Genomic DNA, 55,875 nt, shown 5'->3' with positions numbered 1-55,875 from the left:
GCTTTGGAGCGCGCGCGAAAAGGCTTCCGAGGAGAAGGTCCGCGCTGCCGGTGCGAACGTGATCAAGGTCAACAAGGAGGAGTTCGCAGCCGCCATGGGGCCGGTCTACGACCAGTTCGTCAGCGACCCGAAGCTGAAGGACCTTCTCGAAAGGGTAAAGGCGGTCAAGTGACAGCGGTGAGGCCGGCTCCGGGATCGGGGCCGGCCTTTTCAACTGTTTACCGGATCGCCTTTGCGGAGGAGGAAGAAACATGCGTCGTTTCATGCGGACGATACGTCCGCTTCTAGGCGCGCTGAGCCGCGCTTCGCTCTACATCGCCGGCATCGGCATGGTCGCCATGACCCTGATCGTCGGCTGGCAGGTCTTTGCCCGCTACGTGCTCAACGACTCTCCGAGCTGGTCGGAGCCCTTGGCTCTTCATCTCATGGCCTGGTTCATCATGCTCGGCGCCGCCGTCGGCGTACGCGAAAGCGTGCATCTCGGCCTCGATGTCGTCCGACACGTGATGAAGCCGTCGGTGCAGCTTGCCATGGATCTGGCGAGCCTCGGGCTGATCGTCGTGTTCGGCTTAGCGATGGCCTATTACGGCCTGCTCCTTTCGGCCGGCACCTGGACGGCGACCATTCCGGTTCTCGGATGGCCCGGCGGCGTCGACTTTTTCCCGCTGATCGTCGGTGGCGCCATGATCGCCCTTTTTGCCGCGGAGCGATTTATCGACCAGTTTCTCGGCGTCGAACTCGCAGCCGATGTCGTCGTGCAGGAGATGGCCTGAATGGCTTACACTATCCTCTTTGGGGTCTTCACCCTCCTGATGCTCATCGGCACGCCGATCGCCTTCTGCCTCGGCATCGCTTCGTTCGCGACCGTGCTCTATCTCGGCCTGCCGCCGGTGGTGGTGTTCCAGCAGCTGAATTCGGGCATGAACGTCTTTGCCATGATGGCGATCCCGTTCTTCATCTTTGCCGGTGACCTGATGGTGCGCGGCGGCATCGCCAACCGGCTGATCCAGTTTGCGGCCGGCCTCGTCGGCCACCTGCGCGGCGGCCTCGGCCAGGTCAATATCGTCGCCTCGACGCTCTTCGGAGGCATCTCCGGCTCGGCGGTGGCTGACGCCTCTGCGGTCGGCGGTCTGATGATCCCGCAGATGGCCAAGCGCGGCTACGACCGCGACTATGCCGTCAACGTCACCGTCAATGCGGCGATTATCGCGCTGATGGTTCCGCCGTCGCACAACATGATCCTCTATTCGATCGCCGCCGGCGGTAATGTTTCGGTTGCCGATCTCTTTACCGCCGGCATCATCCCGGGGCTCTTGCTCGCGCTTGCGCTGATGGTGACGGCCTATGTCGTTGCCAGGCGCCGGGGCTATCCGTCCGAACCGTTTCCGGGCTTTGCCAAGGTCTTCTACTATCTGCTCGCCTCGTTCCCCGGCATCGTGCTGATCGGCATCATCTTCGGCGGCGTGCGCTCCGGCGTCTTCACCGCCACGGAAAGCTCGTGCATTGCCGTGCTCTATGCCTTCCTCGTCGCCATGCTTGTTTATCGCGAGCTGGATTGGACGGGCTTCGTCGAGGCGGTGATGGGGGCGGTGCGCACGACGGCCATGGTGCTGCTCGTCATCGGCATGGCGGCGTCCTTCGGCTGGCTGATGGCGTTCCTTCAGGTGCAGGCATTGATGATCAGTGCGATCGGCGCGATCTCGGAAAACCCGATCATCGTGCTGCTCGTCATCAACATCATCCTTTTGATCCTCGGCACCTTCATGGACATGGCGCCGATGGTGATCATCTGCACGCCAGTGCTGTTGCCCGTGGTCAAGGCCTTCGGCATCGATCCGGTGCATTTCGGTGTGGTGATGATCCTCAATGCCGGCATCGGCCTCAACACGCCGCCGGTCGGAACCGTACTCTTCGTCGGCTGCGCCGTCGGCGGGATATCCATCCGCGAGGCGATGCGCACGATCTGGCCGTTCTTCGGCGCCAGCATCGCAGTGCTGATGGCGGTCACCTACATACCGGCGCTGTCGCTGTGGCTGCCTTCGGTCTTCAAGTGAACTGATCGTTCGCGATATCTCCGGGCTCGGTATATCCGCCGGGCCCGGCCTTTTTCAGGGCTGGCTACTCGTTCCCGTTGGCGGCGAGACACTGCCGCTCCAGGCGTTTCAGGAAGACGCCGATTTCCTTTGCTGCCTGCAGATCGCCCTTCCGCTCGGCGACCGTACGGCCTTCGCGCCAGACCTGAATTGCCTCCTGGTGGCGGCCCAGCTTGAGGAGGATTGCGCCACGCAGTTTCCATGCTGCCGAATAGTCCGGGTCGAAGGCGATCGCCCGCTCCACATGGGCCAAGGCGGTATCGAAGTCCGCCTCCTGGAGGCAGATGCTGCCGAGCGTGAACCGCAAAAGGGCGTCGTCCTTTCCGTCCTGTAAGAGCTTTTCGAGCACTTGCCGCATGGCTTCCTCCTCCGCGATCGCCGGTTCAGGCCGCAGGCTTGCTTGGGGTAAGGGGCGCATGCCCATTGCTCGCCAGCGTCAGCGATCTCGTCCTGTCGAGAGACTGATACCGGCGGCGGCCCCAGATCAAGGGGTCGGCATGAGCAGACGTCTGGGTTGCGACAATTGTTCCCACGAACAGCATATGGTCGCCCACCTCGATCGAAGCGCTGAGCAGGCAGTCGAGCGTGGCAGCCGCGCCGAGCAGCCTTGGCCGTCCGCTCGGCCACTCAGCCCATATGCCGACGAGATAGCGCTTCGACGCTTCGATCTTGCCGGCAAAGGCATCTGCGATCAGCTCCTGGCCCTCAGCCAGCATGGCGAGCGAAAACCCTCGCTCGGCGGCGATCAGCGCGGCAAGCGGACTGTCCGCCTTGATCGAAATGACGATCGACGGCGGGTTGGCAGAGAGCGAGAAGGTCGCCGTCACCGTCCGGCCGAGACTGTCGGGGCCATTGCCGGCGCTCGCCACGCAGACGGTGGCGGCGAGATGCGACAGGGTGTCGGCGAACTCCGGTTTCGACACCGCCAGGTCGGCATGGGCGTCGATGGCGAGGGAGGGCGGAGGTGTCTGGCGCATGGGGCTCGTTCCGAGATGAAATAGCCCGTGGCGGCGGGGAGACGCCACGGGATTTGCAGAAGCCTGAGCTCAGGCGGGGGCGAGCGGCTGCTGCAACTCTTCGACCGATCGGCTCGCGAACTCTTTCCAGCCCGCACCGCCTTCAGTCGGTCAGGCGGACTTGAGTTCCGCTTCGGCAAACTCATAGTTGGCAAGCTTGTCGAGGAAGTTCGACGCGTAGTCCGGGCGACGATTGCGGTAGTCGATGTAATAGGCGTGCTCCCAGACATCGAGGCCGAGCAGCGCCTTGCCTTCATTGGTGGCAACCGGGTTGGAGCCATTGGCGGTCTTCGTCACCTTCAGCTTGCCGTCCTGGCCGAGCACCAGCCAGGCCCAGCCCGAACCGAACTGGCCGGTGGCGGCTGCCTTGAAGGCATCCTTGAAGGCAGCGACGCTGCCGAAATCTTCGGTGATCTTCTTATCGAGCACGCCGGGGATCTGACCGCCCTTCGGCGAAAGGTTGTTCCAGAACAGGATGTGGTTCCAGGGCCGGCATTGTTGAAGACCGGGGCGAGTTCCGCCTTGCCGTGGCTGAGGCGAATGATCTCTTCCAGCGACAGGCCTGCAAGCGAGGCGTCCTTCTCGACGAAGCCGTTGAGCGCCGTGACATAGGCCTGGTGATGCTTGCCGTGGTGAAACTCGATCGTCTCGGCGCTCATGCCGTTTTCGGCAAGTGCTGCGGCGGCGTAGGGAAGGGCGGGAAGTTCGAAGGCCATGGTCAAATCCTTTGCGGGCGGGGCACTCTCGGATCACTTGTCTGCGAACGGAGGAGAGTGTATTTAGCAAGACAATTCTTTGTAAATCTGCGCGCGGGAATATGTCAAGCGATCCCTTGTTAAATCCAGAGCAAAGCGCCGGCCGCACCCCGGGCGAGCGCATCATGCTTGAACTCAAGCTACACGGACCGCAGACCGCGACAGCGCTCGGCAAACGTCTGGCGATCACCGGCGAGGCCGTGCGCCAGCAGTTGGTGCGTCTCGCCGAGGAGGGGCTGGCCACGTCGTGGTCCGAGGCAAAAGGCGTCGGTCGTCCGTCGCAGTTCTGGGGGCTGACGGCTGCCGGCCACGCGGAGTTTCCCGATACGCATGCAGAGCTGACCGTCCAGTTGTTGCGCACCATCCGGCAGACGCTTGGCGAGGACGCGATCGACCGGCTGATCGCCGCGCGTGAGGACGAGACGCGCCAGAACTATCGTGCGGCGATGGTGGAGAAAGAGAGCCTGCGCGAACGGGTGGACGTGCTCGTTCGATTGCGGTCACAGGAAGGCTATATGGCCGCCTGCGAGGATCCGGGCGACGGCACGCTGCTGTTCGTCGAGAACCATTGTCCGATCTGTGCCGCCGCGACCAACTGCCAGGGCTTCTGCAGGGCAGAATTGAGCGTGTTTCGGGCGGTGCTCGGGCCCGGTGTCGAGGTCGAGCGCGCCGAGCACATTCTGGCCGGCGCGCGACGTTGTGCCTATGTGGTCAAGTCGGCCGACCGGGCCGCCTGATCGTGCCAAAGGAACGCTCTGGCACGCGCCCGGTCGTCGGGCGCCACCAGCTCCGATACTGTCAGCGCGCGCCCATGCGCAGGGCGCCGTCGAGGCGGATGACTTCGCCGTTCAGCATGCGGTTTTCGCAGATGTGCTGCACGAGTGCCGCGAATTCGTCCGGTTTGCCAAGGCGCTGCGGGAAGGGCACGCTCTTGCCGAGCGAATCCTGCACTTCCTGCGGCATGCCGGCCATCATCGGTGTTTCGAAGATGCCCGGCGCAATGGCGACGACGCGAATGCCGTGGCGCGCGAGTTCGCGCGCAATCGGCAGGGTCATCGAGACGACGCCGCCCTTGGAAGCGGCATAGGCCGCCTGGCCGATCTGGCCATCGAAGGCGGCGACCGATGCGGTATTGACGATCACCCCGCGCTCACCATCCTCGCCGGGCTCTTCCCGCTGGATCGCCTCTGAGGCGAGCCGCAGCATGTTGAAGGTGCCGATGAGGTTGATCGCGACCGCGCGCGAAAAGCTTTCAAGCCGGTGCGGACCGTCGCGCCCGAGCACCTTTTCCCCCGGCGCGATGCCGGCGCAGTTCACCAGGCCGTGCAGATGTCCGAAGCGATCGAGAGCCGCTGCTACTGCGGCGGCGCCATCGGCCTCACTGGTGACATCCGTCTTCTGGAAGAGCGCGTTGCCGCCAAGCTCCTCGGCCATCTGCTGGCCGGCTGCGGCGTTGACGTCGGCGAGAACCACGCGGGCACCCTCGCCATGCAGCTGCCGCGCGACGGCCGCACCCAGACCCGAACCGCCACCGATAACGATAAAGACTTTTCCATCGATCAGCATATGAGGCTCCTCCCGTACCGGATCGTGTCGTTGAACTATCGACATAGCCTTGCTGGCTGTGGAAGCCAAGTTCCGCTGACGACGGCGGCCTTACGCGTCGGAGCCTATTGGGCGCCGATCGGGGAGATTTCGATGATCTTGATGCCGATGGCGTTGGTGGCTTCGTCGAAGACGATTTCGCCGCGGCCGATCACCATGCCGTTGACCTTGAGTTCCACCGGTTCGCCGAAGTTGCGATCGAGATGGATCGTGTCGTCCTGATGGAGTTTCGAGATCTGCGACACCGTCAGCTTGGCGCGCCCGATCACCGCTTCGATCGCGAGAGGAATTCCCTGGACTGCGCGCTCGCTCATGACAGAACGGCCTTCGAACGCAGGGCTTTCGTCGAGCTCGACCAGCTCATCCTGTAGCTTCTTGTTAATCATTCTGCACCATCCAAAGCACTGATTCACGACTCTTTAACAAAGAGTTGCGCCAGTTCGCCCTGGGTAGCAACCGTGGCTAAATGGGGGTTCCCCGTGCCTTGCAAGCGAGCGTTAACAAAGCGTTAACATCCACAATTCGGAGGCGGTGAAAGCTGTCAAAGCGTCACCGCAGCCCAGTTTCCGTCCCGTTTTTGGAATCCGATCATGCGGCGGCCATTCGGCAATTTGTCGCCGAGTCGCACGACATAGACGTAACCCTCGTAGACCATCAGCCCGCGATCGCCGTCACTGAACAGGATCTGGAAATTCGGCGACTGCATCATCGCGGCGTCGACTTCAGCGCCGGTCACAGCCGGGGCAATCGCTGCGATCTCCGACGAAGGCTCTTTCGCTCCACTCAAATAGTAGAGCGATGCCGCAGCGGCTATAACGAAAAGCAGCAGGGCGCCCGCCAAAGGCAACGGGCGGCTCTTGAAACGTGTCGGGTTCGGTTGAGAGGCGGCAACACTCAAGGTCAACTTCCTGATTCGCTGTATTTTCCGAACGGATCCGGCCACAGGTGGAAAGCGACTGATTTCTCCTGCCGATGCAAGGGCCGGAGATCTTGCCAAATCTACCTAGTGGAACCGTTCCGTACTTCAAGCTGAGAAGTCACTTGCTTCTCCGACTCGACAGCATGCCCACTCGCCGATTTCAGGGACATATGCCCATCGGCGTTTCCACATCTTTTGCGTGCCGTGCGACAATAGCATGTCGCCGGATGATTTTTCAGCTCCCGACGCCCGCAACTGACAGGCGCCGGGGGCGAGGCCGATCCCTCAGCCCTTTCTGATGTCGATCAGTTTCAGCCAGGGCTGAAGGTGAAAGGCGCCCATCAGCAGATACATGGCGGTCATCCCGCCGATCACAGTTTGTCCGGCGCCGCTACACAGCATCGGATCGGCCCCGGCGGTTCCCATGTTGGAAAGAACCGCCATCAGGGCGAAGGTGGGGGCGGCGGCAAGCGCCAACCCCGCAGCTACCAAACGGGCGAGGGAGGGCGCCCGCCCGTCGCGCTCACCGGAGCGGGCGCCGATGCTCATGGCTTCGCGCTCGTGTCGGAGGCGCGCATCGCGGCCTCGCCGGCATCCGATACTTCGACCCATCTTTTGTCGGGGGCAGCGCCTTCGACGTAGCTGTCGTTCCAGTTCCACCACTTGTAGGTCGGGGTCTGCGGATATCCGGCCGGCGAATCCTCCCACACTTCCTGTCGGCCGAGCGGGGTGATGTCGAGATAGTTCCAGGTGCTACCCATCTGTTCGTCGCCGCGGCTGTTGACGAGGTAGGTGCGAAACAGCTCTTCGCCGTCGCGGAAGAAGACATTGTGGCCGTGCCACTCGCCCACGTCGAAATCAGCATCGAAGCTGTCGGTGATGGTGTACCAGGGCATGGTCCAGCCCATCCGTGCCTTCAGCCTGGCAATATCCGCCTGCGGGGCGCGCGAGGCAAAGACCAGGGTCGTGTCACGGGCGTTAAGGTGCGACAGATGCGCAACCTGATCGGCGACCATCGAGCAGCCCCGGCAGCCGTGATCGGGCCAGCCATGCACGCCCGGTTCGTAGAAGGCGCGGTAGACGATCAACTGGCGCCGGCCGGCAAAGAGGTCAAGCAGGCTCGCCTTGCCGTCGGGGCCCTCGAACACGTAGTTCTTGGTCACGGCCGTCCAGGGCATCCGCCGACGCTCGGCGGCCAACGCATCGCGGGCGCGGGTGTGCGCCTTTTCCTTTACCAGCATTTCCTGCCGGGCCGCTTCCCATGCCTGTGCCGAAACCACCGGCGGCTTCTGCATCGTCGACTGGGCGTCCGCGCGTCCGTTCTCGCGTTTCTCGATCGTCTGGGTCATGGTGCTGTGTCTCCTCGTTTCAGCAAAGCTTCTCAACGCAAGGCCGATGCCTTGCAGTCCTGAGCAGCTTGACACCGCAAGAGGATCGGCGGGAGTAACAAGTGTGGCGGTGTTTTCGAGCCGGAGCCGCTGCCACTGCGCAGCGGCGCGGGAGTTCGCCGATCAAGCTCCTTTTTAGTTGTCGCTGTTGTAATTCCTCGAAGTTGAGCGAGTATGCATGTCGCAACCACGCGCGGGAGGACGGCATGCATTTCGTTTCGGATGCGGTTGGCGGGTACAAGGTCTTCGCCGTGTCGGGGGTCAATACGGTTTCGTTCGCGATAGACTATCGCAACGCCGACACCGCGGGGCTTCTCGGTTTTGCGGTCGAGCGGCATGATCCAACGGAAGGCGAGCGGTACTACATGTACGGCTTCAAGGTCTTCGAAACGGTGATCTCCCATCCCAATGAGGATACCGTCGTTCTGACCTACGACCATCCCGTTCAGAGTTTCGTCTGGGATGACTTCACGGCCAAGCCCGGTCGGCGTTACGACTATTACTTCCATCCGCTGACGGGTATGGCGAAGAACATCGACCGGTCAGCACCTGCCATCAGAATCGGTATCAAAACCGAACCGCTCTTCAGTGAGGAGACGCACGACGTTTTCTTCAACCGCGGTGTCGCGAGCAGCCAGGCCTACCGACGCCGTTTCGGAAACAAGCCGCCGGACAAGCTGGAAACGCCGGAAAAGACGCTCGAGGCGCTGCAGTGGCTGAGCCGGGACCTTGACGAAGCACTGCTGCGTTTCATCGACCAGGCGGAAGCGGGGGACACGCTGCTCGGCTGCTTCTATGAATTCAGATATCGCCCCGTCGTGGAAAGGCTGAAGGCCGCCTTCGAGCGCGGCGTCGTCGTGAGGCTCGTGCTCGACGCGAAGGAAAATGCCTATACCGACAAGAAGGGCAAGTTCCACGAGAGCTTTCCGCGCGAGGAGAACAAGGAAATCGTCCGCACCGTAGGGCTTTCGAAGGCGGCGATCGCGCGGTGGCGGGAGAACAATCCCGCCGACATACAGCACAACAAGTTCATGGTGCTGCTCCCCAAGGATCCGGGCCGAAAGGCGCAGGTTTGGACAGGCTCGACGAACCTGTCGATGGGCGGCGTGCATGGCCAGACCAATGTCGGGCATTGGGTCCGCGACGCCGATCTCGCCAAGGCATTTGAAACATACTGGACACTGCTTGCCGGCGACCCTGGTGCGGCAAAAACCGACAATCCTGCCGCGAGCAGGTCAAAGCGAAAAGCCTTTCGCAAGGCGGTCTCTGACCTTGCCGAGGTGCCGCATGCGCCCGCGGATGTTTCAAGCGGCGTGACCTCGATCTTCAGTCCGCGTGCCGGAAGCGCCGTTCTGGATATGTATGTGAGGGCGCTGGACGAGGCGCGGTCCTATGGCGGCGTGACACTCGCCTTCGGGATCAACGATCGCTTCAAGCAGGCGTTTCTCGACAATAGTGCCCAGTCCGGCGTGCATCCGGTGCTCTTCCTCCTCCTGGAAAAGCGCGACCAGCCTAAGGCCAAGGCGAAGAAGCCGTTCATTCCGCTGACGGCGCGACAGAACGTCTATCAGGCCTGGGGATCCTATCTGCGCGATCCGGTCTATCAGTGGGCGCGGGAAACCAATGCGCGAGCGCTCGGGCTCAACAATCACGTCGCCTATGTGCATTCCAAGTTTCTGCTCGCCGATCCCCTTGGCGCGGATCCAATGGTCGTCACCGGTTCGGCGAACTTCTCGGACGCGTCGACCAACGACAACGACGAGAACATGCTGCTCATCCGTGGCGATCGGCGCGCGGCCGACATCTACTTCACGGAGTTCAATCGGCTGTTCAACCACTATTATTTCCGCTCTGTCCGGGAGGCGACAGCAAAGAAGAAGGCCGACCGGGACAAGGCGGCGCGCGTGGGGACATCCGAGGGAGCCGCAGCCAGTCTGTTCCTCGATGAAACTGGCGAGTGGCTGAAGAAGTACAAGCCCGGCAAGCTGCGAGCCAAACGCGTTCAGGTCTTCATCGACATGGCGCAGCCGGAAAATCTGCCGCCGATCTAGGTTAGCGGCGGCGATACGCCCCGAACCCGCGATTGCGCCGCCACCGTGTCGTTTGCTGCTCCCCTGTTGATCGCAGTGGGCTGGCGCGACACTGGAAGGTGCGTGTCATGGGCTGGGGATTTCGGTGCACTCGGCTGGCCGAGGCGCGCTGCCTGTGTCAAAACATAACCCCTAAATTATGATTGGCACCCCATATTTCATTTTTACATCACCGTTTGGCATGGCAAGCTGACAACCATCAAATCGACAGTCGTTTGCGACGAGGATGCGGGCTCGGGAGTGGCCGGCATCTCAGGGAGGAAATATGAAGCGGATGATTCTGGCTGCGGTTGCGGCTTTGGCAATGAGCAGTGCTGCCTATGCCGACACGATCAAGATCGGTGTCGTCGGACCGTTCTCCGGCCCCTTCGCGCTGCAGGGCAAGAACTTCAAGGCTGGCATCGACGCCTATATGGCGCTGAACGGCAGCAAGGTCGGCGACGACGATATCGAGATCATCTACCGCGACGTGCCGCAGGCCGATCCCGCCCAGTCAAAGGCGCTGGCCCAGGAACTGGTGGTCAAGGAAGGCGTGCAGTACCTCGCCGGCTTCTACTTCACCCCGGATGCCATGGCGGTCACGCCGCTGCTCACCCAGGCGAATGTGCCGCTCGTCATCATGAACGCGGCGACCTCGGCGATCGTCACCAAAAGCCCGCTCGTCGTGCGCACCTCGTTCACCACCTGGCAGACCTCGACGCCGATCGCCAAGGTTGCCAAGGACGCGGGTGTTTCCAAGGTGATCTCCGTCGTCAGCGACTACGGCCCGGGCGTGGACGCCGAGAACGCCTTCAAGACGGGTTTCGAAGCGGCCGGCGGCCAGGTGGTCGAAGCGATCCGCATGCCGCTTGCGACCAACGACTTTTCCCCAATCATGCAGCGCATCAAGGATTCGGGCGCGGAAGGCGTCTTCGCCTTCCTGCCGTCCGGCCCGACGACGCTCGGCTTCGTCAAGGCCTTCAAGGAAAACGGCCTGAAGGACGGCGGCATCAAGTTCTTTGCGCCCGGCGACCTCACGCAGGAATCCGATTTGCCTGCTCTCGGTGAGGCGGCGCTCGGCATTCAGACGACCTTCCACTACGCCGTCTCGCACGACTCGCCGGAGAACAAGGCCTTTGTCGAAGCGGCGAGCAAGGCGATCGGCAACCCGGCGGAACTCTCGTTCCCCTCGGTCGGAGCCTATGACGGCATGCATGTGATTTACAAGATGATCGAGGCGACCGGCGGCGAGCAGGATGCGGCCAAGGCCGTGGAAGCCGTGAAAGGCCTCTCTTGGGTCAGCCCGCGTGGTCCGGTGACGATCGATCCGGAATCGCGTCACATCACCCAGAACATCTATCTGCGCGAGGTCGCCAAGGCCGATGACGGCACCTATTACAACAAGGAAATCCAGACCTTCGAGAAGCAGGACGACCCCGGTCTCGCTGCGCTGAAGTAGTCGACTTGGGCGGGTGCTGAGCGCCCACCGACACTGATGATGCGTTGACCGGTTGCTTTTGAGCGACCGGCGCGCCTGCGGCGCCGCGAATGCTGGCGCCTGACTGCCGCTCCGCGCATAGTGCGCACCGAATCCGGCGCAGCCAAATTTGGAAGAAAGGGCAACGGATAGCCCCATGCAAACCGTCCTCAGCATTGCGATCGACGCCCTTGCCTATGGCATGGTGCTCTTCGTCATCTCCATCGGCCTTTCGGTCACCATGGGCCTGATGCGCGTGGTCAACCTGGCGCATGGCGCCTTTGCCATGATCGGCGGTTACATCGCCTCCTATGCAGCGCGCGATTTGGGTCTTGCCTACGGCTTTGCCGTGCTGCTCGCGATCTTCGGCACCATCATCATCGCCGTGCCGATCGAGCGGCTGCTCTATAGGCGGATCTACGGCGCACCGGAACTGACCCAGGTGCTGATGACCATTGGTATCACATTCTGCATCATCGGCATCGCCAACTATGTCTTCGGCCCGACGCTGAAGACGGTGCCGCTGCCTGGCGAATTGCAGGGATCCGTCGACCTCGGCTTCCGGGCAATCGCCACCCATCGCATCTTTGCGATCGTCTGCGGCCTCGTGGTTGCAGCCGGTCTCTGGTACGCGATCGAAAAGACCGCCTTCGGCGTCAAGCTGCGGGCCTCGGTTGACAACGCGGCAATGGCGGCCGCCCTCGGTGTGCGCACGGAAATCGTCTATGCGGTGAGCTTTGCGGTTGCCGTCGGACTTGCCGCCTTCGGCGGCGTGGTGGGGGCGGAACTTCTTCCGGTCGAACCCTATTACGCGTTGCGTCACATGGTGACGTTCCTGGTCGTCGTCTCCGTCGGCGGCGCCGGGTCTATCCCGGGCGCGCTCGTTGCCTGCCTGCTGCTCGGCGCGATCGATACGACCGGCCGTTATCTCATGCCGGAATTCGGTGAATTCTTCTTCTATCTGGCCGTGATCGCGATCATCTGCGTGTTCCCGCGCGGGCTCGCCGGGAGGGCCAAGGGATGACCATGACGACGACGAACGACTTGATCGCGACCGCTCCGGTGCGCCGACGGTTTGGCGGTGGGGACCTCATAGGTCTGGCCGTTATCCTGCTGGTCGCGGTGGTCGGCTACTTCCTCTTTCCCAACAATCTGGCTCTTCTGACCCGGATCATCGCAGCCGCTCTGTTGGTGCTGTCGCTCGATCTCGTCACCGGCTATTGCGGTGTCGCGACGCTCGGGCACGCGGCGCTCTTCGGCGCCGGCGCCTATGCCGCGGGCATCGCCTCGGCGCATTACGGCATCAACGATCCGCTGGCGATGCTGGCCTTCGGCATTGTTGCCGGGGCGGTGGCGGGACTTATCTGCGGGGTCGTCATCCTGCGTGCGCACGGGCTGCCGCAACTGGTGCTGTCGATCGCGCTCATCCATCTCTTCCACGAGTTCGCCAACAAGGCCTCCTCCTGGACCGGTGGCAGCGACGGGCTCTCCGGCATTGCGCCGACGGCACTTCTCGGACTCTACGAGTTCGATCTCTGGGGCCGCACGGCCTATGTCTTCGGCGTGGCGCTGCTTGCCATCGTCTTCGTCGTGCTGCGATTGATCGTGCGCTCGCCCTTCGGCATGTTGTGCCGCGGCATCAAGGAAGACCCTGTCCGCATCCGCTCGATGGGGGCGTCGCCGAAGTTCGCGCTCACGAAAATGTATGTCATCTCCGGTGCCGTTGCCGGCGTCGGCGGCGCGCTGAATGCGATCTCCACCCAGGTCGTCGGGCTCGACAGCCTCTCCTTTACGATGTCTGCCGAAAGCCTCGTCATGCTGGTGCTCGGGGGTACGGGCTCGTTGTTCGGTGCGCTCACGGGCACTGTCGTCTTCATGTTTTTCGAGGACGTGGTCTCGGCGGCCAATCCCTTCCACTGGCTGACGATGGTGGGCGCGCTGTTGATCGCCGTCGTGCTTTTCGCGCCGAAGGGCATCTATGGCACCGCGGCTGCGTTCTTTGCCCGCCGCAAGGAGGCACAGTGATGCAGCCGATCTTCGAAGTCCGCAACTTGAAGCGCGCCTTCGGTGGGCTCGCGGTCACCAATGACGTCAGCCTCAGCATGGCGCCGGGCGACCGGGTCGCGCTGATTGGGCCGAACGGCGCCGGCAAGACGACGTTCGTCAATCTCGTGACCGGCAATCTCAAGCCGGATTCCGGCGAGGTGCGTATCGGTGGCGAGGTGGTGACCGGTATCGACGCCATCGGTCGGGTGCGAAGGGGACTCGTTCGCTCGTTTCAGGTGACGCGGCTCTTTGCCGATATGACACCTTCCGAACATGTTGCGCTCGCTGTCCTGCAACGCACTGGCCGCGCCGGTCGTCTGTTCGGCAATTTTCTGGGCATGCCGGACGTCATGGCCGAGGTGGCAGACCTTCTCGGCAAGCTCGGGCTTCGGGAACTGATGCACCGCAAGGTGAGCGAGATCGCCTACGGTCAGCAACGCTTGCTGGAAATCGCCGTTGCGCTGGCGCTGAAGCCGCGGGTGCTGCTGCTCGACGAGCCCGCCGCCGGCGTGCCGCAGAGCGACACCGGCCGGATCGAGCAGGCACTGGCCGACCTGCCAGCCGATCTCGCCGTCTTGATGATTGAGCACGACATGGATCTCGTCTTCCGCTTTGCCAAGCGCGTCGTCGTGCTGGCCGCCGGCGCGATCATCTTCGACGGTTCGCCGTCTGACGTGACGAAGGATCCGCGCGTGCGGGAAGCCTATCTGGGGAGCTATGCCAATGCCAGCCACGCCGCTTGAGGTGGAAAACCTGTCCGCCGGCTATGGGCCGACGCGGGTGCTCGAAGGCGTGTCCTTTGCCGTTCCGGCAGGTGCCCGGCTTGCCGTGCTCGGTCGCAACGGCATGGGCAAGACGACCCTGCTTGCAACGCTTGCCGGCCAGACGCGACGTTATGACGGGCGCATCCGCATGGGCGGGACGGACGTGACCGTGTTGCCAAGTGCTGCGCGCGCCATGCAGGGGCTCGGCTTCGTGCCGCAGGCGCGCTGCGTCTTCCCGACGCTGACCGTGGAGGAAAACCTGTTCGTCGGCCTCAAGAACCGCCCGAAAAGTGCGATCCAGGAAGCCTACGACATGTTCCCGCGTCTCTTCGAGCGCCGGCGCAATCTCGGCAGCCAGCTCTCAGGGGGCGAACAGCAGATGCTGTCGACGGCACGCTCCATCCTCGGCCGTCCGTCGATCCTGTTGCTCGACGAACCGCTGGAGGGCCTGGCGCCCGTTATCTGCGAAGAGCTGATGAAGGCGTTTGCCGAACTGGCAAAGACCGGCGACATGACGATCGTCTTGGTCGAACAGCGCATTCAGAGCGCGCTCGACTTTGCCGACCGGGTGATCGTGCTCGAACGCGGCCGGATCGCCTGGACCGGAACGCCGGAAGCGCTGGCGGGAGATCACGATACCGTCGAGCGGCTGCTCGGCGTCGGCGGGCTCCACTGACCACGCGGTCGGTTGTGGCTGCTCACTTCGGTTCCCGTCGCGACGTATCGAGACGGGAACGCTCCCTTTCGTAGTAGCGCGCGAGTGGCGGCAGGGCGCTCCTCAACTGGTCGAACACCGCGTCATGAGCTCGAAGCGTGCCGTCATATTTGGCCTGTACGAAGGCCTGGTGGCGTTCGATCGCGTCCTTCCTGGCGCCGACGGCGACGGTGAAGACCGGCGACACGGCGGTGCGGCCCTTGACGGTGATGCGATCGAGTTCGGCGATCGGGAAGGTCTTTTCGACGAGACGCGCGGTCTCCTCGCCGAGGAGCAGGGAGATGCCGTAGTCCTTCGATGCGCCTTCGAGGCGCGAGGCCAGATTGACGGCGTCGCCAAGGGCCGAATAGTCGAACCGCTGGTGCGAGCCCATGTTGCCGACGACGCATTCGCCGGTGTTGATGCCGATGCCGATCCTCAAGGTTTGGGCCGGTCGGCGTTCCCGTTTCGCCTCGCTTTCGAGTTCCCGGTTCACCCGTTCAAGCCGCGCAAGCATGTCGAGCGCCGCCCCGACTGCATGCACGGCATGGTCGGGGTCGTCGAGCGGCGCGTTCCAGAAGGCCATCAGGCAGTCGCCGATATATTTGTCGATGGTACCGCCCTGTTCGAGAACAGCTTCTGAAAGCGGCGTCAGCAGCCGGTTGACCAGTGCCGTCAAACGCTCCGGATCCTCCTTCATTTCCTCGGCGATGGTGGTAAAGCCCCGGATGTCGCAAAAGAGGATCGACAGCGTGCGCCGTTCGCCGCCGAGCCTCAGGTGTGACGGGTCTTTCGCCAGGCGCTCGACAAGGGCAGGGGAGAGGTACTGCTGGAAGGCGCGGGTGATTTCGCGGCGCTTCTTGCGTTCTTCCGCATAGTCGAGCCCGGCCTGGCCGGCAGTCACGGCAAGGAACGCAAGCCCAGGCCCAAGCGGCGACAGAAAGACGTGGCCAAGACGCATCGCGGCATAGCTGGCGGCGATGATCAGGCCGATGGCGACGGCGCCATAGGCAAGCGTGCGCCAGCCGGTCGTCCGCAGCACCGAAAAGGCCGCAAGCATCGCGGCCAGCGCAATGGCGGCAACCACATACGGTCTTGCAGCGCGCTGAATGAAAAGCTCATGGGCCAGATTGTCGTAGATGGTAGCCTGCATCTCAACGCCGGAAACGAGCTTGTTCGAATGTACGGTATCCGATGTCGTGAAGGCATCGGCCCCGCCCTCGGCGATCGATGGCGCATTTTGCAGACTGAGACCGACGAGCACGACACGGTCCTCGAACATGCCTTCTGGCAGGAAATTGTCGGGATCGAGCGCCTGGTAATAGGAGACGGTGGGATAGGTCCGCGCCGGTCCGAAGACCTGGATCAGCGCGTCCTTTGGCGGTGCGTGCGATTTTGCGCCGGCGATTGCCGCGAGCACGGCGGCAAATCCGTCCGGATAGTCGGGAACGGCGCGCAAGGTTCCGTCGCCGCTGAGGCTGACGGAGGCGATCCCGGTCCAGGCGCCCTTTGCGATGAAGCGGGCGAGCGGCTCGGTGCGCACGAACTGGTCGGCCTGCGGCGCCTCCACCAGCGTCTGGTCTCCGGCAAGAACCACGTCCGCGCCGAGCGCCTTTTCCAGCGCCTCGTCGTTGGCGGCATCGGCCGAAGGCTCAGCGAAAATCACGTCGATGCCGATGGCGCGTGCGCCGGCCTTGCGCAGCGCCTCGATGAGGCGCGCATGCAGGGCGCGCGGCCAGGGCCATTGGCGCCCGATTTCGGCCATCGACGGTTCGTCGATCGCGACGATGATCGGGCTGTCCTCAGGAAGCGGCGGGCCGTCGACGGTCGACAGGTAGTCGAAGCTGCGCAACTCGTTCAGCCGCCAGGCATTGGTCAAGGTCGCCAGCGACAGCGCGATGGCGACGAAAACCGCAAGCGCAAGAAGTTTTAACCGCCGTTGCAGGAAGCGGGGGCTGTCCCATTGTCCGGACCGACCGCTCGATGCCTGCACGGCGACGCGCTCCTCCATCAGAACCGCACTTTGATCGTGCCTTTGAACGTTCGTCCCCAACCCGGCAGGCCATTGCCCAGCTCGAAATCTTCATCGAGCAGATTGAAGGCTGCCAGATCGACCTCGATCTGCTTGTCGAACGGTTCCCATTGCAAGGCGGCGTCGAGCGTCCAGAAGTCATCGAGCGTCTTTAACCCGCCGGGTCGTGAACCGACATAGTTGGCGGCAACGGTCGTCTTGACGTTCGCCGTGCTGACCCAAGTTAGCGCCGCTTGGCCGGTGTTTTCGGGCACGAACAGCAGTTCGCCGGGCTGGCTGCCGGTGTGTTCCTTAACGTCGGCTTCCGTGTGGGCCGCGGTCAGGGAGAGGCCGAAGCCGTGGCCGATGGCAAAGTTCGCCGTTGCCGCAACCCGGTCGAGCCCGACCTTGGCATACGCAAGGCTGGTGGTCGAAAGCGGAATGTCGAGCGCGAGTTGCCGCACCTCCTGGTGCTGGTAGTCGAGCGCGGTGAAGAACCAGCTGTTCCACTCCGCGTCCCAACGCAGTGCCAGCGTATCGGCATAGCCTTCGGCGCCGAAGCGCAGCTGGTTCGGCTGCAGCCCGACGATGCCGATCGGCGCAAGGGTGGCGACGTCGAAGTTGAGGCCATCGCGCATGGCTGCCGCCCGCAGCCAATGCCCTTCGGCCGGCGCCCAGGCGATGCCGATTTTCGGTTCGAGCCTGACATCGCCGTCGTTGACGCCTTCGATATAGCGGGCAAAGAGGGCGCCTTCCGTCTTCAGGTCCGGCGTGATTTCGTAGATCGTGTCGATGTAAGCCTTGGCGACGGTCTGTGTGGCGGACGTCGAACCGGACGCGATGACGGGCGCATTGCTGCTGCCGGTGCTGACGCCCAGCGGGTCAAAAATGTCGAACGCGCTCGATGACTTTACCACACCGCCTTCGACGCCGTAGCGCCAGGTGAAATCGCCGTCACCGTAAAGGTGATTGATGGCGGCGATATATGTTCTCTGCTTGTCCTCGCTCCGGCTGGTGGCAAGGTCCGGAAAGCGCGGGTCCGTGAGCCGGATCCGCTCGTTTTCCGTGGTATTCTGATCGGAGAAGAAAAACGCGGCATTGGCGATGTTGCGGTATCCGAAGGTATGGCTCCACGCCACGCCCGAGAGTAGCCGCGAGGAATCGTCGTCGCTCAGCCCGTCGAGCTTCAGAGGGGCCGCGCGGGGATCCGGGATATCGAAAATACTGCGTCTATCATCAAGATCGCCGTAGTTGGCATAGGCCACGACCCTGTCATCCGGCGTCGGGGAGGCCGTCACATAGCCATTGCCGCCAAGCAGGCGTGCTTCACGCTCGATCGCCAGGCCATTGCCGATATCGATCGTATCGCGCGGCTTTTCCCAATGCAGATTGCCGTAGACGCTGATCGGGAAGGGCGAGAACGTCAGCCCGCGCAGTTCCGCTTCGCCGATCCCGCCCTCATGGTCGCTGTCGGCGATGATGCCGCCTGCGACCGCGGCCTCGAAGAACGGCCGTTGGACGAGATTGGCCGTGCGCTCGCGGCTTGCCAGCATGTGCGGCTCGATCAGCAGCCCCTGGAAGAAGGCGGAGAAGCTCTGCGGATTGGCGGTGTTGACGACGGGGCTGCCATCGAAATCATAGGTGTTGAACAGCGGGTTGACGCTGCCGCGGATCGCCTGGTCGACATAGCTCGATCCCGTGAACGGATCAAAGACCACATCGCCGTAATATTGCCCCCAGGCGTTCAGGCCTTGCAGGCGGAAGGCGTCGTTGAGCGTCGATCCGGCATCCTGGTTGGCGCCGAGCGGAGCACTTTCGCCGCCGCGCGCCCGCGTCCGCCGCATAAGATCCTGCGCATAGCGGATCGCCGCATCGGAATCGTATTCGTCGATCGCAATCGCGGTCCGCACGGTCGCGACGACGGGGTCGTTCGGGTCGAGCCGGTCGGCATTGTCGAGGGCCTGTGCCGCCGGAAGGCGGTCTCCCTTTTCATAATGCGCCGCCGAGAGCAGCAATTGCGCGTTGGAATAGGCGGGGTTGGCCGTCGAACCGGCCAAGAGGTCGTCGATCGCCTTGTCCAGGTTGCCGTTCTGCAAATGGTACCGACCGCGGGCGACGAGCACGAGGTCGAAGGAAGGATCGATCGCGAGTGCCGTATCGATCTCGCGCTTTGCTTCCGCAAGCCGCATTTCATCGAGGTACTGATAGGCCAGGTTGGCGTGGTAAAGCGGATCGGCCGGATCGAGTTCCACGGCCTTCTGGAATGCTCTCTCGGCGCCGCGATTGTCGCCCCGCTCGCTTTTTGCCAGGCCCACCCAGTTCCACAGCGACGGGTCGCCCGGCGTGATTTCCAAAGCGCGCTCGAGATCCGCCAGCGCGCCTATTCGATCGTTTTCAATGAGCAAGCGGTACTTGGCGCGCGATTCCAGTGCGGTCGGGTCGTTGGGATCGTTCGCAAGCGCCTTTTCGATACCGGCGCGCGTTTCGTCTCGATCGTCGAGCAGCATTGCAAATTGCGCGCGGGCCGCTGGGAGGAACGGATCGTCCGGATATCGCCTTTCCGCCTTCTTGATCGTTTCGATCGCTGCGCGGATATCGGTGCGAAAGCCCGCGGTCCAGGCCGCAGCGAAGGCGCCATAGGCACCTGTTGCCTGAGACGGCGGCTGCTCGATCCGGTCCGGGTCGGCGAGAGCGCGTGCGAAATAGCCGCCAAAGGCCGCGACGGAGCGGCGGTCGGCGTCGAGCCCGGGGGTTGCCTTTTCGAACAGCTGTGCCGCATTGCCGTAGCGGTTTTCAGAACCGGCAATCAGCGCTTCGACGAGATAGGCGCGCGCGGCTTGAGATCGATTGAGGCCGAGGCGTCGGGCCTGTTGAAGGGCGGCTGTGGCCTGGGCTCGCCCGTCGAACCGCAGCTGGATTTCGGCGAGTGTCAGCCAGTCTTCGGCCGAGCGCGACGCTTCCGGCCGGGCTTCGATCCGTTCGCGCTCATTGCGCATGTCGCGCACCTTAAGCGGGGTTGACGGCATGAGCGCGAAGGCGTCGCGTAAAGACAGATGGAAGAGCATCTGTTCGCGGTCCTTCGGCGTCACGATCACGATCTTGGTCGGCGCTTTCCCGATGGCGGCAACGGCGCCTTCGCCCTGTTTCACGGTGACGCTGCCAAGTTCGTTGCTGAGTTCGACCACGCCTTCAAGCACGGTCAGCGAGGTCGTGTTGCCGGCGACCGTCAGTGTCCAATCGGTGCCGCGAATGGCAGCCGTTGCCGCCGGCGTGTCGATCGTCAGGCCCTGGCCGCCACGCTCCGCCCGTGCCCAGATCGTGCCTGACTGCAGTTCGAGATTGGTATCGCTGCCTGTGCCCATGCGTTTGACGCGCAACGCCGTGTTGCGGCCGAGCCGGATCTGGGTGTGGTCGGAGAAAAGCACCGCCAGCGCCCCGGTCGCATTGGTGCGCAGGATATCGCCGGACAAAAGGTCCTGTGCGAGATCGACGAAACGCCAGCTCGAAACGTCGACGAAGCGCACTTCCTCACCGGATTTGCGGGCAATCACCGATCCGGCGACGGGCGGTGTTCTTTGAACCGGCTCTGCCATGCTTGCGCCTGGACAGAGGATTGCCACTGTCGCAAGCAGTCCCCGAAGCCGTTGCCGCCCCATCTTCGTTCCTGTCTCCGCCCCACGTAGATTCAGTGAATTTCGATCAGGTTAAAGTCAATTGAATTCGAATATCCTTAATTGCTTTCCAAGCAATGCAGATTGTTCGGGAGGCAAATCTGTAACACCAGGCGGACAGCGACGCTGCCATCGCCTGCCGTTGCTTGGTGGCGGACGGATTCTTCACTGTTGCACGCGAGTGTGTCGTCCCTGAACCTGCCGTCGAACTGCCGTCGGCTTCCCTCGGTGGCTGGCGCGTCTGCTGGGGACGCAGGGCCTGCTCTCCAAGCTCTCGAGCCTGGATGTCTCGGGAAAGGCGCTGACCGCAAACCCCGGTGCCGCGCGACGCAATTCGCGCGGGGAAAAAGCAGGTGGCCGCGGGAGATGCCGTGGCCGTTACGAACGCCTGTTCGAAGTTCTGACAGAAGGTGCGGGCCCGCCGGGGCTCACTTGCGCCGAAGCTGGAGCGTCGCCTACACCGCGGCGCGCACCCGTTCCCAGGCATTCATGAGGTGCCGACCGAGAACTTCGGAAAGCCTTGCCTTGTCGCGGGCTTCGAGCGCGACGATCATTTCCTCATGCTCGGCAACGGCCGCCGCCCATTTTTCAGGCCCCTCGTGGCCGATGAAGCGAATGCGCTTCAGCCGCGTCTGCAAGATCGCATGCATATCCGCCAAGGCGGCGTTTGCCGCCAGTTGGGCGATGGCCGAATGGATCTGCTGGTTGAGCTTGTAATACTGCAGCCGGTCACCGGCCTTGTAGCGCGAGACCATTTCGTCGTGGAGCGCGCGCACTTCGGCGATGCCGGCGTCGCTGGCGGCTTCACAGGCGAGCTTGCCGGCAAGCTCTTCCAGCGTCTGCAACACCGTCAGCATGTCACGCACGTCCTTGGCGCTGAAACGCTTGACGACGGCGCCGCGGCTCGGAACGAGCTCCACCAGTCCTTCGCTCGCCAGATACTTGATGGCTTCGCGCAGCGGCGTGCGCGAGACGCCGAGCTGCTCGCCGAGTTGACCTTCATGCAGACGCGTGCCGGGCGAGAGATCACCCTCGATGATCATGTCGCGCAGATGCGTGACCAGCGTGTCGTGCAGCGCAGTGCGTCGGATCGGGCCGGGGCCGCCCTCGGGGCGTTTCTCCAGAGAGGTAATTTCGTTCATCGTTTCGCTTCTGCATCTGGCGACTGAAGTGTCGGCCGTCTGTTCCCGTTCGCGCCAATTGAATCAGCGCTGTCTCATTAAAGCATGGAGACGGGCCCCGATATCGTCAACAGAAAATGCTGCATACAGAATACAAAAGACTTGATGCAGAATTTTGAATAACGTATGACGGCTCTTGAAAGAATGAAGTGGAGGACATCTCTCATGACGACCAACGGTGTAGCCGCTAACGGCGCGCGTCCTGTCATCGCGCTCGCTATGGGCGATCCGGCCGGCATCAGCCCGGAGCTCACGGCAAAGCTGCTGGCGCTTTCCGATATTCGTGAGGCTGCCCACATCATCACGATCGGCGATCGTCGCATCCTCGATGAAGGCGCCCGTATTGCCGGCGTCACGCTCGACCTTGCATCCTCGACCCTGGAGGGCCTCGACGCCGTCGGGACCGAGCGCCACGTGTTCGTCGACCTTGGCCATCTCGATCCGGCCGACGTCGTCCGCGGCGAGGCGACGCTTGCGGGCGGCACCTTTGCGACCCGCAACTTTCGCGTAGCGCTCGAGTTGGCGCATGCCGGCAAGGCGGAAGCAGTCTGCTTCACGCCCTTCAACAAGAAGGCGATGCGCTTTGCCTATCCGGGCTACGACGACGAGATCCGCTTCGTCTCCGACGTTCTCAACTTCACGGGCAAGGTCCGGGAATTCAACGTTCTCGAGAAGGTCTGGAACGCCCGCGTCACCTCGCACATTCCGATCAAGGAAGTGGCCGACAACCTGTCGGTCGAGGCGATCCTTGCCGAGCTCGAGCTGACCCAGAGCTGCCTCAAGGAAGCCGGTTACAGCGAGGCGAAGATTGCTGTTGCCGGTCTCAACCCGCACGCCGGCGACGGCGGCAGCTTCGGCATGGAAGAGATCGACATCATCGAGCCGGCCGTCGAAAAGGCCAAGGCGCGCGGCTTCAACGTCGACGGCCCGTTCCCGGCTGACACAGTCTTCGGCCGCGCCCTGAAGGAAGGCTACAACGCCGTCATGACCATGTACCACGACCAGGGACAGATCGCGATGAAGCTGATCGGCTTCGACAAGGGCGTGACGATGATGGGCGGCCTGCCGTTCCCGCTCTGCACGCCGGCCCACGGCACGGCCTACGACATCGCCGGCAAGGGTATTGCCGACGTCGGCGCCAGCCGCGAAGCGCTGCTTCTGGCAGTGCGCATGGCGAAGAAAAAGGCGGCTCTCAAGGCTGCTGCCTGATTTCGCACGCTTTCAAGCAATAACGGCGCAGGAGGAGGTCTTGCGCCGCAGAACCACAAAAACGGGAGGACCCGCATGAAGAATACCGTCTCCATCGCATGCATCATGGCAGCCGTTTTCGGCGTTGCTGCTCCGGCCGCCGCTTTCGAGCCCGATCGTCCAGTTGAATTCGTCGTCACCGCCGGCCCCGGCGGCGGCACCGACATCTTCGCCCGCACGATCCAGGCGATCATCGGCAAGTACGAGCTGATGAAGGCTCCGGTCGTCGTGACCAACAAGGGTAGCGCCGGCGGCGCCGAAGGCTTCGTCTACACGGCGACCAACAAGGGCGACGCCTACAAGCTGGCATTCGGCACCAACAACGCCTACCTGCTGCCGGTCCGCGCCAAGGTTCCCTACAAGGCTGAAGACCTGACGCCGGTTGCGGCGCTTGCTTCCGACGAGTTCGTTCTCTGGGTCAACGGCAAGGCCTCCTACAACACCGCTGCCGACTTTGCCGCCAAGGCGAAGGAAGGCGGCCTCAAGATCGGCGGCAGCCAGTCGAAGGACGTCGACCAGATCCTGACCTCGATGATCAACGAGACGACCGGCTCGACGATCAACTACATCCCGTTCAAGAGCGGCGGCGAAGCGGCCGTTCAGCTCGCCGGCGAGCACCTCGATGCCAACGTCAACAACCCGAGCGAAAACCTTGGCCAGTGGCAGGCCGGCATGGTCAAGCCGCTTTGCGTCTTCAAGAGCGTCAAGCTTTCGAACGAAACCAAGGTTGCCGGCGACAAGGCCTGGAGCGACATCCCCACTTGCAAGGAATCGGGCATCGCCATCGACAACTACTCCATGCCGCGCACCGTCTGGCTGCCGGCTGGCGTTGACCAGGATGTGGTCAAGTTCTATGCGGACCTGATGCGCAAGGTTTCGGAAACGCCGGAATGGGCGAAGTACCTGGCCGACACGTCGCAGTCGCCCGCCTACATCGCTGGCGACGACTTCAAGGCCGCCATCGAAATGGATGGCGCTGCTGTCGGCGAGGTGCTGAAGCGCGAAGGTTGGCTCGCCAACTAACAGGCGACGATCGGGACGGGTGCCATCCGGCGCCCGTCATTCGCTTTGAAAGGTCACGATCATGAGCGAGAACGGTGCGAATGGGGTCTCCCGCTTCGCGGTTGAGCTTGGTGTTGCCGCACTGACCGGCGCCTTCGGTGCTGCGGTCTGCTACGGATCTCTCGATATCGGCGCGGGCTGGACGGAATTCGGTCCCGAAGCCGGCTATTTTCCCTTCTATGTCGGGCTTCTGATCCTTCTCGGAAGCGTCGCCAATGCGATCCACGCCTTTGTGAAACATCGCGGGTCCGGTGAAATCTTCATCGACGGTCACCGCGCCAAGGTGGTGGCATCGTTCCTGCTGCCGCTGGTTGTCTTTGCCGGCGTATCCGCCTGGCTCGGCCTTTATGTCGGGACGGCGCTCTATATCGCCGGAACCATGCTCTTCCAGGGGCGCTACAAATGGTGGATCGCGCTGCCGTCGGGCATCGCCGTTTCGCTGTTTTTCTTCATCGTATTCGAGTTCGGTTTCAAGGTTCCCCTGCTCAAGGGACCGATCGAGGCCTGGTTCGGGATCTATTGATTCCGACCGCTCAAGGGCATGTCGCGTAAGCGCGCACAGCGGTCTTGCGCTAACGACAAGCAAAAAAAAGTCAAAGACTTAAAGCGCGGGGAGCGAGCCTCAAGGATCGTGACGTGCTTTAAGCCCCGGGAGGAATGACATGGAAAATATCGGTCTTCTGATCGATGGCTTCGGCCACATCCTCAGCTGGAACCATATCCTGCTGATGATGATCGGCGTCACGCTCGGCATTCTGGTCGGGGTGCTGCCCGGCCTTGGCGCGCCGAACGGCGTTTCGCTGCTCTTGCCGCTGACTTTCTCGATGGACCCGATCTCCGCCATCATCCTGCTCTCCTGCATGTACTGGGGGGCGCTCTTCGGCGGATCGACCACATCGATCCTGTTCAACATTCCCGGCGAACCCTCGTCGGTGGCGACCACGTTCGACGGCTATCCGATGGCGAAAGCCGGGCAGGCGAGCCGAGCGCTGACGCTCGCCTTCGTATCCGCCGGCATCGGCGCGCTGGCCGGCGTCGTGATGATCACACTGCTTTCCGGCTGGGTCGCGAACTTCGCACTGCGTTTCTCGTCGCCGGAATACTTCGCGGTCTACTTCCTTGCGTTTGCAAGTTTCATCTCGATGGGCGCGCAATCGCCCTTCAAGACGCTCGTCTCGATGATGCTCGGCTTCGCGCTTGCTTCCGTCGGCATGGACACGATCTCCGGCGACCTGCGCCTGACCTTCGATATCCCGACGCTGATCAAGGGCGTCAGCTTCCTGATCGCGGTCATGGGTCTCTTCGGCATCGGCGAACTGCTGCTGACGACGGAAGAGGGCCTGCGCTTCGAAGGCATTAAGGCGCGCGTCAAGCTCGTCGAGATCGGCCGCACGCTGGTCGAGATCCCGCGCTACTGGTTCACGATCCTGCGCTCGACGATCATCGGCATCTGGATGGGCATCACGCCCGCCGGCCCGACCGCGGCTTCCTTCATGAGCTACGGCGTTGCCCGTCGCTCGGCCCGCGACAAGTCGAAGTTCGGCAAGGGCGACCCGCGCGGCGTCGTCGCACCCGAGACCGCCGACCACTCGGCCGGTACCTCGGCGCTGCTGCCGATGCTGGCGCTCGGCGTTCCCGGCTCGGCAACGGCGGCCGTCATGATGGGCGGCCTGATGATCTGGGGCCTGACCCCCGGCCCGATGCTTTTTACCGAGCGGCCGGACTTCGTCTGGGGCCTGATCGCGTCCATGTATCTCGGCAACGTCGTCGCCGTCTTCCTGGTGATCGCCACCGTGCCGCTCTACGCCTCGATCCTGCGCGTGCCTTTTGCGATCATCGGTCCGATCATCGTCGCCGTCATCTTCTCCGGCGCCTATCAGGTGGCAAACTCGGTCTCCGACATCTTCATGGTCATCGGCTTTGGCGTACTCGGCTACGTCTTCAAGAAGCTCGACTACCCGCTTGCGCCGCTGGTTCTGGCCATGGTGCTCGGCGACAAGGCTGAGGACGCCTTCCGCCAGTCGATGCTTCTTTCCGGCGGTACCCTGAACATCTTCTGGTCAAACCCGCTGGTTTCCTCTCTGATGGCGCTTGCTCTTGCCCTTCTGCTGTCGCCGCTTGTCTTCGGGCTGGTCGGCCTGGTCCGCAAGCGCAAGCAAGATGCGGCCACGCCGCATGGCGACGGCAGCGCGGCGGCTTGACGGAGCCGCCGCACCTCAAAACAAGCGCATCGGAAAAGCGCGGCGCGGTCTGCTTATAGACTGCGTCGCAAAATAAGTGAGGAAAACCATGGCGAACCCATCGCGCAAATGGACCCGTGAAACCTGGCCGATCGCGGCCGCGATGATCCAGTATCCGAACGTGCTAGCAGACGGCAGCTCCGTGCAGGATCAGTCGGTCGAGCAATGGGCCGAGACACTCGCCGATGTCGTCGACGCCGGCTTCACCGAGCTCGACCCGACCGACAGCTGGATCCGGCTCGCCGACCTCCCGGCCGCGCGGCGCGATGACTTCGTCAAGCTGACGCGTGACCTTGGCCTTTCCATGCCGGCGATCTCGACTTCGCGGCGTAGCGTCATTGATCCGGAGCATGGCGACGAATATCTCGCCTACGGACATCGGGTCATCGACACGGCTGCGGCCATCGGCGCCGGCTCCGTTTCCTTCGGCTTCTTCGGGCCTTTGACCGACGCGCAGAAGAAAGCGCTCTGGTTCTGGACCGTCGACGGCGTCAAGAACCCGGAAGACCCCGCGCTCTGGAGACAAGCGGTTCAGCGCATCCGCGAACTTGGTCGCCATGCCGAGGAACTCGGCATCGAGCTGGCGCTCGAGATGTACGAGGACACCTATATCGGCTCGGCCGACAGCGCCGTGCGCTTCGTTACCGATGTCGGCCTGCCGAACGTCGGCATCAATGCCGATCTCGGCAATCTCGTGCGCCTTCACCGCCCGGTCGAGCACTGGCAGCCGATGATGGCCAAGGTTGCACCCTTCGCCAAATACTGGCACGTCAAGAATTACTACCGCACCGAGGATGAGACCTCGGGGCTGGTGGTCACCCATCCGGCGCCGCTGGAATTCGGCGTTATCAACTATCGGGCGGCGATCCGTATGGCCTTGGCGCATGGCTTCGACAGCCCGTTTCTCTGCGAGCATTACGGTGGCGACGGGCTCTCCGTCAGCGCCGCCAACCGGGACTATCTGAGGCGCATTCTGCCTCGCGACTAAGGGAAGAGACGCGATGACCACAATCTTTGACGCACCGGAAGAATTTGCGACGACCGCGCTTGCCGGATTCAGCTCGATCTACGCGCGCAACGTCCGTCTCGTGAAGGGCGGCGTCGTGCGCTCGACCAAAGTGCCGAAGGGCAAGGTCGCCGTCGTCGTCGGCGGCGGCTCCGGCCACTACCCGGCCTTTGCCGGCTATGTTGGCCCGGGCATGGCGGATGCGGCCGTGGCCGGTGACGTCTTCGCCTCACCTTCTACTGCCGCAGTTGCCCGCGTCTGCCGGGTGGCTGATCAGGGCGGCGGCGTGCTGCTTGGCTTCGGCAACTATGCCGGCGACGTCTTGAACTTCGGCGTTGCCGCCGAGCGGCTGCGCGCCGAAGGCATCGACGTGCGGATCGTGCCGGTGACGGACGACGTGGCGAGCGCCTCTGCCGAAACCCCGGCCAAGCGCCGCGGCATCGCCGGCGACCTCGTGGTCTTCAAGGTTGCTGGAGCCGCTGCGGAAGCGGACCTCAATCTCGACGAAGTTGAGCGCGTCACCCGTCTTGCCAACGACCGCACCGTCTCCTTCGGTGTGGCTTTCGGCGGCTGCACGCTTCCGGGCGCTAAGGGTCCGCTCTTCACCGTTCCAAAGGGCGAGATGGCCCTTGGTCTCGGCATCCACGGCGAGCCGGGTATCCGCGAAGAAAAGATGGTTTCGGCAACTGAGTTCGCGAAGCTGCTCGTCGGCAAACTGCTCGCCGAGCGGCCGGCGGATGTGCGCAAGGTCGCACCGCTTCTGAACGGCCTCGGCTCGACCAAGTATGAAGAACTCTTCGTGCTTTGGGTTGCGATCGAAAAGGAACTGAAGGCGGCTGGCCTGGAGATCGTCGATCCGGAATGCGGCGAATTCGTCACCAGCCTCGACATGCAGGGCTGCTCGCTGACGCTGATGTGGCTGAACGACGAGCTCGAGACCTACTGGCGCGCGGCTTGCGATGCGCCGGCCCTGCGCAAGGGGGCGATCATCGCCACCGAGCCCGCGACGGACACGCTCAAGGATGACGAGGACGCCATTTCCTTCGCAGCCGCTTCCGAGACCTCCCGTCAGAGCGGCGCGTGCATTGCGCGGCTGATCGGCGAAATGGCCGAGGCGCTGAAGCAGGCGGAAGACGAACTCGGTCGCATCGACGCCTTTGCCGGCGACGGCGACCACGGACAGGGCATGCGCCGCGGTTCGGCCGCGGCCAACGATGCCGCGAAGGCGGCGGTTGCAGCGGGTGCAGGCGCCGCCAGCGTTCTGGCGGTGGCGGGCGATGCCTGGGCGGACCGGGCCGGCGGCACGTCGGGCGCGATCTGGGGCCTGCTGTTGCGCGCCTGGAGCAATGCCTTCAACGATGATGCAGCCCCGACCGATGCCGCGATTGTCGACGGTGCCCGCCGTGCACTCGATGGCGTGACCCGCCTCGGCCGCGCCCGTGTCGGCGACAAGACCCTTGTCGATGCATTGGTGCCTTTCGTCGAGACCCTGGAGCGCGAGTTTGCCGCCGGAAAGCCGTTGATCGAGGCATGGCAGGCGGCGGCAAAGGCTGCGACCGAAGCGGCCGAAGCCACTTCGAGCCTGACGCCGAAGCTCGGCCGGGCACGGCCGCTTGCGGAAAAGAGCATCGGTCATCCGGACGCCGGCGCCGTTTCTCTGGCGCTGACGGCACGCGTTGCCGCCGGTGTCCTGGCGCAGGCCGCAAAGGCCTAAGAAACGATATCTCCTCCGATCGGGCGGCGCCGTCGCCCGATCGGAACCTCCCCCCGTGTAACCGCTGCATTGCCCCGCGCCAATCGGCGCCGCCACACGCTGCCGCGCAAATGAGCGTCGCAGACTGCCCGGGCCCGGCCATTCCGTGGCTTTTTCAACACAATCTGCAGTCATTGTTGGGGAAACCCGACCAATTTTATCGTCTGCTAAAAGCTTGCCACGGAATTGCCCGATCGCGGGCTATGGCTTTGGTTTCCTGCAGCGTGCGCTATGTGCTTGAGTTCGTGTGCCGCCGGTCAAATGACAATCATTTCTGACGTTCCGAGAAGGAGACAAGAATGAAAAAGAGTTTTGCCGTAAAGGTGTCCGCAGCGTCTCTGGTTCTCGCGGGCGCGATCGCCGCAAACGCAGCCGATCTCGCGACAGTTCAACCGCAGCCCGAGCCCGACACAAGCAACGGCGTCAAGATTGGTTACCTCGATTGCAACATCGCTGGCGGTGTCGGCTATGTGCTCGGCTCGGCCAAGGAAGTCGATTGCGTCTTCCGCTCGACCATGGGTGCTGAAGCCTCCGACCACTATTCCGGCGCCATCCGCAAGATGGGCGTCGATGTCGGCTTCACGACGCAGAGCCGCCTGATTTGGGCCGTGTTCGCACCGACCGCCGGCTACCACCGCGGTTCGCTCGGCGGTCTCTACCAGGGTGCAACGGCGGAAGCGACCGTCGGCGCCGGTATCGGTGCCAACATCCTCGTCGGCGGCACCTCCGGTTCGATCCACCTGCAGACGATCAGCGTGACCGGCCAGATCGGCCTGAACCTCGCGGCCACCGGCACGTCGATGACGCTGACGGCCGTCAACTAACGTCGTTTGGGCGGCCCGTTGCACCTCCCACAACGGGGCGTCAAAAGACCGGGTAAGACGCAAAGGCACCGCACGCTGGAGACGGCGCTCGGTGCCTTTGTTTTTTGGCCTGTTGCCATTGGCCGATTCGCGTTTAAGGAATGCTGCCAGGAATCGTGCGCCGACAGCGCGAACTTCGAGGGGTTGGATTGAACAAAAGCCTTTGCCTGGGCGTCGTTGCCCTTTGCCTTGCGTCTGGGCCGCGGTTCGCCTCTGCCGAATGGCAGCCGGTCGAAAAGGAAGCGCTCTACACAATCACCGGGCAGACGGGTGCCGAGCTCTACGCCTCGATCGGCGAACGGGGTCCGAAAGCCGGAATCGGCAGGGCGATCGCACACACCAACTTCAAGCTGACCTGGACGCGAAAATATGAAGAGCAAGGCGGTGCCTGCGTGCTGGCGGTGGCAAAGCCGAAACTGATCATCACCTACACCCTGCCGAAACCGGCAAGGCCGCTGCCTTCAGGCACGCGCGAAAACTGGGACATCTTCATCGACGGCGTGCGCAAGCACGAACTCGTGCACGGCGATTTCATCAAGGAGATGGCCCGCGCGATCGAGCAGGCGACGCTGGGCCTCACTGTTCCCGACGATCCGAAGTGCCGCAAGATCAGGACCGTCATGACCGAGCGCCTCGGCGCGCTCTCGCAGACGCAGCGCCAGCGCAGCCGCGACTTCGACCAGGTCGAGTTGACCGATGGCGGCAATATTCACCAGTTGATTCTGAAGTTGGTCAACGGGCCGTAACCGGCTCGTTCTCAGCTCGGAAAGGCGCCGAACCTCTGCCCGGCGCCGTATCACTCACGCATAACGCACCAAAAACTCTTCGGCCGTCAGCTCGCGGAAATCGTCGAGCGCGCGGCGCAGGCGCTGGTGGTCCCAGTCCCACCACGAGAGCGCGTCCATCCGCTCGCCGACGCCCTCGTTGAAACGGGCGCGGATGAGCTTGGCGGGCACGCCGCCGACGATGGTGTAGGGCTCGACGTCCTTCGAGACGACTGCGCCGGCGCCGATAACAGCACCGTTGCCGACAGTGACGCCCGGCAGGATGGTGGCGCCGTGGCCGATCCACACATCATGGCCGATCGTCACCCGGTTCGAGCGCCGCCAGGCGAAAAGGTCGTGGTCGAGTTGGGTATCGTCCCAATAGTTCGGCGCGCGATAGGTGAAGTGATGCAGCGTCGCCCGCCAGGTCGGGTGGTTGGTGGCGTTGATGCGCACGGCGGCTGCGATGTTGACGAACTTGCCGATCGTTGCGCACCAGATCGAGCCGTCCTGCATGATGTAGGAGTAGTCGCCGAACTCGACCTCGTCGAGCCTTGAGCGCTCCTGCACTTCGGTGTAGCGGCCGAGCGTCGAATTGTTGACGCTCGCCGTTGGGTGGATAAAGGGCTCGAGTCCGAGCTTCTGGCTCATGCGGCAGCCTTTCGCGGCGAGAAGGCCGAGACGTCGAGAATGCGATCGGCAACGGCGTCGCGCACTTCCTCGTCGTGGAAAATGCCGATCAGCGCGGTGCCCTTGGCCTTCTTCTCGGCAATCAGTTCGACAACGACCGCCCGGTTCTTCGCGTCGAGCGACGCGGTCGGCTCGTCGAGCAGAAGGATCTTGTGGTCGGTGATGAAACCGCGGGCGATGTTGACGCGCTGCTGTTCGCCGCCGGAGAAGGTCGCCGGTGGCAGGCTCCAGAGTTCGCGCGGCAGGTTCAGCTTGTTCAACAGTTCGGCCGCATGGGTGCGGGCCTCTTCGAGCGGCATGCCGCGGGCCTGCAGCGGCTCGGCGACGATGTCGAGGGAGGAGACGCGCGGCACCACCCGCAGGAACTGGCTGACATAGCCGAGCGTCGTGCGCCGGACTTCGAGCACCGTGCGCGGCTCGGCCGTTGCCAGATTGACCAGCTTGCCGTCGTGATCCATCAGGATCTGGCCTTCGTCGACGCCGTAATTGCCGTAGAGCATTTTCAGGATCGAGCTCTTGCCGACGCCGGAGGGGCCGCCGAGAACGACGCATTCGCCGGCCTTCACCGAGAAGGAGACGTTGGCGACGACCGGCCGGCGGATACCGTCACGCAGATGCATGGTGAAGCTTTTTGCGACTTCGGAAACAACAAGGGGCGTGGCCATGGTTTACACCTGCAGGATCGAGGAGACGAGGAGCTGGGTATAGGGCTCGCGCGGATCGTCGAGCACGCGGTCGGTCAGCCCCTGTTCGATGACGGCTCCGTCCTTCATCACCATCATGCGGTGTGAAAGAAGGCGGGCGACGGCGAGATCGTGGGTGACGATGATGGCGGCAAGCCCGAGGTCATGCACGAGGCCGCGCACGAGATCGAGCAGGCGCGCCTGAACCGAGACGTCGAGGCCGCCGGTCGGCTCGTCCATGAAGACGAGGCGCGGGGAAGTGACGAGGTTGCGGGCGATCTGGAGGCGCTGACGCATGCCGCCCGAAAAGGCGCGCGGCTGGTCGTCGATGCGGTCGATGCCGATTTCCACCCGCTCCAGCCAGTCTCTGGCGGTGGCGCGGATGTTCCCGTAGTGGCGATCGCCGACGGCCATCAACCGCTCGCCGACATTGGCGCCGGCAGACACGGTCATGCGCAGGCCGTCGGCCGGGTTCTGGTGCACGAAGCCCCAGTCGGTACGCATCAGGAAGCGGCGCTCGGCTTCGCCCATGCGGGCGAGGTCACGGTACTGACCGTCGCGCATGTGGTACTCGACGATACCGGAGGTCGGCATCAGACGGGTCGAGAGGCACGACAGAAGTGTCGTCTTGCCCGAGCCGGATTCGCCGACGATGGCGAGCACTTCGCCCGCATAGAGCTCGAAGGAAACGTTGCGGCAGCCGATGCGGCTTCCGTAGAACTTCGAGACGTCGTTCACTTTCAGAAGCGGGAGCGTACTCATTCTGCGGCTTCCTTTCGGGCAAGCATGTGACCTGCATGGCCGCAGGTGCGGCGGTCTTCGCAATGATCGGTATCGGAGCAGACGAACATGCGTCCGCCCTTGTCGTCGAGGATCACCTCGTCGAGATAGACGTCCTCGGCGCCGCAGAGCGCGCAGGGCTTGTCGAAGCTCTGGATCTCGAAGGGATGGTCGTCGAAATCGAGGCTAACGACTTCGGTATAGGGCGGGACAGCGTAGAGCCGCTTTTCGCGACCGGCGCCGAAGAGCTGCAGCGCTTCCGACATATGCATCTTCGGATTGTCGAACTTAGGCGTCGGCGACGGGTCCATCACGTAACGCCCCTCGACCTTGACCGGATAGGCGTAGGTCGTGGCGATATGGCCGTTGCGGGCGATGTCCTCGTAGAGCTTCACATGCATCAGCCCGTATTCCTCGAGCGCATGCATCTTCCGCGTCTCGGTCTCGCGCGGCTCGAGGAAGCGCAAGGGTTCCGGGATCGGCACCTGGTAGACGAGCGTCTGTCCCTCCGAGAGTCTTTCCTCCGGAATGCGGTGGCGCGTCTGGATGATCGTCGCGTCTTTCGTCCGGGTGGTGACGGCAACGTCGGCGACCTTCTGGAAAAAGGCGCGGATGGAAACCGCGTTGGTTGTGTCGTCGGCGCCCTGGTCGATGACCTTCAAGACGTCCTGCGGACCGAGGATCGAGGCGGTGACCTGCACGCCGCCGGTGCCCCAGCCGTAGGGCATCGGCATTTCGCGCGACGCAAATGGAACCTGGTAGCCGGGAATGGCGATCGCCTTCAGGATCGCGCGGCGGATCATGCGCTTGGTTTGTTCGTCCAGATAGGCGAAATTATAGGTAGCAAGGTCGTTCATCGCTGATTACCCTTGAGTGTGTCGACCGCTGATGAGGCCAGGATTTGAGCGAGATTTTCGTCTGGGTGATTGGGATCTTCGTGCTGTGTTCGGCGGTTGCCGGCCTGTTCGGCATTGCCCGCCGGCCGCAGCGCGAGACGGAGAGCAGGGCGCGCAAGAACGACGGAGGTGGCGACGCCGGTGGTGTCTATGCCGGTGACGGCGGCGATTGTGGTGGCGGGGATGGCGGCGGCGATTGAACCGCTAGGGCTGGCGGTATGCCCGATCATTCGGCCGCCTCCCGTTGAACCTTCGGTGCTTCACCTGAATTCGCGGCCTCGTAATCGCGGCGCATGCGGCGCACGAGATCGAGTTCGGCCTGGAAGTCGACATAGTGCGGCAGCTTCAGGTGCTCGACGAAGCCGGTAGCCTGAACGTTATCTGCATGCGAGATGACAAATTCCTGATCCTGGGCGGGTGCGACGATGTCCTCGCTGAACTCGTCAGTGCGCAGTGCCCGGTCGACCAGCGACATCGACATCGCTTTGCGTTCACTCTGGCCAAAGACGAGGCCGTAGCCGCGGGTGAATTGCGGCGGCTGCTTGGCCGAGCCCATGAACTGGTTGACCATCTGGCATTCAGTGACGCGGATCGCGCCGAGTGAGACGGCAAAGCCGAGTTCCGGCAGATCGAGTTCGACTTCCACTTCTCCGATGCGGACTTCGCCGACGAATGGGTGGGTGCGGCCGTAGCCGCGCTGGGTGGAGTAGGCGAGCGCCAAGAGGAAGCCTTCGTCGCCGCGGGCAAGCGCCTGCAGTCGCAGGTCCCGGGCCATCGGAAACTCCATCGGCTCGCGGGTAAGGTCGCCCATGACATGGCCCTCGGGCATCTGGCCATCACCCTCGATCAGGCCTTCGCCGTCGAGAATGTCGGAGACGCGCATCACATGCTCACCGGGCTCCTTGACTGCCGGTTCTTCGACCGCTTCGTCGGCGATCAGTGATGGGTCGAGCAGGCGGTGGGTGTAATCGAAGGTCGGGCCCAGAAGCTGTCCGCCGGGCAGATCCTTGTAGGTCGCCGACACGCGGCGCTCGACCTTCATGTTGGCGGTATCGACCGGCTCGGAGTAGCCGAAGCGCGGCAACGTCGTGCGATAGGCGCGCAGGATGAAGATCGCCTCGATCATGTCGCCGCGCGCCTGGCGGACGGCAAGGGCTGCGAGCGCACGGTCATAGAGCGAGGCTTCCGCCATCACTCTATCGACCGCAAGGCCGAGCTGCTCGACCACCTGGTCGATGGTGATGGAAGGAAGGCTACGGTCGCCACGGCGGCGATCGGCGAGAAGGCGGTGGGCATTGGCAATGGCGGCTTCCCCGCCCTTGACGGCTACATACATGGCTCACGCCTCCTTGAGCGAAAGACGAGTGGTGCGCGGCAGGCAGATGAGCTTGTCGCCGGCCGTCAGCACGAGATCGACGCCGCGCGGAAAGATCGCGCGATTGGCGGTCCAGAATTCGAGGAAGACGTCCGGCAGCCCCTTCACCGCAATCTCCGTCACGTCCTTGATGCCGGGGCCTTTGGCGGTCAGCGCAGGGCCGCCGCTCAGCGCTTCGACTTCGATGACGAGTGTCGTCGAGCGATCCGGATATTCCTGCGTGCCAAGCGAGAACTGGTCGAAGCCGGGGAAGGCGGCGCCCTTTTCGATGAAGGCGAAGCGCGCGTCGGTCTTGCTGGTGGTGAGCGGAGCACCGGTGTGGAAAGCGATCCACTGCGGAACGGCCGATTTGGAAAGTGCCGGCGTCAGCCAGACGGGCGTGTCATGGTCGCACAAAGTCAGCGCTACGGCGCCTGCGGCCGTAGCGAGCGGAGCCGGAGGCGTGCTCGTCGCTTCGAGGCGCTTGATCGTACCCGGACGGGCAAAGCCGTCCATCAGGTCGCGGAAGACGGACTGAGCGGCAAAGACTGGATCGGCAAAGGCGCCGGCGTAAATCTGCGATTGGCTGGCCATCAGTCGTCTCCCCGAACCATGGTGAAAAAGTCCACGCGGGTGGCCGCGGTTTCTTCCGCCTTGCGGCGTTCTTCCTGGGCAAGCCGGTCGGCCACGCGGCCAAGCAGGGCCTCGACCCTAGCCCTGTCGCCGTCACGCTGGGCAAGGGCGTCGAAGATGGCGGCAAGCCGGGCGCGTTCCTTGTCGGTTCCGAGCAACTGCCCGTGGCCGATTTCGCCGGTCGAAAGGCGGACGGTGGCGCGCGACACCGTAGCCTCGCCGAGATTGAAGGGATCGCCGCCGCCGCCGATGCGGCCGCGCACCATGACGAGGCCGGTCTCGGGGCCTCGGACCGGGTGAACCTCGGGCTGGTCTGCGAGCGCTTTCCAGGCGTCCTTGAGTTCGGCGAGCGTTGCCTGGGCGAGCAACCGCAGGGCCTCCTTGCGCGCCGGGTCCGGCGGGCTTTCCTGCTTCACTTTCGCGTCCATCATTTTCACCTCAAATGTCTATTGATCTAGACAACTATACATCTTATACTTTTTCATAACGTCGGCAAATGACAGGCTTGTGACATGCCAATGCGAAAAGACACGGCAGCGCGAAAAGTGGTGGAGCGCCAGACCGGCGTCGCTCTCTGGCGGCAGATTGCCGACCGGATCCGCCTGGCAATCAGCAATGGCGACTATGACGCGACCGGCATGGTGCCACCGGAAACGGTGCTTGCGGGCGAGTTCGGCGTCAACCGGCACACGGTCAGAAGCGCGCTGGCGGCGCTGGCCGAAGAAGGGCTGGTGCGTCCCGTCCAAGGGCGCGGCACAATGATCGAGCGCAAGGAGCGGGTGAGTTATCCGATTTCAAAGCGCACGCGCTTCTCGCAAGGTCTTGGCCACCAGGTGAAGGAAATTGGCTCGCGGCTGCTCGGCCACACGGAATTGCCGGCAAGGGGCGAAGTGGCGAGCGCGCTTGCCATCAGGCCCGGTGATCCGGTGATCGAACTCAGAACCGTCAGCAGCGGCGATGGTCGACCGCTCTCGGTTTCCTCGAGCTACTATCCGGCGCATCGCTTCCCGCGCATGGCCGAAGAATTCGAACAGCTGCACTCCGTCACCAAGGCCTTCGCAGCCCACGGTCTGGATGATTATATACGCGCCTCAACGGAGATCGTCGCCCGGCACGCTGACGCCGACGAGCTTGCGATGCTGAAGCTCTCGCCGGGCGCAATCGTGCTCGAAGCCCAGTCGATCAACGCCGATCTCGACGGCAAGCCGATCGAATATTCCCGTAGCCGCTTTGCCGCTGACCGGATGAAGCTGCGGATCGAGACTTGAGGCCATGAGGCCGCCTCTGCCGGTCGCGATGACGTCTCGCTCAACCAGAAGCGTTCCGATCCCTGTCAGGAAATAAGGCAAAGGCCGTATTTCCGACGCGTTTTTGCCGCATGACCGGAGCCTGCATCAGGACCGCGCATTCGGGAATTCTCTAAGGGGGAGAATGGCAATGGCGACGTGGCGACCCGATCCTTCCTTCTATCCATCACCGCGCATGGCGGCCAAGGCTCCAAAGGAGACGCTCGCCTACGTGGCGGCTTTCGATCCGGACCGAAGAAGGCCGGACGCGATCGCCGTCGTCGATGTGGATCCGGCGTCGCAAAGCTATTCGCAGATCGTCGGGCAGGTCGAGATGCCGAATGTCGGGGACGAGTTGCACCATTTCGGCTGGAACGCGTGCTCCTCGTGCCTGTGTCCCAACGCACCGCATCCACATGTCGAGCGTCGCTACCTGGTGGTGCCGGGCCTGCGCTCCTCCCGTCTCCATATCATCGACACCAAGCCGGACCCCCGCAATCCGAAGATCGTGCGGGTGATCGAGCCCGCGGAAATCGCCGAGAAGGCGAATTATTCGCGGTTGCACACAACCCATTGCGGACCTGAAGGCATTTACGTCAACGCGCTTGCGGATCGAGACGGCAAGGCGCCCGGCGGCATTTTCCTGCTCGACCATCAGAGCTTCGATGTGCTCGGACAGTGGGAAATGGACCGTGGGCCGCAGAAGCTCGCCTATGATTTCTGGTGGCACCTCGGCCACGACACGATGATCACCAGCGAATGGGGCACGCCCGATACTTTCGAGAACGGGCTGGTGCCGGAGGTGCTGCTTGGCTCGAAATACGGCCGCCGCCTGCATTTCTGGGACCTGCACAAACGCAAGCACGTGCAGGAGATCGACTTCGGCGAGGAACACCAGCTCGTTTTCGAACTGCGCCCGGCCCACGATCCGACCAAGGCCTACGGTTTCGTCGGCTGCGTCATCAGCCTCAAGGACCTCTCGGCGTCGATCTGGACCTGGTATCGCGACGGCGACCGATGGGCCGTGAAGAAGGTGATCGAGATCCCGGCAGAACCGGCCGATCCGGATCTGTTGCCACCGGTGCTGAAAGGCTTCAGTGCGGTCGCGCCGCTCGTCACCGACATCGACCTGTCGATGGACGATCGCTTCCTTTACGTTTCCTGCTGGGGCACCGGCGACATGATCCAGTACGACGTGTCCGACCCCTTCGCACCGAAGGAAACGGGGCGGGTCAGGATCGGCGGCATCGTTTCGCGTGCGAGCCATCCGAAGGCGAAGAACGGTGCGCTCAACGGTGGGCCGCAGATGGTGGAAATCAGCCGCGACGGCAAGCGGGTCTATTTCACCAACTCGCTCTATGGCGCCATCGACCCGCAGTTCTATCCCGAAGGCATCGACGGTTGGATGGTCAAGCTCGATGTCGCCGATGGTGGCGGGATCGCCTTCGACGAAAACTTCTTCGTCGACTGGCCAAAGGGTCATCGACCGCATCAGGTTCGTCTCGAAGGCGGCGACTGCTCGTCCGATTCCTATTGTTATCCGTGAGGAGGGAGCCGCGGTGCAGCCGGGTCACGGCGAATGACGACGGTCTGGCCATGGCTCTCGCTCGCCGGCCTCGGTGCCTTTCACGGCCTCAACCCGGCAATGGGCTGGTTGTTTGCGGTTGCGCTCGGACTTCATCGCCAGAGCAGCCGGGTCGTCTGGCTGTCCCTCGCACCCATTGCGGTTGGTCACGCGATCTCGGTCGCGACCGTGCTGGCGGTGGTCGCAGCATTCGGCTCGGTGCTGGATCCGAACACATTCAGGATCGCGGCCGCCGTGCTCATTCTGGGGGCCGCCGGCTACACCGCCATTCATGGCCATCGCCACCGCGTCCGGATCGGAATGCGGACCGGCATGGCGGGACTTGCGGTCTGGTCATTCCTGATGGCGACGAGCCATGGGGCCGGCCTGATGCTGGTGCCGGCGGTGCTCAGTCTCTGTCTTGCAGGTCACGCCGGCGAACTGGCGATGGCAAGTTCGCTGCCGGTCTCGCTCGCCGCCGTTGCAGTGCATAGCATCGCAATGCTGACGGTGACCGCGGTGCTGGCGCTCGCCGTCTTCACCTGGTTCGACCTTGCGGTCCTGCGTTCCGCCTGGATCAATTTCGATCGCCTCTGGACGCTCGCCCTCGGAGCAACCGGCGTCGCACTCCTCATTCAATGATCTGCATCGCAGCCGCCAGGCTATTGCCGCTGCGATTTTACATAAGCGATATAGCCGCGGACATCGGCGGCGGGCTCGGCATAGGCGGCCCCGAGCGTTCTTTCGATGCTTGCCATGTAGGTCTTTGCCCAGTCCGGCAGGTCATAGTCGATCGCGGCCAGGAACTCGAGCGTTGCTGCGAGCCGGATATCGGCGATCGAGGGCTTGGCGCCACCGATGAACGGCTTGTCGCCAATGTAGAAAGCGCGGAATACGTCGAGCGGTTCGGCAAGGGCTGCAACCGCTGCCTTCCGGGCGATCTCCTTCGTCGCCGCATCGGCATCGCTGCAGCCGACTTCGCCCGCGTAGAGCGGAAAGTTCAGCGCCGGATAGGTTGCGCGGGCAAGGTAGGGATAGAAGGTGCCGATCAGGTAGAACATGGCGCTGTCGATCATCGCGCGTGCTTCGGGTTCCCTCGGGTAGAAGTCATCAAGCCCATGTTTGTTGCAAAGGTACTGCATGATCGCGCAGCTTTCCCAAAGCGCGCCCCTGGGCAGGTCCGCGGTCTCGATCATCGGTGTCAGATGCGACGGCGCTCGTGCCAGATATTCGGGCGAGCGCGTCTGGCCGTAGACATCGTTTTCACTGAAATCGAGCTTGGCTGCGCGCAGGAACACGCGCGCGGTCATGTTGTTGACGCTGGGCTTGATCACGTTGAGCTGGATTGCGGACATGGCATTCCTCCCGGTTGATCGTCGTTGAACTGGCGGCGGCTCGCCCGCGGCAGACACCGCCACTTGGCTACAGATCTCACCAAGTGCGACTCTATCGCGGTCCGTATGGGTTCTTCGGTTGGCGATCGAGCGACAGCGTCGGCCGAGAGCGTTCGTTCAGGGCTTCGATCGCATCGGCGAGATGGACCTCGGCGATGTTATAGTCGCCGCGTTCAGTCCTGATCCTATGCGCTTCCATCAGGACTTCGGCATGGCTGTGACCGGCCGGCGGCTCGAAGCGATAGGAGGCAAGTTCAACCAGCAGCCCAAGCGGATCTTCGAAGTAGATCGAATCCATGAAGCCGCGATCCTTGACGCCACTGTGGCGGATCTTTCGCTCATCGAGCCGCTCCACCGCCTGGTTGAATGTGGCGCGCGAAACAGCAAAGGCGATGTGATGCACACAGCCCATGTCGGTCGGGGTGCGCTCGGGATCCGGCGTGCGGTTCTCGTCGGTGAAGACGGTGATCAGGCGGCCATCGCCCGGATCGAAATAGAGGTGGCTTTCGCTCGCCCGGTCGAGGTTCGGTTGCTCGAAAATGAAGGGCATGCCGAGCAGCCCCTCCCAGAAATCGATCGACGTCTGACGGTCCGCCCCGACAAGCGTGATGTGGTGAACGCCTTGCGATTGCAGTTTGCGCATAGCCGGCCTCCCGGGTTCGGCGGAGAATGTGGGCCGAATGGCGCCTGGCACCGCTTTCCACCGCATGCAATTGTCGTCCGTCGCGGGCAGAAGGCAAGCGCCAATCACGGGTGGATCGGTGGGCGGAAAACGCGTTGTGGCTGGTCAATGCACAGCTTTGAGCCCACCTGATCTTGACCACCTCCAATTTGGTTGTTTTTCTAGCGTGACACAATCAAAGAATGCGAAGAGTTGTGTATGTCGGTCCGCGATGAGGAGGGAAAGCATGAAGATCCTGTGCAGGGCCGGCGTCGCCGGTCTGTTGCTTCTTTCGTCTGCCGCCGCCGTCAGGGCCGACGGTGATGCGTTTGTCGGACAGTGGCGCCAACTCACCTCCACGGCAGGGCGTTGCAACACCTGCTATATCGGCATCGTCAGGCACGGCGACCTTTTGACCGTCAGCAGCAACAACGGTTGGCAGGCCGTCGCGAACGTCGAGCGCTTTGCCGATCTGCCGCTTGCCGCAGGCAAGGGTGAGTGGAAGCCGACCGTTTCCGGCGCCTATGGCGGCAGAAGCTTCGGCATTCAGTTCGTTCGGCGTGGCGGACAATTGCAGATGTTCATGGTGGTGTCGCGAGGGAACGGGACGCCCATGTCCATCCGCGCGACCTTCGAGAAGAGGCTTCCGGCTTCCGAGGAGCCGGCGATGGAGATGCACCGCATCTGACCCAATGCGCGCACCTCGCTGGCCGCGGGCGGCAACGGCTGCCCGCCCGGTTTACATCGCACATGGGTTCACTCCGACGATCCAATATTCCACATTCGAGCTTCGTTCTGAGGTTGCGTCCACTGCCTCAACCGTTTCCGACACGCGTGTTTTGATTTCCCCGGCAAACTTTCCTATCTTACGGTTGCAGTATCCGCAGGGTGGATGGAGGACAGATGCCGGTCATGCGGCGGTCGAAGATCAGGCAGCGCCTGCTGATCATGCTTGTCACCGGTATCGGCGGCATGGCGGCGGCTGCGATTTCCTTTGCATCGGCGGTTTATGATGCAGCCAATCCGGTTCCTGTTCCGGTCATAGGTAAAGACCAGGTCGTCGACACGGGCCGGTGGCGGGTGACCATAAACGGCGCCCATATGTCGTCTCTGCCGCCGACCGGCACCAAACCGTTCGAGCCGAAGCGGTTCCTGCTGGTGAATCTCGAACTCGACAACCGGTCCGTGGCCAGCAGCAACGTCTTCATGAACCTGATCACGATCAAGGATGACGCCGCTCCGCTGCAGCCCAAGCCCACCTATTACCTGGCGAGGGACAAGTGGATCGCCAGCGCGATCAATCCGAACATGCCGGAAGACCTGGTCGCGGCCTGGGAGTGGCCGGCGGACCGCCCGGAACCGCAAACGCTTTCGCTGGCGATCGGCAAACAGATCTATAAGCCACGTGACAATCTCTACGGCGCGCCGAATTGGTTCGATGACGGCGAGGCCGCGGTCGTCGAGTTGCCGGTGACGCAAGCTGTGGAGACGACGGAGCAATGATGTCGGCTTTCCGTACGCTGCTGCTTTGCGGCCTTGCAATCGCGGCGCTCTATGGGATGCGAAACAGCACCCCCGGCTACGGCGACATCACCGCGCCGATCGCCATTCGCGGCGCTGTCGGCGAGCGGGTGGAGACGCGCGACTTCGCTTTCGGCGCAGCCAATGTGCATCTGGCACGACAGCTCAAGGTCGAAAGTTTTGGACGGGTCAAGGACTTCTCCACATCCGGCATCTGGCTGGTCATCGAGGGCGCGGCCGTCGCCAAGACGGAAACGATGACGTTGATGTCTGCGGAATGGCTGGCGAGCAATGGTTTGCGCTACGCGTTGAGCCAGCGGTTCTCGACCGTGCCGGGCTATCTGCCGACGGAGCGGCTCGAACCCGGCCTGCCAAGGCCGGTGCTTCTTGCCTTCGAGCTTCCCGAGGCGGCCGTTGACCAGGGCACGCTGCTCGTCGCACGCAGTCGTGTGTCGCCGCTCGCCGAGGAACTGTCGATTGCGCTCGGCGACAAGAAGCCGGCCGAGATCAAGCCGTCCGTCACCATTGCGCGCAGCGGCAGCGGCGCGCCCTGGACACTGGCCGCGCACTGAGGGAGGTAGTCATGAGCGAGAAACGCACCTTCTGGACCTGCCTGCTCGCGTTGATCGTCGCGCTGCCGCTCGCCTTCGTCGCCCGCGCATGGGAAAGCCTTGGTGAGAGCCAATGGCTCGCCGGCGGTAGCCCGGAAGTCGTCGTTGCGGATGGAGCGGCGCAGGCCTTCGCCGGCGGGCAATGGAAGCTTATGGATATGCGACGCCTGCCGCGCACCGACGACGCACGCGTCATTCTTACCGAATTCGAGGCATCGCCGACCGATCTCGCCGCTTTGTCGAAGGGCGCCTGCCGCGTTCGACTGATCGACGACAAAGGGCGCCGCTTCGAACCGGTCACCCTGACCGAGCCGATCGTGCGAGAGATGTATCCGGAGGTGGCCGAGCGTCAGCGCTGCAGTGTCCTGGCCTTTACGGATGCCAAGGCCGGCAGCCCCGTCCGCATGGCCGAGAGCTTCATCGTTCCGGCGGAGGCGCGGGACCTTTCGCTGCGGATCGAATTTCCCGGCGCCAGTGACGAGACGCTGGTGTTCAAGTGGACGCGTAGTTGATCTCGACTTTCTCGGCCTGACGGGAAACGGCGTGTTCGAGCATCGCCGCCAGCAGGGTGATGCGCAGTGCATCGAGCACGATGCCGCCGTTGAGATCGCTGGGGCTGCCGATGAAAAGGCTCACGGCATCGAAAACGAGCCGCCAGCTCGCAAGATCTCCCACGTCCAGCGTCCGTGTTGCCGCGTACCACGTCCAGGCGCCGAGCCAGGCAATGGCATTGTAGGCGATGATAAAGGCGAAAAGTGCCGCCAGCCCCGAGCCGAGCGTCAGCTTCAGGCAGGTCCAGATCGGCGCATAGCGGGAGCGATAATCGCCGATGAAGTGGTCGAGAAAATCGGCGACCCATTTGCGCAGCGTGCGGGCGCGGCGCGGCTTTGGCGATGCCGGCCGGGTGCGCGATGTTGCGCTCGAAAGCTCGTAGCCGTTGATGATGGCCGCCATGACCAGCCAGACGACCGGAAGGAGCGCATAGAAGAACAGGCCTGTGGCCTGGCTATCCCAGTCAGGTTTTCTCAATTCCACCGGCACGAAGGTCTCGGCGGCATGCGCAATGCCGGCGAAGGCGAAGCCGTTCATGCTCAGAAGCTTGCCGGCGCCAAGCCAGGTGATCACCTGGTCCTTCCAGACCGACAGGCCGTAGAGACCGATGAAGATCCAGCTTGCATCTGCGGCTACAATCAGAAGACGCCAGACGGGCGCTTCGCTCAGCTTGCTCATGCGTTTTGCGCCCCAGCGTACAAGCCAGCAGAGCGCGATCGACACGAGAACGCCGCGCGACCCCAGAATATCGAAGAAGTTGGCTTTTTCGCCGAAAGCGACGGCAGCAAGTGCTGACCGCGAATATTCGCGCACGGTATCGCCGAGAAGCCCCCAGGCGGCGTAGTAGGCAAAGAACGGCAGGAGGGCGGCGGCGGTGACGGCGAGCAGCCTGCGGTCGGCCTTCGGCACCTTGGTCTCGACAGGCGCCGCTGCCGGCTGCTGCCGGAGCGCTTCGAGCGCCGGCAAGCCCGGGCGAAGGACCATGAACATCAGCACGATGACGACGAGCTTCGCCAGCACGACGAGGGAGAGCGTGACCATGCCGCCGAGCGGATGCTGCATCCCGATCCAGACGGCTGCCCGCATCAGGAGATCGTGCACGATGGCGCCGCAGGCACCGAGCAGCAGGAGCTGCGGCCAGAAGCGGGCGAGAAGGCGCGCCATCAGGGCAAAGGGTCCGAACACTTCGGCGATCGACGTCATGCCGACACCATAGTTGCGTCGGCCGGTTACGACAACCGCTCGGGGCGAACGGAGAGAGGATGTCCTCCGCGTCGCCCGGCGTCAGATGTTGCGGCGCTTGCCCTCGATCAGGTCGAGCACCGCGCGTGCCGCATCGAGCACGTTGGTGCCAGGGCCGAAGACCGCCGACACGCCGTTCTCCATCAGGTAGTCATAGTCCTGGCGAGGGATGACACCCCCACAGATGACGATGACATCCTCGCCGCCACGCTTTTTCAGCGCTTCGGCCAATTGCGGCATCAGCGTCTTGTGGCCGGCTGCGAGCGAAGAGACGCCAATGACATTGACCTTGCTCGCAAGCGCCATGTCGGCCGCCTCCTCCGGTGTCTGGAACAACGGGCCGGCAAGCACGTCGAAGCCGATGTCGCCAAAGGCCGACGCGATCACCTTGGCGCCGCGGTCGTGGCCGTCCTGGCCGAGCTTGGCGACCATGATTTTCGGCTTGCGGCCGAGTTTTGCCGAAACCTCGTCGAGGCGGCCGGAGAGCACCTCGAGTTCAGGCTCGCCCTCATAGGCCTTGCCATAGATCTTGCTGACGACCTTGGGCGTTGCGGCATGGTCACCAAAGGCGCCGCGCATCGCATCGGAGATTTCGCCGACGGTCGCACGCGCCCGCGCCGCTTCGACGGCGGCCGCCAAGAGGTTGCCTTCGCCGGTCGAGGCGACCTTTGAAACCGCGGCCAGGGTCTCTTTCACCTTTGCGCTGTCGCGCCGCCGCTTCGTTTCCTCGATGCGACGGATCTGCGCGGCGCGCACGGCGCTGTTGTCGATTTCCAGGATGTCGATCGGCTCCTCGTTGTCGAGCCGGTACTTGTTGACGCCGACGATGATTTCCTCGCCCTTGTCGACCGAGGCCTGGCGGCGCGTCGCGGCCTCTTCGATCAGTCGCTTCGGCAGGCCGGCGTTGACCGCACGGGTCATGCCGCCCATCGCCTCGACCTCTTCGATCAGCGCCCAGGCCTTTTCTGCAAGTTCATTGGTCAGGCTCTCGACATAGTAGGAACCGGCAAGCGGATCGACGACCTTGGTGACACCGGTCTCGTGCTGCAGGATCAGTTGCGTGTTGCGAGCGATGCGCGCTGAAAACTCCGTCGGCAGCGCGATCGCCTCGTCGAAGGAGTTGGTGTGCAGCGATTGCGTGCCGCCAAGGGCGGCCGACATCGCCTCGAAAGCGGTGCGGATTATGTTGTTATAGGGATCCTGCTCCTGCAGCGAGACGCCCGAGGTCTGGCAATGGGTACGCAGCATCAGCGAAGACGGCTTCTTCGGCTCGAACTCCTTCATGATCCGGGTCCAGAGCAGCCGCGCCGCCCGAAGCTTCGCCGCTTCCATAAAGAAATTCATGCCAATGGCGAAGAAGAACGAAAGCCTCCCGGCGAACTCGTCGACGTTCAGCCCTTTGGCAAGGGCGGCCCGCACATATTCGCGCCCGTCGGCGAGCGTGAAGGCAAGCTCCTGCACCAGCGTCGCGCCGGCTTCCTGCATGTGGTAGCCGGAGATCGAGATCGAATTGAACTTCGGCATCTCCTTCGCCGTATACTCGATGATATCCGCGACGATGCGCATCGAGGGTTCCGGCGGGTAGATGTAGGTGTTGCGGACCATGAACTCCTTGAGGATATCGTTCTGGATGGTCCCCGAGAGCTTGTCGCGCGAAACGCCCTGTTCCTCGCCGGCGACGATGAAGGAGGCGAGGATCGGAATGACCGCGCCGTTCATGGTCATGGAGACCGACATCTCGTCGAGCGGAATGCCGTCGAACAGGATCTTCATGTCCTCGACCGAGTCGATCGCAACCCCTGCCTTGCCGACATCGCCTTCGACGCGCGGATGATCGCTGTCGTAGCCGCGATGGGTCGCAAGGTCGAAGGCGACGGAAAGACCCTTTTGTCCGGCCGCGAGATTCTTCCGATAGAAGGCGTTCGAAGCTTCGGCCGTGGAGAATCCGGCATATTGGCGGATCGTCCAGGGACGCCCGGCATACATGGTCGCGCGCGGACCACGCACGAAAGGCTCGAAGCCCGGCAGCGAATCCAAATGATCGATGCCGTCGAGGTCGCCGGCCGTATAAAGCGGCTTCACCGCAATGCCCTCGGGCGTCTGCCAGGTGAGGCTTTCCGGCGCTGCCTTCAGTTCACGCTCGGCGAGCGTTTCCCAGTCCTTGGTGGTCTTTTCGGTCATCGGATGTTCTCCTGGATGATGGCGTCGACAGCCGTCGCCATCATTCGAATTCCATGATCAGTTCGTCGACCGCGAGGCTGGCGCCGGCGGCGACCGCCACGCGCTTGACCACGGCCTTCTTTTCGGCGCGCAGAATGTTTTCCATCTTCATCGCTTCGACCACGGCAAGAGCCTGCCCGGCCTCGACGGTGTCGCCGGCCTTGACCGTGACCGAGGTGATGACACCCGGCATCGGGCAGAGCAGCATGCGCGACGTGTCCGGTGGCGCCTTTTTCGGCATCAGCCGCGCCAGCTCCGCAACCCGCGGGCTTCTGACGTGGGCAATGGTGTCGATGCCGCGCCAGCGGAGCCGGATGGCGGTTCCAACCCGATCGACTTTGACGCTCAAGGGCTCATTGTCGATGTTGAAGGTGGCAAGGGTGCGGCCGGGAGCCCAGTCACCGGCGATCGTAACCGAGGCGCCGTCGGCAAATCGGACATAGGCACCATCGGCAGACGCGCCAGCGGTGACTGCGAAGTTGTGATCGCCGAGGCTGACCACCCAGTCGTGACCGACGATGCGACGGTGATTGCCGATCGTGCCGGAGATCTGGCTGGCGCGCTCCTGCAGCACCTGATTGATCGATACGGCGACGGCTGCGATCTTGCGAAGCGACTGCTCGTCGGCCGCAACGCCGTGGAAGCCGTCGGCGAATTCCTCGGCGATATAGGCCGTGGTCAGCCGGCCCTCTCGGAACCGCTGCTGCTGCATGACGGCTGCAAGGAACGGCAGGTTGTGACCGATGCCTTCCACCTCGAACTGATCGAGCGCATCGGCCATGGCATCGACTGCCGTCTTGCGATCCGGCCCCCAGGTGCAGAGCTTGGCGATCATCGGGTCGTAATACATCGAGATCTCGCCGCCCTCGAAGACGCCGGTATCGTTGCGTGTCACCGTGCCATCTTCGCGTCTGCCCTCGACCGGGGGACGATAGCGCGTCAGTCGACCGATCGACGGCAGGAAATTGCGGTAGGGGTCTTCCGCATAGAGCCGGCTTTCGATAGCCCAGCCATTGAGCTTTACGTCGTCCTGGCCGAAGGCTAGTTTTTCGCCGCTCGCAACACGGATCATCTGCTCGACGAGATCGAGCCCGGTGATGAGCTCGGTCACCGGATGCTCCACCTGTAGGCGGGTGTTCATTTCGAGGAAGTAGAAATTGCGCTTGCCGTCGACGATGAACTCGACGGTACCGGCCGAATGATAGCCGACGGCCTTGGCGAGCGCGACCGCCTGTTCGCCCATGGCCTTGCGGGTCTCGGCGTCGAGGAAGGGCGAGGGGGCTTCTTCGATGACCTTCTGGTTGCGTCGCTGGATCGAGCATTCGCGTTCGCCCAGGTAAAGCGTATTGCCGTGTTTGTCGCCGAGTACCTGGATTTCGATATGGCGTGGCTCGGTCACGAATTTCTCAATGAAGATGCGGTCATCGCCAAAGGCGTTCTTCGCTTCGTTCTTCGACGACTGGAAGCCTTCGCGTGCCTCCTGGTCGTTCCAGGCGATGCGCATGCCCTTGCCGCCGCCACCGGCCGAAGCCTTGATCATGACGGGATAGCCGATCGAACCGGCGATCCGAACCGCCTCGTCGGCATCCTCGATCAGACCCATATGGCCCGGAACCGTGGAGACACCCGCTTCGGCCGCGAGCTTCTTCGAGGTGATCTTGTCGCCCATCGCCTGTATGGCTCCAACCGGAGGGCCGATGAAGGCAACGCCTTCCTTTTCCAGGGCTTGCGCAAAGGCGGCATTCTCCGAAAGGAAGCCATAGCCCGGATGAACGGCATCGGCGCCGGTCTTGCGGATCGCATCGATAATTTTGTCGATGACGATATAGGACTGCGCCGAGGGCGAGGGGCCGATATGCACCGCCTCATCCGCCATGCGCACATGCATCGCGTCGCGATCGGCGTCGGAATAGACCGCGACCGTTGCGATGCCGAGCTTCTTCGCAGTCTTTATGACGCGGCAGGCGATTTCACCACGGTTGGCGATGAGGATTTTCTTGAACATCTTGTTTCTCTTTCAAATCCGGACTGCACGTCAGCGTTTGAACTTGCGGCGATAGGGCAGAAGCGCGATCGAGGATGCTGCGGCAGCACCTCCAAAGAGCAACGCGAAAGGCACGACGACCATGAGGGTTGCGAGCACCGGGCTCGTCGAGCGGATGATGTGCGTGCCGACCGCGCCGATATTGAGCCAGATCAGCACGCCGGCCGTTATGGCCCCGATCGCAACGCCGATCAGCGCGTTGACGGTCATGTAGCGCAGCATCTGCCAGTGGTCGCGTCGGGCCTCTTCCGGTGTCATTACGCGTTCCGGCTCCCGTTCCATCGTCGCCTCCATCAGAGCGGGATCGTGTCGTGCTTGCGCCAGCGGACATCGACCTGCTTGTTGCGCAAGGATGCGAAGGCACGAGCGATGCGGCGACGCGACGAATGCGGCATGATCACTTCGTCGATGAAGCCACGCTCGGCGGCGACGAACGGATTGGCGAAGCGCTCCTCGTATTCTTTGGTGCGCGCGGCAATCTTCTCGGCATCGCCGAGTTCCGAGCGGTAGAGGATCTCGGTTGCGCCCTTGGCGCCCATCACGGCGATCTCGGCGGTCGGCCAGGCATAGTTGACGTCGGCGCCGATGTGCTTGGAGGCCATGACGTCGTAGGCGCCCCCATAGGCCTTGCGGGTGATCAGCGTCACCATTGGCACTGTCGCTTGGCTATAGGCGAAGAGCAGCTTGGCGCCGTGCTTGATGACGCCGCCATACTCCTGCGCCGTGCCAGGCAGGAAGCCGGGCACGTCGACCAACGTCAGGAGCGGGATCGAGAAAGCGTCGCAGAAGCGTACGAAACGCGCGGCCTTGCGCGAGCTGTCGATATCGAGGCAGCCGGCAAGCACCATCGGCTGGTTGGCGACGACGCCGACTGTCTGGCCCTCCATGCGGATGAAGCCGGTGATGATGTTGCGGGCAAAGCTCTGCTGCAGCTCGAAGAAATCACCTTCGTCGGCGAGCGCAAGGATCAGTTCCTTCATGTCGTAGGGCTTGGTGGCGCTATCGGGGATCAGGCTGTCCAAACGCATTTCGAGCCGCGCCGGGTCGTCGTGGAAGGGACGGACCGGCGGCTTCTCTCGGTTGTTGAGCGGCAGGAAATCGAAGAGCAGGCGCACGTGCTCAAGCGTTTCGATGTCGTTCTCGTAGGCTGCGTCGGCGACGGAGGACTTTTTCGTGTGCGTGCCCGCACCGCCGAGTTCTTCGGCCGTGACGATCTCGTTGGTCACGGTCTTTACGACGTCGGGCCCGGTCACGAACATGTAGGACGAGTCACGCACCATGAAGATGAAGTCGGTCATGGCCGGCGAATAGACGGCGCCGCCGGCGCAGGGCCCCATGATGACCGAAATCTGCGGGATGACGCCCGAGGCTTCGGCATTGCGGCGGAAGACCTCGGCATAGCCGGCAAGGGAGGCCACGCCTTCCTGGATGCGGGCGCCGCCCGAGTCGTTGAGGCCGATGACCGGCGCGCCGTTGCGTACAGCCATATCCATGATCTTGCAGATCTTCTGCGCATGCGTTTCCGACAGCGAACCGCCGAGCACCGTAAAGTCCTGGGAGAAGACATAGACCTGGCGGCCATTGATTGTGCCCCAGCCGGTGACGACGCCGTCGCCCGCGACCTTCTGGCCTTCCATGCCGAAGTCGACGCAGCGGTGCGTGACGTACATGTCGTATTCTTCGAAGGAGCCTTCATCGAGCAGCACCTCGATGCGTTCGCGCGCCGTCAGCTTGCCTTTGCCGTGCTGGGCGTCGATCCGCCGCTGGCCGCCGCCGGCTCTTGCTTCCGCCCTGCGGGCTTCGACCTGTTCTAGTATGGCGCGCATGGTGCCCTCCCGATTTTTTGATGCCCGGCTTTTTCAACGATTGTGCAGAGGCGCTTCCAGCTTCGCAATAGCGTCGAAGACGGCATGGAAAAACGTCTCTTCATGTGCAAATGTGAAATAGAGTATTTTGTGAAACGTAAATTGCAAAGTTGCAAACATGGCGATCGGCAAGCTCTACATCGGCCGCAAGGTCAGGGAACTGCGGGAAGCGAACAAGGCGACGCAAGGTCAGTTCGCTGAACGCATCGGTATTTCCACCAGCTATCTCAACCAGATCGAAAACAACCAGCGGCCGGTTTCGGCGGCGGTGCTTTTGGCGCTCGCCGAAAAATTCCAGATCGACATCTCCGAGCTTTCGACCGGGGAGGGCGATCGCCTGCTTTCGGCGCTCTCCGAAGCGCTCAGCGACCCCCTGTTCGAGACCTATTCGGCGAGCCTGCAGGAGCTGAAGCTCGTTGCCCAGAACGCGCCAGGCCTGGCGCATGCACTGATCACCTGCCACCAGGCCTACCGCCGCAAAAGCGAACAGCTTGCGAGCATCGACGACACCATCGGCCGCGGCGGTCCCTTCGTCGAAACGACGCCCTATGAGGAAGTGCGCGACTTCTTCCATTTCGTCGACAACTACATCCACGAGATTGATATACTCGCGGAGCGGCTGGCGAGCGAACTCGGGCTCGGCGAAGGCGACAATCATGCAGCGCTTGCAAGTTATCTGGAGCAGCGCCACGGCGTTCGGGTCGTGCGCGGTGCTGCCGGCGACGAGGCGATCCGACGCTTCGATCCGCGCGCCCGTATCCTGACGCTCAATCCTTACGCGCCGCCAGCGACGCGCGACTTTCAGATCGCCCTGCAGATCGCCCAGCTTCATGCCCGCGAGGAGATCGACCGGGTGGCCGGCAGCGCCGGTTTCCGCACGGAAGAGGCCTATGAGATCTGTCGCATCGGCCTGCAGAACTATTTCGCCGGTGCGCTCATCTTGCCCTATCAGGCGTTCTCAAAGGCCGCCCGCGACTTGCGGCACGATATCGAGCTGCTCGCCGCCCGTTTCGGCGCCTCATTGGAGCAGGTCTGTCACCGCCTTTCGACCCTGCAGCGGCCGGGGCAGAAGGGCATTCCGATCTTCTTTGCCCGCATTGACCGTGCCGGCAACATCACCAAGCGCCATAGCGCCGCGAAGCTGCAATTCGCCCGCTTCGGTGCCGCCTGTCCGCTCTGGAACGTGCACCAGGCCTTCGAGACTCCGGGCAGGATCATCCGGCAACTCGCCGAAACGCCTGACGGCGTGCGCTACCTCTGTCTCGCCACCCAGATCACCAAGGGTGGCGGCGGTTTTCGCGCCGCGCAGCCGCGTTATGCGCTCGCACTCGGCTGCGAGATCTCCTACGCCGATGCTTTCGTCTATGCCGACGACATGGATCTCGGCAACCGCGCCGCCTTCGATCCGATCGGCATTTCCTGTCGCATCTGCGAGCGCACGAAATGCGCCAGCCGCGCCGTACCGCCATTGAAGCGTCGCCTGATTGTGGATCATGACTTACGCGGCGCTCTGCCGTATCGTCTAAGTGAGAACTGATTGGGCTTGTCTGTTCATTTTTGAACAGACCCTGTGAGAAGTTGCATATGGGCCTGCCGGAGGTTTGGTGTAACTAGGCCCTAATTGCTCGACTATGCGGTCAGGGAGGACATGCATATGGATTTTCGCCTGTCGGAGGAACAGGAGGCCATTCGTCAGATGGCGCTCGATTTCGCCCGCGACGAGATTGCCCCTCACGCGATCGACTGGGATCAGCAGAAGCATTTTCCGGTCGACACGTTGCGCGGCGCCGCCGCACTCGGCATGGCCGGCATCTACGTCCGTGACGATGTCGGCGGCACGGGCCTGACCCGGCTAGACGCTGCGATCATCATCGAGGCGTTGGCGACCGGCTGCCCCGCCGTCGCCTCCTTCATGTCGATCCACAATATGTGCGCCGGCATGATCGACCGTTATGGCACCAACGAGCAGCGCCAGCGGCTGCTGCCCAAGCTTTTGATCATGGACGTGCTCGCGAGCTACTGCCTGACCGAGCCCGGTTCCGGTTCGGATGCGGCGGCGCTGAAGACAAAGGCGGTCAAGGACGGCGACAGCTACGTGCTGACCGGCCAGAAACAGTTCATCTCCGGCGCCGGTGAATCCGGCCTCTATGTGATCATGGCGCGCACGGGCGAAGACGGCCCCAAGGGGATCTCGACCTTCATCGTCGAGAAGGATGCGCCGGGCCTGACCTTCGGCGCCAACGAGAAGAAGATGGGCTGGCACGTGCAGCCGACCCGCGCCGTCATGCTCGACGGCGTGCGCGTACCCGCTGAAAATCGCCTCGGCGGCGAAGGCGACGGCTTCAAGATCGCCATGGGCGGGCTCGATGGCGGTCGCTTGAACATCGCCGCCGCGTCGCTCGGCGGTGCTCAATCGGCCTTCGAAAGGGCGCTGGCCTACGTTCAGGAGCGGCGCGCCTTTGGCAAGGCGATCGGCGAATTCCAGGCGCTACAGTTCCGTCTCGCCGACATGGCGACCGATCTCGAAATCGCCCGCACTTTCCTTTGGCGTGCCGCTTCGGCGCTCGATGCGGGCGACCCGGAAGCGACGAAGCTCTGCGCCATGGCCAAGCGCTTCGTCACCGACCGCTGCTTCGCCGTCGCCAACGACGCGCTGCAGCTTCATGGTGGCTATGGCTATCTCGCCGACTATGGCGTCGAGAAGATTGTCAGGGACCTTCGGGTGCACCAGATCCTGGAAGGCACCAACGAGATCATGCGCCTCATCGTGGCGCGTTCGCTTATCGGCCGGAAATAGGCCAGAAACGGGAAAGACCGCTTATGGAAATGCAGACGCCAGCACCGGAAGTGATCGTCGAGCGCCAGGGCGCGGTCGGCCGGATCCGGTTGAACCGCACGCGCGCGCTGAACAGCCTCAACGTGCCGATGATCCGGTTAATCGCGGCGGCCCTGACCGAATTCGAGAACGATCCGGCGGTCGCTGCCGTGCTTGTCACCGGCGAGGGCGAGCGCGGGCTTTGCGCCGGCGGTGATATCCGAATGATCTATGAGAGCGGCCGCGAGCGCCCGGAGGAGGGCGCCCAGTTCTGGCGCGAGGAGTTCGTCGTCAACAGCCGCATCTCCGGCCACCGTAAGCCCTATATTGCCATCATGGACGGCATCGTCATGGGCGGTGGCGTCGGAATCTCCGCCCACGGCAGCCACAGGATCGTTACCGAGCGAACCAGGCTTGCAATGCCCGAAACCGGCATCGGTTACTTCCCGGATGTCGGGGCCACCTGGCTTTTGCCGAAGGCGCCCGGTGAATTCGGCACCTATCTCGGTCTCACCGGCCGGGACATCGTTGCTGCCGACGCGATCCTTGCGCGGCTCGCGGACAGTTTTGTCGCTGCGGACAAGCTGGAAGCCTTGATCGCTGATCTCGCCGCACTTGCGCCGAGCGCGGGCAGCGCGGATGTCGACGGCGTGATTGCCAAGCATGCTTCGGAAGCTCCGGCAACGCCGCTTCAAGGCCATCTTGCCCTGATTGACCGTTGCTTTGCCTTCGATACGATCGAAGAGATCCTCGCGGCGCTCGAAGCCGATGGTTCCGATTTTGCCAGGGAGACGCTCGCGCTCTTGAACTCCCGTTCCGCGCTCAGCATGAAGCTGACGCTCGATCTCCTGCGCGCCGGCCGCCGCAGTGCTTCGCTGAACGAATGCCTTGAGCGCGAATACTCCGCGACGCTCGGCATGCTCGCCAATCCCGATTTCTACGAGGGCGTGCGTGCCGCTGTGATCGACAAGGACCGCAATCCGAAATGGTCGGTTGGACTTGCCGACGTGACGCCCGATAGGCTCGCGCGATTTGCGCGCAAAGATCACCCGCCACTGTTCTAGCGCCTGAGGATGGGGCGCAGTTCGGTTTTGACCGAGTTTCAATGCGAGGAGGAATGACATGACGAAGATCGCCTTTATCGGGCTCGGCAATATGGGCGGTCCGATGGCCGCCAATCTGGTGAAGGCGGGACACGCGGTCACAGGCTTCGACCTGTCTGAGGCTTCGCGCAACGCCGCGGCGAAGACCGGCGTTTCCGTCGCCGGCTCGATAGCACATGCGGTGCGCGGTGCTGAATGCGTCATCACCATGCTGCCGGCCGGCGCCCATGTCCTCTACGTCTGGGATGAACTTCTCGGCTTCGTCGATCCGGGCACGCTCCTGATCGACAGTTCGACGATAGACGTCGATAGCGCCCGGAAAGCTCATATGCTCGCCGAAAAGATCGGCTGCCCCTCGCTCGACGCACCGGTTTCCGGTGGCACCGGTGGTGCTGCGGCTGGCACCTTGACCTTCATGGTCGGCGGCAGCGACGAGGCTTTTTCGCGCGGCAAGCCGCTGCTCGACGCCATGGGCAAGAAAATCGTTCATTGCGGAGGAGGGGGCGCCGGTCAGGCGGCGAAGATCTGCAACAACATGATCCTCGGCATTTCCATGGCCGGCGTCTGCGAAGCTTTCGTGCTGGCCGAGCGTCTCGGCCTGTCGCACCAGGCACTGTTTGACGTGGCTTCTACGTCGTCCGGCCAGTGCTGGTCGCTGACGACCTATTGCCCGGTGCCGGGGCCGGTTCCGACCTCGCCCGCCAACAACGAGTATAAGCCGGGCTTTGCCGCAAGTCTGATGCTGAAGGACCTGAAGCTGTCGCAGCAGGCCGCTTCCGCAGCCGGTGCGACGACGCCGATGGGTGCGCAGGCCGCGCAGCTCTATTCGATGTTCGAGAAACTCGGCCACGGCGGCGAGGATTTTTCGGCGCTGATCCGTCTGTTGCGCGGGAACGACGAGGCCAAGGCCGGTTAATTCATCCCGTGCCGAAGGATTTCCGCCCGTTTAAGCGGGCGGAAAGTGGCTGCTGCTGCCTGTGGATAGAAATATCGTTTATTGTCAATGTGTTGTGAGATTTATGTCGGGCCCATGAAAATCCCTGTTGACGTCTGTGAGAATGGGGGTCTATAAGCCCGATCACTGACGAGGGCGGCGGCGCTGCTGGCGACGACGACCTTCGCTCTAGAGTTTCCTGATTGGCTTGGTGCTGATTGAGGGGTTCGGAACGAGAGTTCTGGGCTTTGTGGGAACGGTTTGACGGACGGTGAGTTCGTCGGTTTTTTGACAATTGAATATAGAGAAAGAGAAACGTGGGCGGCGGAGCTCGTGGGGAACTTCGGTTCCTTATGAAAGAGACTTTGGCGGTCACGTTTTAACAAGAGACTACACCTGTTT

54 protein-coding genes and 1 pseudogene (1 of these 55 only partly in view) are annotated in these 55,875 nt (G+C 63.1%); 30 read left to right on the top strand and 25 right to left on the bottom strand.

The genetic code is table 11. The features are described from left to right. The 3 genes from IB279_RS35540 to IB279_RS35530 all read left to right on the top strand — a co-directional run. A protein-coding gene (locus tag IB279_RS35540) for a TRAP transporter substrate-binding protein (protein WP_060520509.1) crosses the window boundary here: on the top strand, positions 1-172 show its end. The gene continues 806 nt to the left of window position 1, outside the view; only the last 172 of its 978 coding nucleotides appear in the window; its start codon lies beyond the left edge, outside the window; its stop codon occupies positions 170-172. Positions 173-251: 79 nt separating this feature from the next. Further along, the gene (locus IB279_RS35535; protein ID WP_060520510.1) at positions 252-773 is read left to right on the top strand and encodes a TRAP transporter small permease; all 522 of its coding nucleotides are present in this window, start codon (positions 252-254) and stop codon (positions 771-773) included. Next, positions 774-2,054, top strand: coding sequence for a TRAP transporter large permease (locus IB279_RS35530; protein WP_034800061.1), 1,281 nt, complete (start codon positions 774-776; stop codon positions 2,052-2,054). A 64-nt stretch (positions 2,055-2,118) separates the two neighbouring features. Here the strand turns inward: IB279_RS35530 and IB279_RS35525 are convergent, their stop codons facing one another. From IB279_RS35525 to IB279_RS35515, 3 genes and pseudogenes are all read right to left on the bottom strand, one after another. Further along, positions 2,119-2,451, bottom strand: a complete 333-nt coding sequence (locus IB279_RS35525) for a tetratricopeptide repeat protein (RefSeq protein ID WP_034800062.1) — start codon at positions 2,449-2,451, stop codon at positions 2,119-2,121. A gap of 25 nt (positions 2,452-2,476) precedes the next feature. After that, complete coding sequence (locus tag IB279_RS35520) at positions 2,477-3,070, bottom strand: flavin reductase family protein (RefSeq protein ID WP_063979538.1); 594 nt, start codon at positions 3,068-3,070, stop codon at positions 2,477-2,479. 150 nt (positions 3,071-3,220) lie between these two features. Then, positions 3,221-3,825: pseudogene (locus IB279_RS35515) on the bottom strand (superoxide dismutase). 164 nt (positions 3,826-3,989) lie between these two features. On the opposite strand from IB279_RS35515, the gene IB279_RS35510 reads away from it, so the two are divergent. Further along, positions 3,990-4,601, top strand: a complete 612-nt coding sequence (locus IB279_RS35510; protein WP_210338777.1) for a metalloregulator ArsR/SmtB family transcription factor — start codon at positions 3,990-3,992, stop codon at positions 4,599-4,601. Positions 4,602-4,662: 61 nt separating this feature from the next. Here IB279_RS35510 and IB279_RS35505 read toward each other — a convergent pair whose 3' ends face one another. The 5 genes from IB279_RS35505 to IB279_RS35485 form a co-directional block, all read right to left on the bottom strand. Continuing rightward, complete coding sequence (locus IB279_RS35505; RefSeq protein WP_192341134.1) at positions 4,663-5,430, bottom strand: 3-hydroxyacyl-CoA dehydrogenase; 768 nt, start codon at positions 5,428-5,430, stop codon at positions 4,663-4,665. Positions 5,431-5,534: 104 nt separating this feature from the next. Further along, a complete protein-coding gene (locus IB279_RS35500) occupies positions 5,535-5,855 on the bottom strand; it encodes a FliM/FliN family flagellar motor switch protein (RefSeq protein ID WP_051659531.1) in 321 nt (106 codons plus the stop codon). Between the two features lie 155 nt (positions 5,856-6,010). Then, positions 6,011-6,367, bottom strand: a complete 357-nt coding sequence (locus IB279_RS35495) for a hypothetical protein (RefSeq protein ID WP_127890830.1) — start codon at positions 6,365-6,367, stop codon at positions 6,011-6,013. 306 nt (positions 6,368-6,673) lie between these two features. Next, positions 6,674-6,937: a hypothetical protein gene (locus IB279_RS35490; protein ID WP_034800066.1), complete on the bottom strand. Its 264-nt coding sequence runs from the start codon at positions 6,935-6,937 to the stop codon at positions 6,674-6,676. Further along, positions 6,934-7,737: a DUF899 domain-containing protein gene (locus IB279_RS35485; RefSeq protein ID WP_060644759.1), complete on the bottom strand. Its 804-nt coding sequence runs from the start codon at positions 7,735-7,737 to the stop codon at positions 6,934-6,936. The genes IB279_RS35490 and IB279_RS35485 overlap by 4 nt, the downstream gene beginning before the upstream one ends. A gap of 245 nt (positions 7,738-7,982) precedes the next feature. Here IB279_RS35485 and IB279_RS35480 point away from each other — a divergent pair, with 245 nt between their 5' ends. From IB279_RS35480 to IB279_RS35455, 6 genes are all read left to right on the top strand, one after another. Further along, a complete protein-coding gene (locus IB279_RS35480; RefSeq protein ID WP_192341131.1) occupies positions 7,983-9,827 on the top strand; it encodes a phospholipase D-like domain-containing protein in 1,845 nt (614 codons plus the stop codon). 304 nt (positions 9,828-10,131) lie between these two features. Beyond that, entirely contained in the window at positions 10,132-11,304 is a 1,173-nt protein-coding gene (locus IB279_RS35475; RefSeq protein ID WP_192341129.1) for an ABC transporter substrate-binding protein, read from the top strand. Between the two features lie 175 nt (positions 11,305-11,479). Beyond that, positions 11,480-12,346, top strand: coding sequence for a branched-chain amino acid ABC transporter permease (locus IB279_RS35470; RefSeq protein WP_192341127.1), 867 nt, complete (start codon positions 11,480-11,482; stop codon positions 12,344-12,346). Further along, a complete protein-coding gene (locus tag IB279_RS35465) occupies positions 12,343-13,347 on the top strand; it encodes a branched-chain amino acid ABC transporter permease (protein WP_089046005.1) in 1,005 nt (334 codons plus the stop codon). Before IB279_RS35470 ends, IB279_RS35465 begins: the two co-directional genes overlap by 4 nt. Continuing rightward, positions 13,347-14,111: an ABC transporter ATP-binding protein gene (locus IB279_RS35460; protein ID WP_060529554.1), complete on the top strand. Its 765-nt coding sequence runs from the start codon at positions 13,347-13,349 to the stop codon at positions 14,109-14,111. The genes IB279_RS35465 and IB279_RS35460 overlap by 1 nt, the downstream gene beginning before the upstream one ends. Further along, complete coding sequence (locus IB279_RS35455) at positions 14,092-14,808, top strand: ABC transporter ATP-binding protein (protein ID WP_060520536.1); 717 nt, start codon at positions 14,092-14,094, stop codon at positions 14,806-14,808. The genes IB279_RS35460 and IB279_RS35455 overlap by 20 nt, the downstream gene beginning before the upstream one ends. Before the next feature lie 22 nt (positions 14,809-14,830). Here IB279_RS35455 and IB279_RS35450 read toward each other — a convergent pair whose 3' ends face one another. The 3 genes from IB279_RS35450 to IB279_RS35440 all read right to left on the bottom strand — a co-directional run bounded on the left by IB279_RS35450 (position 14,831) and on the right by IB279_RS35440 (position 21,650). After that, positions 14,831-16,837, bottom strand: a complete 2,007-nt coding sequence (locus IB279_RS35450; RefSeq protein WP_192341125.1) for a CHASE2 domain-containing protein — start codon at positions 16,835-16,837, stop codon at positions 14,831-14,833. Next, entirely contained in the window at positions 16,837-20,493 is a 3,657-nt protein-coding gene (locus IB279_RS35445) for a FecR domain-containing protein (protein WP_192341123.1), read from the bottom strand. Before IB279_RS35445 ends, IB279_RS35450 begins: the two co-directional genes overlap by 1 nt. A 470-nt stretch (positions 20,494-20,963) precedes the next feature. Then, positions 20,964-21,650 (bottom strand): GntR family transcriptional regulator, encoded by a 687-nt coding sequence (locus IB279_RS35440; RefSeq protein ID WP_034800075.1) that lies wholly within the window; start codon positions 21,648-21,650, stop codon positions 20,964-20,966. Between the two features lie 204 nt (positions 21,651-21,854). Between IB279_RS35440 and IB279_RS35435 the strand changes: the two genes are divergently transcribed. The 8 genes from IB279_RS35435 to IB279_RS35400 all read left to right on the top strand — a co-directional run bounded on the left by IB279_RS35435 (position 21,855) and on the right by IB279_RS35400 (position 30,607). Continuing rightward, positions 21,855-22,898 carry a 4-hydroxythreonine-4-phosphate dehydrogenase PdxA gene (locus IB279_RS35435; protein WP_060520517.1) on the top strand — a complete coding sequence of 348 codons (1,044 nt, stop codon included), beginning with the start codon at positions 21,855-21,857 and terminating at the stop codon, positions 22,896-22,898. A gap of 75 nt (positions 22,899-22,973) precedes the next feature. Then, positions 22,974-23,960 (top strand): tripartite tricarboxylate transporter substrate binding protein, encoded by a 987-nt coding sequence (locus IB279_RS35430; RefSeq protein ID WP_060520518.1) that lies wholly within the window; start codon positions 22,974-22,976, stop codon positions 23,958-23,960. Between the two features lie 61 nt (positions 23,961-24,021). Then, positions 24,022-24,522 carry a tripartite tricarboxylate transporter TctB family protein gene (locus tag IB279_RS35425; RefSeq protein WP_034800080.1) on the top strand — a complete coding sequence of 167 codons (501 nt, stop codon included), beginning with the start codon at positions 24,022-24,024 and terminating at the stop codon, positions 24,520-24,522. Between the two features lie 139 nt (positions 24,523-24,661). Beyond that, positions 24,662-26,200 carry a tripartite tricarboxylate transporter permease gene (locus tag IB279_RS35420; protein ID WP_034800081.1) on the top strand — a complete coding sequence of 513 codons (1,539 nt, stop codon included), beginning with the start codon at positions 24,662-24,664 and terminating at the stop codon, positions 26,198-26,200. Positions 26,201-26,288: 88 nt separating this feature from the next. Next, entirely contained in the window at positions 26,289-27,227 is a 939-nt protein-coding gene (locus IB279_RS35415) for a sugar phosphate isomerase/epimerase (RefSeq protein ID WP_192341121.1), read from the top strand. A gap of 13 nt (positions 27,228-27,240) precedes the next feature. Beyond that, positions 27,241-28,959: a dihydroxyacetone kinase family protein gene (locus tag IB279_RS35410; protein ID WP_192341119.1), complete on the top strand. Its 1,719-nt coding sequence runs from the start codon at positions 27,241-27,243 to the stop codon at positions 28,957-28,959. A gap of 338 nt (positions 28,960-29,297) precedes the next feature. Beyond that, positions 29,298-29,822 (top strand): DUF992 domain-containing protein, encoded by a 525-nt coding sequence (locus IB279_RS35405; RefSeq protein WP_034800084.1) that lies wholly within the window; start codon positions 29,298-29,300, stop codon positions 29,820-29,822. Positions 29,823-29,962: 140 nt separating this feature from the next. Next, complete coding sequence (locus IB279_RS35400) at positions 29,963-30,607, top strand: DUF922 domain-containing Zn-dependent protease (protein WP_192341117.1); 645 nt, start codon at positions 29,963-29,965, stop codon at positions 30,605-30,607. Positions 30,608-30,661: 54 nt separating this feature from the next. Here the strand turns inward: IB279_RS35400 and IB279_RS35395 are convergent, their stop codons facing one another. From IB279_RS35395 to IB279_RS35380, 4 genes are read right to left on the bottom strand one after another with little or no spacing between them, the layout of a single operon-like run. Further along, the gene (locus IB279_RS35395; protein ID WP_034800086.1) at positions 30,662-31,276 is read right to left on the bottom strand and encodes a DapH/DapD/GlmU-related protein; all 615 of its coding nucleotides are present in this window, start codon (positions 31,274-31,276) and stop codon (positions 30,662-30,664) included. Next, positions 31,273-31,980, bottom strand: a complete 708-nt coding sequence (gene phnL, locus IB279_RS35390) for a phosphonate C-P lyase system protein PhnL (protein WP_034800087.1) — start codon at positions 31,978-31,980, stop codon at positions 31,273-31,275. The genes IB279_RS35395 and phnL overlap by 4 nt, the downstream gene beginning before the upstream one ends. Positions 31,981-31,983: 3 nt before the next feature. After that, on the bottom strand, positions 31,984-32,760 hold the full coding sequence (phnK, locus tag IB279_RS35385) for a phosphonate C-P lyase system protein PhnK (RefSeq protein WP_034800088.1): 777 nt from the start codon (positions 32,758-32,760) through the stop codon (positions 31,984-31,986). Continuing rightward, on the bottom strand, positions 32,757-33,635 hold the full coding sequence (locus IB279_RS35380) for an alpha-D-ribose 1-methylphosphonate 5-phosphate C-P-lyase PhnJ (protein ID WP_192341115.1): 879 nt from the start codon (positions 33,633-33,635) through the stop codon (positions 32,757-32,759). The genes phnK and IB279_RS35380 overlap by 4 nt, the downstream gene beginning before the upstream one ends. Positions 33,636-33,679: 44 nt before the next feature. Between IB279_RS35380 and IB279_RS35375 the strand changes: the two genes are divergently transcribed. Then, positions 33,680-33,874, top strand: coding sequence for a hypothetical protein (locus IB279_RS35375; RefSeq protein ID WP_034800090.1), 195 nt, complete (start codon positions 33,680-33,682; stop codon positions 33,872-33,874). Between the two features lie 26 nt (positions 33,875-33,900). Here IB279_RS35375 and IB279_RS35370 read toward each other — a convergent pair whose 3' ends face one another. The 3 genes from IB279_RS35370 to phnG are packed head-to-tail and all read right to left on the bottom strand — an operon-like array spanning position 33,901 to position 36,089. Then, positions 33,901-35,010: a carbon-phosphorus lyase complex subunit PhnI gene (locus IB279_RS35370; protein WP_060583604.1), complete on the bottom strand. Its 1,110-nt coding sequence runs from the start codon at positions 35,008-35,010 to the stop codon at positions 33,901-33,903. A gap of 3 nt (positions 35,011-35,013) precedes the next feature. Beyond that, positions 35,014-35,622, bottom strand: coding sequence for a phosphonate C-P lyase system protein PhnH (gene phnH / locus IB279_RS35365; RefSeq protein ID WP_029742727.1), 609 nt, complete (start codon positions 35,620-35,622; stop codon positions 35,014-35,016). After that, positions 35,622-36,089, bottom strand: coding sequence for a phosphonate C-P lyase system protein PhnG (phnG, locus tag IB279_RS35360; RefSeq protein WP_192341113.1), 468 nt, complete (start codon positions 36,087-36,089; stop codon positions 35,622-35,624). Before phnG ends, phnH begins: the two co-directional genes overlap by 1 nt. Before the next feature lie 90 nt (positions 36,090-36,179). Between phnG and phnF the strand changes: the two genes are divergently transcribed. The 3 genes from phnF to IB279_RS35345 all read left to right on the top strand — a co-directional run bounded on the left by phnF (position 36,180) and on the right by IB279_RS35345 (position 39,153). Then, positions 36,180-36,929: a phosphonate metabolism transcriptional regulator PhnF gene (gene phnF, locus IB279_RS35355; RefSeq protein ID WP_192341140.1), complete on the top strand. Its 750-nt coding sequence runs from the start codon at positions 36,180-36,182 to the stop codon at positions 36,927-36,929. Between the two features lie 169 nt (positions 36,930-37,098). Next, positions 37,099-38,493 carry a selenium-binding family protein gene (locus IB279_RS35350; protein ID WP_034800094.1) on the top strand — a complete coding sequence of 465 codons (1,395 nt, stop codon included), beginning with the start codon at positions 37,099-37,101 and terminating at the stop codon, positions 38,491-38,493. A gap of 33 nt (positions 38,494-38,526) precedes the next feature. Further along, positions 38,527-39,153 carry a hypothetical protein gene (locus tag IB279_RS35345; protein WP_029742731.1) on the top strand — a complete coding sequence of 209 codons (627 nt, stop codon included), beginning with the start codon at positions 38,527-38,529 and terminating at the stop codon, positions 39,151-39,153. Positions 39,154-39,173: 20 nt separating this feature from the next. On the opposite strand, the gene IB279_RS35340 is transcribed toward IB279_RS35345, so the two are convergent. Beyond that, positions 39,174-39,866, bottom strand: coding sequence for a glutathione S-transferase family protein (locus tag IB279_RS35340; protein WP_029742732.1), 693 nt, complete (start codon positions 39,864-39,866; stop codon positions 39,174-39,176). A 91-nt stretch (positions 39,867-39,957) separates the two neighbouring features. Continuing rightward, positions 39,958-40,548 (bottom strand): VOC family protein, encoded by a 591-nt coding sequence (locus tag IB279_RS35335; RefSeq protein WP_034800095.1) that lies wholly within the window; start codon positions 40,546-40,548, stop codon positions 39,958-39,960. Between the two features lie 265 nt (positions 40,549-40,813). Between IB279_RS35335 and IB279_RS35330 the strand changes: the two genes are divergently transcribed. From IB279_RS35330 to IB279_RS35315, 4 genes are all read left to right on the top strand, one after another. Continuing rightward, complete coding sequence (locus tag IB279_RS35330; protein WP_049810982.1) at positions 40,814-41,254, top strand: hypothetical protein; 441 nt, start codon at positions 40,814-40,816, stop codon at positions 41,252-41,254. Between the two features lie 215 nt (positions 41,255-41,469). Continuing rightward, complete coding sequence (locus tag IB279_RS35325; RefSeq protein WP_110819841.1) at positions 41,470-42,069, top strand: hypothetical protein; 600 nt, start codon at positions 41,470-41,472, stop codon at positions 42,067-42,069. Further along, positions 42,069-42,659: a hypothetical protein gene (locus IB279_RS35320; protein ID WP_063891225.1), complete on the top strand. Its 591-nt coding sequence runs from the start codon at positions 42,069-42,071 to the stop codon at positions 42,657-42,659. The genes IB279_RS35325 and IB279_RS35320 overlap by 1 nt, the downstream gene beginning before the upstream one ends. Before the next feature lie 11 nt (positions 42,660-42,670). Continuing rightward, positions 42,671-43,210: a hypothetical protein gene (locus IB279_RS35315; protein ID WP_060520527.1), complete on the top strand. Its 540-nt coding sequence runs from the start codon at positions 42,671-42,673 to the stop codon at positions 43,208-43,210. Here IB279_RS35315 and IB279_RS35310 read toward each other — a convergent pair. From IB279_RS35310 to IB279_RS35290, 5 genes are all read right to left on the bottom strand, one after another. After that, a complete protein-coding gene (locus IB279_RS35310; protein WP_192341111.1) occupies positions 43,191-44,453 on the bottom strand; it encodes a hypothetical protein in 1,263 nt (420 codons plus the stop codon). The two genes, IB279_RS35315 and IB279_RS35310, sit on opposite strands and share 20 nt — an antisense overlap. Positions 44,454-44,534: 81 nt before the next feature. Continuing rightward, positions 44,535-46,673, bottom strand: a complete 2,139-nt coding sequence (scpA, locus tag IB279_RS35305; protein WP_060520529.1) for a methylmalonyl-CoA mutase — start codon at positions 46,671-46,673, stop codon at positions 44,535-44,537. 40 nt (positions 46,674-46,713) lie between these two features. Then, positions 46,714-48,717 (bottom strand): acetyl/propionyl/methylcrotonyl-CoA carboxylase subunit alpha, encoded by a 2,004-nt coding sequence (locus IB279_RS35300; RefSeq protein ID WP_192341109.1) that lies wholly within the window; start codon positions 48,715-48,717, stop codon positions 46,714-46,716. Between the two features lie 30 nt (positions 48,718-48,747). Then, positions 48,748-49,038, bottom strand: coding sequence for a hypothetical protein (locus IB279_RS35295; RefSeq protein WP_029742742.1), 291 nt, complete (start codon positions 49,036-49,038; stop codon positions 48,748-48,750). Positions 49,039-49,049: 11 nt separating this feature from the next. Next, positions 49,050-50,582, bottom strand: coding sequence for an acyl-CoA carboxylase subunit beta (locus IB279_RS35290; protein ID WP_029742743.1), 1,533 nt, complete (start codon positions 50,580-50,582; stop codon positions 49,050-49,052). 157 nt (positions 50,583-50,739) lie between these two features. Between IB279_RS35290 and IB279_RS35285 the strand changes: the two genes are divergently transcribed. The 4 genes from IB279_RS35285 (at position 50,740) to mmsB (ending at position 55,455) form a co-directional block, all read left to right on the top strand. Continuing rightward, a complete protein-coding gene (locus IB279_RS35285; protein ID WP_192341107.1) occupies positions 50,740-52,158 on the top strand; it encodes a short-chain fatty acyl-CoA regulator family protein in 1,419 nt (472 codons plus the stop codon). A gap of 117 nt (positions 52,159-52,275) precedes the next feature. Then, positions 52,276-53,418 carry an isobutyryl-CoA dehydrogenase gene (locus IB279_RS35280; protein WP_192341105.1) on the top strand — a complete coding sequence of 381 codons (1,143 nt, stop codon included), beginning with the start codon at positions 52,276-52,278 and terminating at the stop codon, positions 53,416-53,418. Positions 53,419-53,441: 23 nt separating this feature from the next. Continuing rightward, positions 53,442-54,500, top strand: a complete 1,059-nt coding sequence (locus IB279_RS35275; protein WP_192341103.1) for an enoyl-CoA hydratase/isomerase family protein — start codon at positions 53,442-53,444, stop codon at positions 54,498-54,500. A 58-nt stretch (positions 54,501-54,558) separates the two neighbouring features. After that, positions 54,559-55,455, top strand: a complete 897-nt coding sequence (mmsB, locus tag IB279_RS35270) for a 3-hydroxyisobutyrate dehydrogenase (protein ID WP_034800108.1) — start codon at positions 54,559-54,561, stop codon at positions 55,453-55,455. Positions 55,456-55,875: the final 420 nt, after the last annotated feature.

The sequence above is a fragment of the Ensifer sp. ENS06 genome, assembly GCF_014852205.1.
GTDB lineage: Bacteria > Pseudomonadota > Alphaproteobacteria > Rhizobiales > Rhizobiaceae > Ensifer > Ensifer adhaerens.
Note: the sequence above shows the minus strand (reverse complement) of the source record. Positions and strands in the feature narration are given on the sequence as shown.

Bases quoted from the DNA above. Each gene is read 5' to 3' on its own strand.
- IB279_RS35535 (WP_060520510.1), top strand. From the start codon at position 252: ATGCGTCGTTTCATGCGGACGATACGTCCGCTTCTAGGCGCGCTGAGC.
- IB279_RS35530 (WP_034800061.1), top strand. From the start codon at position 774: ATGGCTTACACTATCCTCTTTGGGGTCTTCACCCTCCTGATGCTCATC.
- IB279_RS35525 (WP_034800062.1), bottom strand. From the start codon at position 2,451: ATGCGGCAAGTGCTCGAAAAGCTCTTACAGGACGGAAAGGACGACGCC.
- IB279_RS35520 (WP_063979538.1), bottom strand. From the start codon at position 3,070: ATGCGCCAGACACCTCCGCCCTCCCTCGCCATCGACGCCCATGCCGAC.
- IB279_RS35510 (WP_210338777.1), top strand. From the start codon at position 3,990: ATGCTTGAACTCAAGCTACACGGACCGCAGACCGCGACAGCGCTCGGC.
- IB279_RS35505 (WP_192341134.1), bottom strand. From the start codon at position 5,430: ATGCTGATCGATGGAAAAGTCTTTATCGTTATCGGTGGCGGTTCGGGT.
- IB279_RS35500 (WP_051659531.1), bottom strand. From the start codon at position 5,855: ATGATTAACAAGAAGCTACAGGATGAGCTGGTCGAGCTCGACGAAAGC.
- IB279_RS35490 (WP_034800066.1), bottom strand. From the start codon at position 6,937: ATGAGCATCGGCGCCCGCTCCGGTGAGCGCGACGGGCGGGCGCCCTCC.
- IB279_RS35485 (WP_060644759.1), bottom strand. From the start codon at position 7,737: ATGACCCAGACGATCGAGAAACGCGAGAACGGACGCGCGGACGCCCAG.
- IB279_RS35480 (WP_192341131.1), top strand. From the start codon at position 7,983: ATGCATTTCGTTTCGGATGCGGTTGGCGGGTACAAGGTCTTCGCCGTG.
- IB279_RS35475 (WP_192341129.1), top strand. From the start codon at position 10,132: ATGAAGCGGATGATTCTGGCTGCGGTTGCGGCTTTGGCAATGAGCAGT.
- IB279_RS35470 (WP_192341127.1), top strand. From the start codon at position 11,480: ATGCAAACCGTCCTCAGCATTGCGATCGACGCCCTTGCCTATGGCATG.
- IB279_RS35465 (WP_089046005.1), top strand. From the start codon at position 12,343: ATGACCATGACGACGACGAACGACTTGATCGCGACCGCTCCGGTGCGC.
- IB279_RS35460 (WP_060529554.1), top strand. From the start codon at position 13,347: ATGCAGCCGATCTTCGAAGTCCGCAACTTGAAGCGCGCCTTCGGTGGG.
- IB279_RS35455 (WP_060520536.1), top strand. From the start codon at position 14,092: ATGCCAGCCACGCCGCTTGAGGTGGAAAACCTGTCCGCCGGCTATGGG.
- IB279_RS35450 (WP_192341125.1), bottom strand. From the start codon at position 16,837: ATGGAGGAGCGCGTCGCCGTGCAGGCATCGAGCGGTCGGTCCGGACAA.
- IB279_RS35445 (WP_192341123.1), bottom strand. From the start codon at position 20,493: ATGGGGCGGCAACGGCTTCGGGGACTGCTTGCGACAGTGGCAATCCTC.
- IB279_RS35440 (WP_034800075.1), bottom strand. From the start codon at position 21,650: ATGAACGAAATTACCTCTCTGGAGAAACGCCCCGAGGGCGGCCCCGGC.
- IB279_RS35435 (WP_060520517.1), top strand. From the start codon at position 21,855: ATGACGACCAACGGTGTAGCCGCTAACGGCGCGCGTCCTGTCATCGCG.
- IB279_RS35430 (WP_060520518.1), top strand. From the start codon at position 22,974: ATGAAGAATACCGTCTCCATCGCATGCATCATGGCAGCCGTTTTCGGC.
- IB279_RS35425 (WP_034800080.1), top strand. From the start codon at position 24,022: ATGAGCGAGAACGGTGCGAATGGGGTCTCCCGCTTCGCGGTTGAGCTT.
- IB279_RS35420 (WP_034800081.1), top strand. From the start codon at position 24,662: ATGGAAAATATCGGTCTTCTGATCGATGGCTTCGGCCACATCCTCAGC.
- IB279_RS35415 (WP_192341121.1), top strand. From the start codon at position 26,289: ATGGCGAACCCATCGCGCAAATGGACCCGTGAAACCTGGCCGATCGCG.
- IB279_RS35410 (WP_192341119.1), top strand. From the start codon at position 27,241: ATGACCACAATCTTTGACGCACCGGAAGAATTTGCGACGACCGCGCTT.
- IB279_RS35405 (WP_034800084.1), top strand. From the start codon at position 29,298: ATGAAAAAGAGTTTTGCCGTAAAGGTGTCCGCAGCGTCTCTGGTTCTC.
- IB279_RS35400 (WP_192341117.1), top strand. From the start codon at position 29,963: ATGCTGCCAGGAATCGTGCGCCGACAGCGCGAACTTCGAGGGGTTGGA.
- IB279_RS35395 (WP_034800086.1), bottom strand. From the start codon at position 31,276: ATGAGCCAGAAGCTCGGACTCGAGCCCTTTATCCACCCAACGGCGAGC.
- phnL (WP_034800087.1), bottom strand. From the start codon at position 31,980: ATGGCCACGCCCCTTGTTGTTTCCGAAGTCGCAAAAAGCTTCACCATG.
- phnK (WP_034800088.1), bottom strand. From the start codon at position 32,760: ATGAGTACGCTCCCGCTTCTGAAAGTGAACGACGTCTCGAAGTTCTAC.
- IB279_RS35380 (WP_192341115.1), bottom strand. From the start codon at position 33,635: ATGAACGACCTTGCTACCTATAATTTCGCCTATCTGGACGAACAAACC.
- IB279_RS35370 (WP_060583604.1), bottom strand. From the start codon at position 35,010: ATGTATGTAGCCGTCAAGGGCGGGGAAGCCGCCATTGCCAATGCCCAC.
- phnH (WP_029742727.1), bottom strand. From the start codon at position 35,622: ATGGCCAGCCAATCGCAGATTTACGCCGGCGCCTTTGCCGATCCAGTC.
- phnG (WP_192341113.1), bottom strand. From the start codon at position 36,089: ATGGACGCGAAAGTGAAGCAGGAAAGCCCGCCGGACCCGGCGCGCAAG.
- phnF (WP_192341140.1), top strand. From the start codon at position 36,180: ATGCGAAAAGACACGGCAGCGCGAAAAGTGGTGGAGCGCCAGACCGGC.
- IB279_RS35350 (WP_034800094.1), top strand. From the start codon at position 37,099: ATGGCGACGTGGCGACCCGATCCTTCCTTCTATCCATCACCGCGCATG.
- IB279_RS35345 (WP_029742731.1), top strand. From the start codon at position 38,527: ATGACGACGGTCTGGCCATGGCTCTCGCTCGCCGGCCTCGGTGCCTTT.
- IB279_RS35340 (WP_029742732.1), bottom strand. From the start codon at position 39,866: ATGTCCGCAATCCAGCTCAACGTGATCAAGCCCAGCGTCAACAACATG.
- IB279_RS35335 (WP_034800095.1), bottom strand. From the start codon at position 40,548: ATGCGCAAACTGCAATCGCAAGGCGTTCACCACATCACGCTTGTCGGG.
- IB279_RS35330 (WP_049810982.1), top strand. From the start codon at position 40,814: ATGAAGATCCTGTGCAGGGCCGGCGTCGCCGGTCTGTTGCTTCTTTCG.
- IB279_RS35325 (WP_110819841.1), top strand. From the start codon at position 41,470: ATGCCGGTCATGCGGCGGTCGAAGATCAGGCAGCGCCTGCTGATCATG.
- IB279_RS35320 (WP_063891225.1), top strand. From the start codon at position 42,069: ATGTCGGCTTTCCGTACGCTGCTGCTTTGCGGCCTTGCAATCGCGGCG.
- IB279_RS35315 (WP_060520527.1), top strand. From the start codon at position 42,671: ATGAGCGAGAAACGCACCTTCTGGACCTGCCTGCTCGCGTTGATCGTC.
- IB279_RS35310 (WP_192341111.1), bottom strand. From the start codon at position 44,453: ATGACGTCGATCGCCGAAGTGTTCGGACCCTTTGCCCTGATGGCGCGC.
- scpA (WP_060520529.1), bottom strand. From the start codon at position 46,673: ATGACCGAAAAGACCACCAAGGACTGGGAAACGCTCGCCGAGCGTGAA.
- IB279_RS35300 (WP_192341109.1), bottom strand. From the start codon at position 48,717: ATGTTCAAGAAAATCCTCATCGCCAACCGTGGTGAAATCGCCTGCCGC.
- IB279_RS35295 (WP_029742742.1), bottom strand. From the start codon at position 49,038: ATGGAACGGGAGCCGGAACGCGTAATGACACCGGAAGAGGCCCGACGC.
- IB279_RS35290 (WP_029742743.1), bottom strand. From the start codon at position 50,582: ATGCGCGCCATACTAGAACAGGTCGAAGCCCGCAGGGCGGAAGCAAGA.
- IB279_RS35285 (WP_192341107.1), top strand. From the start codon at position 50,740: ATGGCGATCGGCAAGCTCTACATCGGCCGCAAGGTCAGGGAACTGCGG.
- IB279_RS35280 (WP_192341105.1), top strand. From the start codon at position 52,276: ATGGATTTTCGCCTGTCGGAGGAACAGGAGGCCATTCGTCAGATGGCG.
- IB279_RS35275 (WP_192341103.1), top strand. From the start codon at position 53,442: ATGGAAATGCAGACGCCAGCACCGGAAGTGATCGTCGAGCGCCAGGGC.
- mmsB (WP_034800108.1), top strand. From the start codon at position 54,559: ATGACGAAGATCGCCTTTATCGGGCTCGGCAATATGGGCGGTCCGATG.